The organism is Micrococcus sp. UYEF5, from assembly GCF_040546065.1.
In the GTDB taxonomy this organism is placed as follows: Bacteria; Actinomycetota; Actinomycetes; order Actinomycetales; family Micrococcaceae; genus Micrococcus; species Micrococcus luteus.
In genome coordinates, this window is the sequence record NZ_JBEPNB010000002.1 from 171,715 (window position 1) to 228,775 (window position 57,061).

Annotated in this window: 52 protein-coding genes (2 of these 52 running past the window's edge); 36 read left to right on the plus strand and 16 right to left on the minus strand. The window is 73.3% G+C overall.

Annotated features, from left to right (window positions below):
• The 7 genes from pyrF to ABIB16_RS02830 all read left to right on the plus strand — a co-directional run.
• Window positions 1-391 carry the 3' end of an orotidine-5'-phosphate decarboxylase gene (pyrF, locus tag ABIB16_RS02800; RefSeq protein WP_036313723.1) on the plus strand. 497 nt of this gene lie to the left of the window's left edge, so only the last 391 of its 888 coding nucleotides appear in the window; the start codon falls outside the window, past its left edge; the stop codon is at window positions 389-391.
• 137 nt (window positions 392-528) lie between these two features.
• Complete coding sequence (gene mihF / locus ABIB16_RS02805) at window positions 529-843, plus strand: integration host factor, actinobacterial type (RefSeq protein WP_036313727.1); 315 nt, start codon at window positions 529-531, stop codon at window positions 841-843.
• A gap of 71 nt (window positions 844-914) precedes the next feature.
• Complete coding sequence (gene gmk / locus ABIB16_RS02810) at window positions 915-1,565, plus strand: guanylate kinase (RefSeq protein WP_010078602.1); 651 nt, start codon at window positions 915-917, stop codon at window positions 1,563-1,565.
• Between the two features lie 66 nt (window positions 1,566-1,631).
• Window positions 1,632-2,072 (plus strand): DNA-directed RNA polymerase subunit omega, encoded by a 441-nt coding sequence (gene rpoZ, locus ABIB16_RS02815; protein ID WP_010078603.1) that lies wholly within the window; start codon window positions 1,632-1,634, stop codon window positions 2,070-2,072.
• A gap of 7 nt (window positions 2,073-2,079) precedes the next feature.
• Window positions 2,080-3,366 carry a bifunctional phosphopantothenoylcysteine decarboxylase/phosphopantothenate--cysteine ligase CoaBC gene (gene coaBC, locus ABIB16_RS02820; RefSeq protein ID WP_044659810.1) on the plus strand — a complete coding sequence of 429 codons (1,287 nt, stop codon included), beginning with the start codon at window positions 2,080-2,082 and terminating at the stop codon, window positions 3,364-3,366.
• A 15-nt stretch (window positions 3,367-3,381) separates the two neighbouring features.
• On the plus strand, window positions 3,382-4,644 hold the full coding sequence (metK, locus tag ABIB16_RS02825) for a methionine adenosyltransferase (RefSeq protein WP_010078605.1): 1,263 nt from the start codon (window positions 3,382-3,384) through the stop codon (window positions 4,642-4,644).
• A gap of 112 nt (window positions 4,645-4,756) precedes the next feature.
• The gene (locus ABIB16_RS02830) at window positions 4,757-6,820 is read left to right on the plus strand and encodes a primosomal protein N' family DNA-binding protein (protein ID WP_159401773.1); all 2,064 of its coding nucleotides are present in this window, start codon (window positions 4,757-4,759) and stop codon (window positions 6,818-6,820) included.
• A gap of 66 nt (window positions 6,821-6,886) precedes the next feature.
• Here ABIB16_RS02830 and ABIB16_RS02835 read toward each other — a convergent pair whose 3' ends face one another.
• Window positions 6,887-7,942: an alpha/beta fold hydrolase gene (locus ABIB16_RS02835; protein WP_044659808.1), complete on the minus strand. Its 1,056-nt coding sequence runs from the start codon at window positions 7,940-7,942 to the stop codon at window positions 6,887-6,889.
• A gap of 9 nt (window positions 7,943-7,951) precedes the next feature.
• Window positions 7,952-8,959, minus strand: coding sequence for an IS481 family transposase (locus tag ABIB16_RS02840; protein WP_354436039.1), 1,008 nt, complete (start codon window positions 8,957-8,959; stop codon window positions 7,952-7,954).
• Window positions 8,960-9,335: 376 nt separating this feature from the next.
• On the opposite strand from ABIB16_RS02840, the gene ABIB16_RS02845 reads away from it, so the two are divergent.
• The 6 genes from ABIB16_RS02845 to holA all read left to right on the plus strand — a co-directional run bounded on the left by ABIB16_RS02845 (window position 9,336) and on the right by holA (window position 18,961).
• On the plus strand, window positions 9,336-10,661 hold the full coding sequence (locus tag ABIB16_RS02845) for a YkvI family membrane protein (RefSeq protein WP_044659806.1): 1,326 nt from the start codon (window positions 9,336-9,338) through the stop codon (window positions 10,659-10,661).
• A 157-nt stretch (window positions 10,662-10,818) separates the two neighbouring features.
• A complete protein-coding gene (gene leuS / locus ABIB16_RS02850; RefSeq protein WP_134377194.1) occupies window positions 10,819-13,326 on the plus strand; it encodes a leucine--tRNA ligase in 2,508 nt (835 codons plus the stop codon).
• 46 nt (window positions 13,327-13,372) lie between these two features.
• Complete coding sequence (locus ABIB16_RS02855) at window positions 13,373-14,347, plus strand: DegV family protein (protein ID WP_134377193.1); 975 nt, start codon at window positions 13,373-13,375, stop codon at window positions 14,345-14,347.
• A 129-nt stretch (window positions 14,348-14,476) separates the two neighbouring features.
• Complete coding sequence (locus ABIB16_RS02860) at window positions 14,477-15,334, plus strand: ComEA family DNA-binding protein (protein ID WP_134377192.1); 858 nt, start codon at window positions 14,477-14,479, stop codon at window positions 15,332-15,334.
• A 29-nt stretch (window positions 15,335-15,363) separates the two neighbouring features.
• A complete protein-coding gene (locus ABIB16_RS02865) occupies window positions 15,364-17,931 on the plus strand; it encodes a ComEC/Rec2 family competence protein (protein ID WP_354436040.1) in 2,568 nt (855 codons plus the stop codon).
• A gap of 10 nt (window positions 17,932-17,941) precedes the next feature.
• Complete coding sequence (gene holA / locus ABIB16_RS02870; protein ID WP_049146780.1) at window positions 17,942-18,961, plus strand: DNA polymerase III subunit delta; 1,020 nt, start codon at window positions 17,942-17,944, stop codon at window positions 18,959-18,961.
• Between the two features lie 102 nt (window positions 18,962-19,063).
• Here holA and rpsT read toward each other — a convergent pair whose 3' ends face one another.
• Both rpsT and ABIB16_RS02880 read right to left on the minus strand, forming a co-directional pair.
• On the minus strand, window positions 19,064-19,330 hold the full coding sequence (gene rpsT / locus ABIB16_RS02875; RefSeq protein WP_002854699.1) for a 30S ribosomal protein S20: 267 nt from the start codon (window positions 19,328-19,330) through the stop codon (window positions 19,064-19,066).
• 195 nt (window positions 19,331-19,525) lie between these two features.
• A complete protein-coding gene (locus tag ABIB16_RS02880; protein ID WP_210078866.1) occupies window positions 19,526-20,188 on the minus strand; it encodes a type II toxin-antitoxin system PemK/MazF family toxin in 663 nt (220 codons plus the stop codon).
• 111 nt (window positions 20,189-20,299) lie between these two features.
• On the opposite strand from ABIB16_RS02880, the gene lepA reads away from it, so the two are divergent.
• The gene (gene lepA / locus ABIB16_RS02885) at window positions 20,300-22,159 is read left to right on the plus strand and encodes a translation elongation factor 4 (RefSeq protein ID WP_044659803.1); all 1,860 of its coding nucleotides are present in this window, start codon (window positions 20,300-20,302) and stop codon (window positions 22,157-22,159) included.
• The gene (gene hemW, locus ABIB16_RS02890) at window positions 22,160-23,440 is read left to right on the plus strand and encodes a radical SAM family heme chaperone HemW (RefSeq protein WP_049146776.1); all 1,281 of its coding nucleotides are present in this window, start codon (window positions 22,160-22,162) and stop codon (window positions 23,438-23,440) included.
• 15 nt (window positions 23,441-23,455) lie between these two features.
• Here hemW and ABIB16_RS02895 read toward each other — a convergent pair whose 3' ends face one another.
• Both ABIB16_RS02895 and ABIB16_RS02900 read right to left on the minus strand, forming a co-directional pair.
• Window positions 23,456-23,875, minus strand: a complete 420-nt coding sequence (locus tag ABIB16_RS02895) for a DUF4870 domain-containing protein (RefSeq protein WP_049146774.1) — start codon at window positions 23,873-23,875, stop codon at window positions 23,456-23,458.
• A gap of 94 nt (window positions 23,876-23,969) precedes the next feature.
• Window positions 23,970-24,830: a DUF3097 family protein gene (locus tag ABIB16_RS02900; protein WP_010078617.1), complete on the minus strand. Its 861-nt coding sequence runs from the start codon at window positions 24,828-24,830 to the stop codon at window positions 23,970-23,972.
• 170 nt (window positions 24,831-25,000) lie between these two features.
• Here ABIB16_RS02900 and hrcA point away from each other — a divergent pair, with 170 nt between their 5' ends.
• The 10 genes from hrcA (at window position 25,001) to ABIB16_RS02950 (ending at window position 35,653) form a co-directional block, all read left to right on the plus strand.
• Window positions 25,001-26,014: a heat-inducible transcriptional repressor HrcA gene (gene hrcA / locus ABIB16_RS02905; protein ID WP_134417004.1), complete on the plus strand. Its 1,014-nt coding sequence runs from the start codon at window positions 25,001-25,003 to the stop codon at window positions 26,012-26,014.
• Window positions 26,015-26,089: 75 nt separating this feature from the next.
• Entirely contained in the window at window positions 26,090-27,223 is a 1,134-nt protein-coding gene (dnaJ, locus tag ABIB16_RS02910) for a molecular chaperone DnaJ (protein WP_134417003.1), read from the plus strand.
• Entirely contained in the window at window positions 27,220-27,981 is a 762-nt protein-coding gene (locus tag ABIB16_RS02915) for a 16S rRNA (uracil(1498)-N(3))-methyltransferase (RefSeq protein WP_041103735.1), read from the plus strand. The genes dnaJ and ABIB16_RS02915 overlap by 4 nt, the downstream gene beginning before the upstream one ends.
• A gap of 40 nt (window positions 27,982-28,021) precedes the next feature.
• Complete coding sequence (locus ABIB16_RS02920; protein ID WP_036336560.1) at window positions 28,022-29,095, plus strand: PhoH family protein; 1,074 nt, start codon at window positions 28,022-28,024, stop codon at window positions 29,093-29,095.
• Complete coding sequence (gene ybeY, locus ABIB16_RS02925) at window positions 29,085-29,558, plus strand: rRNA maturation RNase YbeY (protein ID WP_041103738.1); 474 nt, start codon at window positions 29,085-29,087, stop codon at window positions 29,556-29,558. The genes ABIB16_RS02920 and ybeY overlap by 11 nt, the downstream gene beginning before the upstream one ends.
• 11 nt (window positions 29,559-29,569) lie before the next feature.
• Window positions 29,570-30,895, plus strand: a complete 1,326-nt coding sequence (locus tag ABIB16_RS02930; RefSeq protein ID WP_041103740.1) for a hemolysin family protein — start codon at window positions 29,570-29,572, stop codon at window positions 30,893-30,895.
• A 43-nt stretch (window positions 30,896-30,938) separates the two neighbouring features.
• A complete protein-coding gene (era, locus tag ABIB16_RS02935; protein WP_041103742.1) occupies window positions 30,939-31,904 on the plus strand; it encodes a GTPase Era in 966 nt (321 codons plus the stop codon).
• Between the two features lie 337 nt (window positions 31,905-32,241).
• On the plus strand, window positions 32,242-33,975 hold the full coding sequence (gene leuA, locus ABIB16_RS02940) for a 2-isopropylmalate synthase (RefSeq protein WP_041103744.1): 1,734 nt from the start codon (window positions 32,242-32,244) through the stop codon (window positions 33,973-33,975).
• Entirely contained in the window at window positions 33,972-34,793 is an 822-nt protein-coding gene (recO, locus tag ABIB16_RS02945; protein ID WP_041103746.1) for a DNA repair protein RecO, read from the plus strand. Before leuA ends, recO begins: the two co-directional genes overlap by 4 nt.
• Complete coding sequence (locus ABIB16_RS02950) at window positions 34,790-35,653, plus strand: isoprenyl transferase (protein WP_041103748.1); 864 nt, start codon at window positions 34,790-34,792, stop codon at window positions 35,651-35,653. Before recO ends, ABIB16_RS02950 begins: the two co-directional genes overlap by 4 nt.
• On the opposite strand, the gene ABIB16_RS02955 is transcribed toward ABIB16_RS02950, so the two are convergent.
• Complete coding sequence (locus ABIB16_RS02955) at window positions 35,593-36,702, minus strand: alpha/beta hydrolase (RefSeq protein ID WP_041103750.1); 1,110 nt, start codon at window positions 36,700-36,702, stop codon at window positions 35,593-35,595. The two genes, ABIB16_RS02950 and ABIB16_RS02955, sit on opposite strands and share 61 nt — an antisense overlap.
• 55 nt (window positions 36,703-36,757) lie before the next feature.
• Between ABIB16_RS02955 and ABIB16_RS02960 the strand changes: the two genes are divergently transcribed.
• Complete coding sequence (locus ABIB16_RS02960; RefSeq protein WP_052520058.1) at window positions 36,758-37,885, plus strand: quinone-dependent dihydroorotate dehydrogenase; 1,128 nt, start codon at window positions 36,758-36,760, stop codon at window positions 37,883-37,885.
• Window positions 37,886-37,951: 66 nt separating this feature from the next.
• Here ABIB16_RS02960 and ABIB16_RS02965 read toward each other — a convergent pair whose 3' ends face one another.
• The gene (locus tag ABIB16_RS02965; protein ID WP_134417002.1) at window positions 37,952-38,575 is read right to left on the minus strand and encodes a DUF3043 domain-containing protein; all 624 of its coding nucleotides are present in this window, start codon (window positions 38,573-38,575) and stop codon (window positions 37,952-37,954) included.
• 80 nt (window positions 38,576-38,655) lie between these two features.
• Here ABIB16_RS02965 and ABIB16_RS02970 point away from each other — a divergent pair, with 80 nt between their 5' ends.
• The 5 genes from ABIB16_RS02970 to ABIB16_RS02990 all read left to right on the plus strand — a co-directional run bounded on the left by ABIB16_RS02970 (window position 38,656) and on the right by ABIB16_RS02990 (window position 43,873).
• A complete protein-coding gene (locus ABIB16_RS02970; protein WP_134417001.1) occupies window positions 38,656-40,059 on the plus strand; it encodes a dipeptidase in 1,404 nt (467 codons plus the stop codon).
• Window positions 40,060-40,177: 118 nt separating this feature from the next.
• Complete coding sequence (gene erpA, locus ABIB16_RS02975) at window positions 40,178-40,570, plus strand: iron-sulfur cluster insertion protein ErpA (RefSeq protein WP_002854644.1); 393 nt, start codon at window positions 40,178-40,180, stop codon at window positions 40,568-40,570.
• A 278-nt stretch (window positions 40,571-40,848) separates the two neighbouring features.
• Complete coding sequence (gene ctaC / locus ABIB16_RS02980) at window positions 40,849-41,766, plus strand: aa3-type cytochrome oxidase subunit II (protein WP_041103759.1); 918 nt, start codon at window positions 40,849-40,851, stop codon at window positions 41,764-41,766.
• Window positions 41,766-43,475 (plus strand): aa3-type cytochrome oxidase subunit I, encoded by a 1,710-nt coding sequence (ctaD, locus tag ABIB16_RS02985; protein WP_101962534.1) that lies wholly within the window; start codon window positions 41,766-41,768, stop codon window positions 43,473-43,475. Before ctaC ends, ctaD begins: the two co-directional genes overlap by 1 nt.
• Entirely contained in the window at window positions 43,472-43,873 is a 402-nt protein-coding gene (locus tag ABIB16_RS02990) for a cytochrome c oxidase subunit 4 (protein ID WP_036315109.1), read from the plus strand. Before ctaD ends, ABIB16_RS02990 begins: the two co-directional genes overlap by 4 nt.
• Window positions 43,874-45,000: 1,127 nt before the next feature.
• On the opposite strand, the gene qcrB is transcribed toward ABIB16_RS02990, so the two are convergent.
• From qcrB to ctaE, 4 genes are all read right to left on the minus strand, one after another.
• Window positions 45,001-46,695: a cytochrome bc1 complex cytochrome b subunit gene (gene qcrB, locus ABIB16_RS02995; protein WP_069941591.1), complete on the minus strand. Its 1,695-nt coding sequence runs from the start codon at window positions 46,693-46,695 to the stop codon at window positions 45,001-45,003.
• 5 nt (window positions 46,696-46,700) lie between these two features.
• On the minus strand, window positions 46,701-47,777 hold the full coding sequence (qcrA, locus tag ABIB16_RS03000) for a cytochrome bc1 complex Rieske iron-sulfur subunit (RefSeq protein ID WP_069941590.1): 1,077 nt from the start codon (window positions 47,775-47,777) through the stop codon (window positions 46,701-46,703).
• 69 nt (window positions 47,778-47,846) lie between these two features.
• Window positions 47,847-48,653: a cytochrome bc1 complex diheme cytochrome c subunit gene (qcrC, locus tag ABIB16_RS03005; protein WP_095695739.1), complete on the minus strand. Its 807-nt coding sequence runs from the start codon at window positions 48,651-48,653 to the stop codon at window positions 47,847-47,849.
• Window positions 48,654-48,738: 85 nt separating this feature from the next.
• The gene (ctaE, locus tag ABIB16_RS03010) at window positions 48,739-49,377 is read right to left on the minus strand and encodes an aa3-type cytochrome oxidase subunit III (RefSeq protein WP_428842618.1); all 639 of its coding nucleotides are present in this window, start codon (window positions 49,375-49,377) and stop codon (window positions 48,739-48,741) included.
• 190 nt (window positions 49,378-49,567) lie between these two features.
• On the opposite strand from ctaE, the gene trpD reads away from it, so the two are divergent.
• The gene (gene trpD / locus ABIB16_RS03015; protein ID WP_101962912.1) at window positions 49,568-50,626 is read left to right on the plus strand and encodes an anthranilate phosphoribosyltransferase; all 1,059 of its coding nucleotides are present in this window, start codon (window positions 49,568-49,570) and stop codon (window positions 50,624-50,626) included.
• A 54-nt stretch (window positions 50,627-50,680) separates the two neighbouring features.
• On the opposite strand, the gene ABIB16_RS03020 is transcribed toward trpD, so the two are convergent.
• Complete coding sequence (locus tag ABIB16_RS03020; RefSeq protein WP_002854527.1) at window positions 50,681-50,962, minus strand: Lrp/AsnC family transcriptional regulator; 282 nt, start codon at window positions 50,960-50,962, stop codon at window positions 50,681-50,683.
• A 68-nt stretch (window positions 50,963-51,030) separates the two neighbouring features.
• Window positions 51,031-51,447, minus strand: coding sequence for a DUF3054 domain-containing protein (locus ABIB16_RS03025; protein WP_041103767.1), 417 nt, complete (start codon window positions 51,445-51,447; stop codon window positions 51,031-51,033).
• Between the two features lie 109 nt (window positions 51,448-51,556).
• Here ABIB16_RS03025 and ABIB16_RS03030 point away from each other — a divergent pair, with 109 nt between their 5' ends.
• Both ABIB16_RS03030 and ABIB16_RS03035 read left to right on the plus strand, forming a co-directional pair.
• Entirely contained in the window at window positions 51,557-52,207 is a 651-nt protein-coding gene (locus ABIB16_RS03030) for a hypothetical protein (protein WP_129044205.1), read from the plus strand.
• 193 nt (window positions 52,208-52,400) lie between these two features.
• Window positions 52,401-52,646 (plus strand): superinfection immunity protein, encoded by a 246-nt coding sequence (locus ABIB16_RS03035; protein WP_002854519.1) that lies wholly within the window; start codon window positions 52,401-52,403, stop codon window positions 52,644-52,646.
• A gap of 16 nt (window positions 52,647-52,662) precedes the next feature.
• Here ABIB16_RS03035 and ABIB16_RS03040 read toward each other — a convergent pair whose 3' ends face one another.
• Window positions 52,663-53,211 carry a maltokinase N-terminal cap-like domain-containing protein gene (locus ABIB16_RS03040; RefSeq protein ID WP_041103774.1) on the minus strand — a complete coding sequence of 183 codons (549 nt, stop codon included), beginning with the start codon at window positions 53,209-53,211 and terminating at the stop codon, window positions 52,663-52,665.
• Window positions 53,212-53,270: 59 nt separating this feature from the next.
• On the minus strand, window positions 53,271-55,376 hold the full coding sequence (locus ABIB16_RS03045) for an NADPH-dependent 2,4-dienoyl-CoA reductase (protein WP_041103776.1): 2,106 nt from the start codon (window positions 55,374-55,376) through the stop codon (window positions 53,271-53,273).
• A gap of 149 nt (window positions 55,377-55,525) precedes the next feature.
• Between ABIB16_RS03045 and ABIB16_RS03050 the strand changes: the two genes are divergently transcribed.
• Together ABIB16_RS03050 and ABIB16_RS03055 are read left to right on the plus strand one after the other, a co-directional pair.
• The gene (locus tag ABIB16_RS03050) at window positions 55,526-56,002 is read left to right on the plus strand and encodes an NfeD family protein (protein WP_020624804.1); all 477 of its coding nucleotides are present in this window, start codon (window positions 55,526-55,528) and stop codon (window positions 56,000-56,002) included.
• A 52-nt stretch (window positions 56,003-56,054) separates the two neighbouring features.
• A protein-coding gene (locus tag ABIB16_RS03055; RefSeq protein ID WP_036315078.1) for an SPFH domain-containing protein crosses the window boundary here: on the plus strand, window positions 56,055-57,061 show its 5' portion. It continues 184 nt past the right edge of the window; the window shows 1,007 of its 1,191 coding nt (coding positions 1-1,007); the start codon lies at window positions 56,055-56,057; its stop codon lies off the right edge, out of view.

Sequence of the window (57,061 nt, forward strand, 5' to 3'; positions counted from 1 at the left end):
CGCGCTGACCTCCAATCCGGAGGGCCGCGAGGTCCAGCACGTGGGCGAGGGGTCGGCCGAGGGATCGGTCGCCCGGCGCATCGCCGCGGCGGCGGCCGCCGAGAACGCGGCCCTGCGCGGCGACGACGCGTGGGGGCCGGTGGGACTCGTCTTGGGCGCCACGGTGGCCGCCGAGGCGGACCGCCTCGGCCTGGACCTGCCGGCCCTCGGCGGGCCCCTGCTGGCGCCCGGGTTCGGTGCCCAGGGCGCCACGGCCCGGGGCATGCGGGCCGACTTCGGGACGGCCTGGCCGCAGGTCTTGGCGACCTCGTCCCGCGGCATCCTGAGCGCGGGCCCGTCGGTGGCCTCGCTGGTGGACACGATCGAGGAGAATCGCGCCGCCCTGCGGTGACGCCCGCGTCCTCCCGGCGCGCCCGTGCCGTGTGGACGGGATGGTATCTTCCCTTTCGATCGGCTGTGCTCGTCGTCCTTGACGGTGGAAGGGTCTCGACGGGGCCGGTGAGGAATGAGAGGCATCGAGGTCAGACCATGGCGTTGCGGCAGCTCAGTGTGCAGGAGCGGGCGGAGGCCCGGAGGAAGGCCCTCCAGGCCCGCCAGGCGCGGGCGGAGCTCAAGGCGGCCTTCGCCGCCGGTGCGGTCGGCCTGGCCGACGTGTTCGCGCGCGCGGACACCGAGGACGCCGTCGCCCGCCTGCGGACCGTGGACCTGCTGCTGGCCCTGCCGGGCGTGGGCGAGGTCCGGGCCCGGGAGACGATGGCGGGGTGCGGCATCTCGCCGCGGCGTCGGCTGGGCGGCCTGGGCCGTCGTCAGCGCGAGGCGTTGATCGCCTATATTGGCCGGTGACCCCCACACCCCGGCGGGTCGGCGCCGGCCCGGGTGAAGGGCCTGCGAGGCCCGTCCCACCAGGAGGATGCGTGACCGACACGTTCGACCCCGGACCCGCCCCCGCCGTCCCGGTGGCCCGCACCGCCGTCCAGGAACGCCCCCCGGGCCCGGGCGTCACCGTCCTGGCCGGCCCCACCGCCGTCGGCAAGGGCACCGTGTCGGCCTACGTCCGCGAGCACTACCCCGAGGCCTGGCTGTCCGTCTCCGCCACCACCCGCCCGGCGCGCCCGGGCGAGGAGGACGGGGTGCACTACTACTTCACGACGCCGGAGGAGTTCGACTCCCTCGTCGAGGCGGACGAGATGCTGGAATGGGCCGTCGTGCACGGCGTCCACCGCTACGGCACGCGGCGCGACCGCGTGATGGAGGCCGTGGCGCAGGGCCGCCACGTCCTGCTGGAGATCGACCTGCAGGGAGCGCGCCAGGTCCGCCGTGCGCTGCCGGAGGCCACCTTCGTGTTCCTGGCGCCGCCGAGCTGGGAGGAACTCGTGTCCCGGCTGCTCGGCCGCGGCACCGAGAGCCCGGAGGAACAGCGCCGCCGGCTCGAAACGGCTAGACTGGAACTCGCCGCGGAACCCGAGTTCGACGCCGTCGTCGTGAACGACCGCGTGGAGCGGGCCGCCGAGGAACTGGTGAGACTCATGGGGCTGGACCCCGAGCGCCGTCCGACCGAGGCCTGAGGACCGGCCGCACCGACGCCGCACCCGGCGCCGACGTGACAGTGAGATGAAGACTTTGGAGACCCCGTGACCGAACAGTACGAAGGCATCGTCAACCCGCCCATCGACTCCCTGCTGGAGCGGGTCGACTCGAAGTACGCCCTGGTGCTCTTCGCCGCCAAGCGGGCCCGGCAGATCAACGCCTACTACTCGCAGCTGCACGAGGGGCTGTTCGAGTACGTCGGCCCGCTCGTGGACACCCAGCTGAACGAGAAGCCGCTGTCCATCGCCCTGCGCGAGATCGAGGCCGACCTGCTCGTGTCCCGCGAGGCCGTCGAGGCCACCCCGGAGGCCGACCTGGCCGCCGAGGACTTCGGCGACTTCTCCCTGCCGGGCGAGGACGACCCGTTCGCCACCCTCGAGTCGGCCGACGCCCACCAGCCGATGGGCGATCCCGCCGCCATCGAGGAGGCCGCCGAGACGGTGCGCGCCGAGGAGGGCACCTCCGAGGACGCCCCGGAGGCCTGAACCCGTCATGGAGATCGTCCTCGGGGTCGGCGGCGGCATCGCGGCCTACAAGGCGGCGCTGCTGCTGCGCCTGATGACCGAGGCCGGCCACGGCGTGACCGTGGTGCCCACCGCCAACGCCCTCGAGTTCGTGGGCGCGGCGACGTGGGAGGCCCTCTCCGGTCGCCCGGTCCGCACGGACACGTTCGAGGCGGTCGACGAGGTGAACCACGTCCGGCTCGGCCGGCGTGCGGACCTCGTGGTGGTCGCGCCGGCCACCGCCGATCTGCTCGCGCGCACCGCCGCGGGGATGGCGCCCGACCTGCTGGGCAACGTGCTGCTCACCGCCACGTGCCCCGTCGTCCTGGCCCCCGCCATGCACACCGAGATGTGGCACCACCCCGCCACGGTCGCCAACGTCGCCCTCCTGCGCGAGCGCGGCGTCACGGTCGTGGACCCCGCCGTGGGCCGGCTCACCGGGGCCGACTCCGGCGCCGGGCGGCTGCCCGAGCCCGCCGAGATCTGGGAGCGTGCGCAGGCCGCCGCGGCCGCGGGCGCCCCGCGCCGTCCCCGGGCCTCCGGGTCCGACGCCGAGCCGACACCCGGCCCGCTGGCCGGTCGCACCGTGGTGATCACGGCCGGGGGCACCCGCGAGGCGCTGGACCCGGTCCGCTACCTGGGGAACCGCTCCTCCGGCAAGCAGGGGGCCGCCCTGGCGCGCGCGGCCCTCGAGGCCGGCGCCACCGTGCGGTTCGTCGCCGGGTCCATGTCCGTCCCGACGCCCGAGGGCGTCGAGCGCGTCGTGCCCGTGGAGTCCACGCAGGACCTGCTCGAGGCCGTGCTGGCGGAGGCCGCCGACGCCGACGTCCTCGTGATGGCGGCGGCCGTCGCGGACTTCCGACCGGCCGAGGTCTCCGACGCCAAGATGAAGAAGGGCGACGACGGCGGCGCGCCCGTCATCGTGCTCGAGCGCACCCCGGACGTGCTCGCCACGGCCGTGCGGACCCGCTCCGAGGGCGGGCCCATGGCCCCGCTCATCGTCGGCTTCGCCGCGGAGACCGGCGACGCGACGTCCTCCGTGCTCGAGTACGGCCGGGCCAAACTGGCGCGCAAGGGCTGCGAGATGCTCGTGGTCAACGAGGTCGGCACGGACAAGGTGTTCGGCCGGGACGAGACCGCCGTGACCATCCTGTTCGCCGACGGCCGCCCCGCCGTGGAGACCGTGGGCTCCAAGGACCAGGCGGCGGCCGCCGTCGTGCAGGCGATCGTGGATGACCTCGCCGGTCGCGACCCCGCCGGCGCGTCGGGCCGCTGACCTAGACTGTGCGGCATGACCGATGCCGCCTCGCTGAGCCCCGCCCGCCACGCCGACCCGTATTCGGGGGTGGGCGGCGGAGAGCTCCGCCTCTTCACCTCCGAGTCCGTCACGGCGGGCCACCCCGACAAGATCTGCGACCAGATCTCCGACGCCATCCTGGACGCGATCCTCGCCGCCGACCCGTCGGCGAAGGTGGCCGTGGAGACCCTGACCACCACCGGCCTGGTGCAGGTGGCCGGCGAGGTGAACACCTCGGCGTACGTGGAGATCCCCAAGATCGTGCGCGAGACCATTCTGGACATCGGCTACGACTCCTCGGCCAACGGCTTCGACGGCGCCCAGTGCGGCGTGAACATCTCCATCGGCCAGCAGTCCTCGGACATCTTCGCCGGCGTCTCCCGGTCCCTCGAGGCCCGCGAGTACGGCTCGGCGGACGAGGTGGACGAGCAGGGCGCGGGGGACCAGGGCATCATGTTCGGCTACGCCACGGACGAGACCCCGGCGTACATGCCCATGCCCATCTACCTCGCGCACCGGCTCTCCGAGCGGCTCACCGCGGTGCGCCGGGCGGAGAACACGCCCATGCCGTACCTGCTGCCGGACGGCAAGACGCAGGTCACCATCGGCTACGCGCCCGGCCACGTGCCCACCACGGTCGAGGCCGTGGTGGTCTCCACGCAGCATCACGAGTGGGTCACGCAGGAGCAGCTGCGGGCGGACGTGGAGGAGCACGTGATCCGGCCCGTCATCGAGCGCTCCGGCCTCGACACCTCCGGCATGCGGATCATCATCAACCCGGGCGGCAAGTTCGTCATCGGCGGCCCCGTGGGCGACGCCGGCCTCACCGGTCGCAAGATCATCGTGGACACCTACGGTGGCATGGCCCGGCACGGCGGCGGCGCCTTCTCCGGCAAGGACCCGTCCAAGGTGGACCGCTCCGCCGCCTACATGCTCCGCTGGGTCGCGAAGAACGTGGTGGCCGCCGGCCTCGCCTCGCGCGCCGAGTTCCAGGTGGCCTACGCGATCGGCTCGGCCCGGCCCGTGGGCCTGTACGTGGACACCTTCGGGACGGCCACGGTGCCGGAGGAGAAGATCATCGAGGCCGTGAACGCGGTGTTCGACCTGCGTCCGGCCGCCATCGTGAAGGAGCTGAACCTCCTGCGGCCCATCTACCGACGGACCGCCGCGAACGGCCACTTCGGCCGGGACGACGCCGACTTCACGTGGGAGCGCACGGACCGCGTCGAGCAGCTGCGCGCTGCCGCCGGCCTCTGATCCGGAGGCGGGCATCACGGACACGCTGTTCGCCCTCCCGGAGCCGGAGGACGCGCCCCGACTGCCGGAGCGGGCCGAGGGGTGGCCGGAGCGGCCGATCGCCCGCGTCCTGCTGGACTCGCCCGTGCCGCACCTGGACCGCGAGTTCGACTATCTCGTGCCCGTGGCCCTGGACGACCGGGCGGTCCCCGGCTCCCGCGTGTCCGTCCGCTTCGGCGGACGGGCCATGACGGGCTGGCTCGTCTCGCGGGAGCAGGAGCCGGCCACCGGCGCCCAGCTCACCGAGCTCACCGGCGTGCTCACCGCCATCCCGCCGCTGACGGAGGAGGTCCTGGCGACGGCTCGCGCGGTGGCCCGCCGCCAGGCCGGCGTCGTCACGGACGTGCTGCGGGCCGCGGTGCCCCCGCGCGTTGCGCAGGTCGAGAAGGCCGCCCTGGCGGAGGACGCGGAAACCGCCGCGGACCACCCTGTGACGCTGACCGGCACGGACGCCGAGCGCCCGGAGCCTCCCGCGGCGGAGGAGGGCCTCGTGCCCACGGTGTGGGAGTCCCTCGAGGGGGGCACCGCGTTCGTGTCCGCCGTGCTGGCCGGGGACGCCGCGCGGGCGGCCGCCGTCGTGCCCTCGCGCCTGTTCGAATGGGACGAGGCGGGCGCGCTGGCCGCTCTGGCGCGCACGGTGGCCGCCTCGGACGGCGGCGTCCTGCTGCTGGTGCCCGACCACCGCGACCTCGACCGGCTCTGCGCCGCCCTCGACGAGCACGTGGGGGAGGACGCCTACGCGCGGATCGGCTCCGAGGACGGCAACACGCCCCGGTACCGCGCCCACCTGGCCGCGCTGCGCGGCACCCGGCGCATCGTGGCCGGCACCCGGGCCGCCGTGTGGTCGCCCGTGCGCGACCTGAGGCTGGTGGTGCTCTGGGACGACGGCGACGACGCGTGGGCAGAACCCCGCGCGCCCTACTTCCACGCCCGAGAGGTCGTGTTGGAGCGGGCCCGCGCGACCGGCGCGGCGCTGCTCTTCGCCGGGCCCTCCCGGTCCGTCCCGGTGCAACGGCTCGTCGAGTCGGGCTGGCTGCTGCACCTGGGCCCCTCCCGCGCGACCCAGCGCGAGCTCGGGCCACGGGTCGTCTCCACCGCCGACGCCTGGGAGACGGCGCGCGACCCGTTCGCGCAGCGGGCGCGGCTGCCGCAGGCCGCCTGGGCCGCCGCCCGCGCCGCGCTGCTCGGGCCACGGCCGGGCCCGGTGCTCGTGCAGGTGGCCCGGGCCGGCTTCATCCCCGCCCTCGTGTGCGAACGGTGCCGCACGCCCGCCCGCTGCCGCGTCTGCGCGGGGCCGCTGGGCTTCCGCGACGCGCGGGCCGCCCGGCACGGGGAGGTGGCCTGCCGGTGGTGCGGCACCCGGGAGCGCGGCTTCCGGTGCACCGAGTGCGGCGGCACGACGCTGCGGGCCGGCGCCCGCGGCGTGGACCGCACGGCCGAGGAGCTGGGCCGGGCGTTCCCGCGCGTGCCCGTGCACGCCTCCTCGGCGCAGCACATGCTCGGCTCGGTGCCGCCCGGGCCCTCCCTGGTGGTGGCGACCGTGGGGGCCGAGCCGGCGACGCCCGACGGCTACGCGGCCGCCCTGCTGCTCGACGGGGACAGCCAGCTCCAGCGCGAGGGCCTCGACGTGCCGGGCCGCGTGCTCGCCCGCTGGCTCGCGGCCGCCTGCCTGGTCCGCCCCGCCTCCGACGGGGGCGTCGTGGTGGTCACCGCGGACGCGGGGGAGGCGGTGAACGCGCTCGTCCGACGGGACCCCGACGGCTTCGCCGCGCGCCAGGTCGCCGAGCGGCGCGAGCTGCACCTGCCTCCCGCCGGCCGCCTCGCAGAGGTCACGGGGGAGGCCGCCGCCGTCGCGGAGTACCTCGAGCTCGTGGAGGCCGCCCGCCGGGAACGGCCGGACGAGGACGTCCACGAGGATCCGCACTCGGCCCCGCTCGATGGCGGCCCGGCGCGGCTGCCCTGGATTGGGCCGGTGCCGGACCCCGCCGACGAGACCCGCTCCCGCGCCCTGCTGATCTTCCCCTACGCGGCGGCCGAGGCCACCGTCGGCGCCCTGCGCGCCGCCCGGTCCGCAGCGAGCGCTCGGCGGGAGACCGCCCCGGTGCGGGTGCGGCTCGACCCGGCCGGGGTGCTCTGAGGGGGCGGCCGGACCGACCCGCAGCCCGAGGGGCCGGAGCGCGGCGACGCCGGGGCGATGACGGTGTCAGCGGCCGGCGCGGCGGAGCCAGTCGCGGATCAACGCCGCACAGGCGGCCGGCCGCTCGTAGTGCAGCAGATGCCCGACGCCGTCGAGGACGTGCAGCTCCGCCGTGCCGCCCGCGTCGTCGATCGCCGCGGCGAGCGCCTCCTGTGCCGGCACCGAGCCCAGCGGATCCTCCCGCCCCGCGACCAGCAGCACCGGCAGGCTGAGGCGGGCGGCGACGTCGGCCACGGAGCCCGTGCTCGAGGCGCGGTACGCCTCGGAGAGCATGCGTGCGGAGGCGAAGTCCGAGAAGTGGCGCCGGTGCTGGTCATGGGTGTACGCGAGGACATCCCTGTCCCTGGTGTGGGTCATGGCGAGCGTGGTCACCCACACGACCGGCGGCGCGCCCAGCAGCAGCCGCGCCGGGCGCTCGGGCAGGCGGGCGGCGACCTCGTAGTACCCCTCGGCGACGGCCGCCAGCACCCGACTCGACACGGACGCCGACGCCTCCAGCGCGGGTTCGGCGATGGGGTTGAGCAGGACCAGCCGTCCCCACCGGGACGGGTCCCGCGCGACCAGCTCGGCCGCCACCGTCGTCCCGTAGGAGTGCGCGACCAGCACGGGGGTCGCCCGCAGACCCAGGGCGGCGACGACGGTGGCCACCGCGTCCGCGTGATGGGCCACGGTGTGCTCGGCGTGGGGGAAGGGCTCCGAAGCCCCGAAGCCGGGCAGCTCGATCGAGTGGATCGGATGCTCCGGGAGCGCGTCGGCCAGCAGGGCGAGGCCGTGGTGGTCCCCGCGGAAGCCGTGCACGAACACGAGCGGGGCAGCGGCCGCGTCCCCCTCGGGTGCGCCGGGCGATCCCGGCGCGGCCACCGGAACGGGGGTGTACTCCCACACGGCCACGGACGACCGGATCCCGCTGACGGGGTCCGGGACGGCCAGGGTGTGCCGGCGGGGCGTCCGGGCCGGGTGGCCCGTGAGCACGCGGGGATCGGCGGGCGCCGCGGGCGGGCGCAGCAGATCGCGCAGGCGGACGGGCGGGCCCGGGGCGGCGGACGGCGTCGGGACAGGCACGTCCCCACCCTAGCTGTAGGAGGGCATGACGTTGTTGACTCGGGCCGGTGCCAACGAGGCCGGAGGAGCGTCTCCGCAGGAGGTATGAGGCCGATGGTAGTTGTAGTGGTTCACCCACACCGCCAGGGCCTCACGCCGAGCTTGCTCTGAGGAGTACGGGCGGGCGTAGAGGACCTCATCGACCATCAGCCGGTTGTACCGTTCGACCTTCCCGTTATGGCGCGGGGTGTAGGGGCGGATCCGGTGGTGCCGGCCCCCGAGCGAGACCACCTTGGCGGTGAAGTCCACGGCCCGGTAGTTGTTCCCGTTGTCCGTGACCACCCGGTCCACGGTGATGCCGTGGGCGGCGAAGAACGCGCGGGCCCGGCAGAAGAACCCGATCGTGGTCACCGCCTTCTCGTCCTCCAACGCCTCGGTGTACGCCAGGCGGGTGTACCCGTCGATCGCCGAGTGCAGGTAGGTGTAGCCGACCCGCCGGCCTGCACCACGCTTGGAAGCACGGCCTGCTTCACTTTCACGTCCGTGAGCACGCCAGCCGCCCCCGTCTGGGATCTTCCCGATCTTCTTCACATCCAGGTGCACCATGTGCCCCGGGCCGCGGGCGGTGATCTTCTGGGGTCGTTGGCGCAGGTCTTCTCCGGCCGGGGTCAGGTCCCGTAGGCGGGAGATCCCGAGTCGGTGCAGCCACCGTCCCACGGTACGAAGACACACCCGGTGGCCCTCGGAGACGAGGTGGTGATGGATGCGCCGTGCGGACCACTTGCGCTCCCGCCGCAGGGCGTGGATCTGGGCGACCAAGACCGGATCGAGCTGGGCAGGTGAACGGTGCGGCCGGCTGGGCAGGTCCTGAAGGCCGGCTTCTCCCTGGGCGCGGTAGCGGGCGACCCAAGTGGCCACCGTGGGCCGGCTCACCCGGAACTCGGCGGCCACGTGCGCCTGCGGGATCCCGTCGTGCAGGTGGCGGTGGACCATCCTGAGTCGGCCGGTGGGGGTCAGGGGTGCGTTAGCGTGAGTCATGAGTGGGTCTCTTCTGGCAGGTGGGTTGTTGAGGAACTTCCATCCTGCGGGAGAGGCCCACTCGTCTCATCTCAGCCGGCGCCTCGTGGCAAGAACCTCATGACCCACAACACCTAGCCAGGCCTTCGACCGCCGACGCCGTGGCGCCTCGTCTCCGCTGGACGCGGGGACGGGGTCCGCCGAGATGCTCGGCCTGATCGCGACCGCGGCGTACCAACGGGAGGGCGGCCCTGGGGCGGGCCTGAGGCCACGCTGCCCGGAACCCGGCGACGCCTGGTCCTGGCCACGATGGCGCGCGCGTGCCTACCGTACTCCGGCCCGTCCTCGGTCCCGGGGCCCGGACGGGCGCACCCCGTCCCCCACGAAAGGTCCATGCGTGCAGCACCCCGTCGCCCTCAGATCCCTGAAGATCGCCCTCGCCTTCGTCGGTCTGCTCGTCGGCGCCGGCTTCGCCACCGGCGCCGAAGTCATCCAGTACTTCGTCGGCTTCGGCTGGATCGGCATCGTGGGCGCGGGACTGGCCGGCCTGCTCGTCACCGCCGGCGGCGCCGTCATCCTCCAGCTGGGCAGCGTGTTCCTCGCGGCCGACCACAAGGTCGTCTTCCGCAGCGTCTCGCACCCCGTGATGGCCCGGATCCTGGACGTCGTGGTGACGGTGACGCTCTTCGCGATCGGCGTCGTCATGCTCGCCGGGGCAGGCTCGACGCTCGCCCAGCAGTTCGGCTGGCCGACGTGGGCGGGCTCCACCCTGATGACCCTGCTCGTGCTCGTGACGGGCATGCTGGACGTGGAGAAGGTCTCCGCGATCATCTCCCTGATCACGCCCCTGGTGGTCGTCGCGGTCGTGGCCGGGTTCGTCCACGTCCTGGTCACCCGCGACGGCGGCTTCACCGCCCACGAGTCCCTCGCCGTCCAGGCCACCACGCCGGTGGACCCGTGGTGGCTGTCCTCGGTCAACTACTTCGGCCTCGTCGTCGTGATGGCCGTGTCCATGTGCCTCGTGATCGGCGGGTCCATCACCCACCCCCGGGAGGCGTTCCTCGGCGGCCTCACCGGTGGCCTGATGTACACCGCCCTGCTCCTGATGGCCTCCACGCTGCTCTACCTCGGCTACGCCGAGATCGGCCGCGCCGACGTCCCCATGCTGCGGCTGTTCGCCTCGATCGCGCCCTGGCTGGGCTGGGCGATGGTCGTGGTGATCTACCTGATGATCTTCAACACCGCGATCGGCATGTTCTACGCGCTGGGACGCCGCCTCACGGCCGACCGCCCGGGCCGCTACCGGCCCGTGTTCGCCGGCGTCACGCTGCTGGCCTTCGCGGTGAGCTTCGTCGGCTTCGGCGACCTGATGAACGTCGTCTACCCGGCGCTGGGCCACCTGGGGATCGTGCTCGCGCTCGTGCTCCTCGTCTGGTGGCTCACCCACCGCCGGCAGATCTCCGCCGAGTCGGGGCTGCGTCTGCGCCTGCTCGCGCTGCTCCGCCTGCGTGAGCATCCGGAGAAGACCTTCACGGCCCAGCACGCCGTGCAGCTGCAGGAGGCGGTCGGGGACTCCGTGGCGGCCCCAGGCGCGGTGACGGAGGCCCTCGAGGACGAGGTCGCCCAGGTGCTGGAGGAGGACGACGCGGTCACCCCCGACGAGGTGCATCCCGGTCCCGACGCCGGGCCCGAGCGTCCGGCAGGCGGCAGCCACTCCGCCTGAACGCGCCTGCCCGGCCGGGCACGGCGTCTCGGAGCGGCCCTGCGGCCGGGCCGGGGCGCCGTCGCCGTAGGATGGGGTGGCCGGCCGTGCCGCCGGCCCCGTCCGCGCCGCCCGAGGGCCGGCGCTCCATCCCGACTGCGTGAGGACTCGAACCGCCGTGAGCCAGACCCCCGACAGCGCCGTGCCGGCCACCCCCAGCATCCCCGCCGACGCGGAGTACTCGTTCCGTGACGTGGAGGCCCGCTGGGCCGGGTACTGGGAGCAGGCCGGGACGTTCGCCCCGCGCGAGGACGGCTCCGAGACCCGCACCGTGGTCGACATGTTCCCGTACCCGTCGGGCGACCTGCACATGGGGCACGCCGAGGCGTTCGCGATGGGCGACGTCGTCGCGCGCCACTGGATGCAGCGCGGCTTCGACGTGCTGCATCCCATCGGCTGGGACTCCTTCGGCCTGCCGGCCGAGAACGCCGCCATCAAGCGCGACGCCCACCCGGCCGAGTGGACCTACGCGAACATCGAGACGCAGAAGCGCTCCTTCCAGCGGTACGGCATCGCCGTGGACTGGTCCCGTGAGCTGCACACCTCGGACCCCGAGTACTACCGGTGGACCCAGTGGCTGTTCCAGCAGCTGTACCGCAGGGGCCTGGCGTACCGGAAGGACTCCCCGGTCAACTGGTGCCCCCAGGACCAGACGGTGCTCGCCAACGAGCAGGTCGTGGACGGCCGCTGCGAGCGCTGCGGCACCGAGGTCACCAAGCGGACCCTGAACCAGTGGTACTTCCGCATCACCGAGTACGCGGACGCGCTGCTGGACGACATGGACCAGCTCACCGGCCACTGGCCCGAGCGCGTGCTCGCCATGCAGCGCAACTGGATCGGCCGCTCCGAGGGCGCCCACGTCGACTTCCAGGTCGAGGACGGCCCCGTCGTCACGGTCTTCACCACCCGGCCGGACACGCTGCACGGCGCGACCTTCATGGTGGTCGCCGCCGACGCCCCGCTGGCCGCCGAGCTCGCCGGCGATGACGTGCGGGCCGAACTCGAGGCGTACCGGGAGGACCTGAAGAAGGTCTCGGACATCGACCGCCAGGCCACGGACCGCCCGAAGAGCGGCGTGTTCCTGGGCCGCCACGCCGTGAACCCGCTGACCGGTGAGCGTCTGCCGATCTGGGCCTCGGACTACGTGCTGGCCGACTACGGCACGGGCGCCATCATGGCCGTGCCGGCCCACGACCAGCGCGACCTCGACTTCGCCCGCGCCATGGGCCTGCCCGTGCGCACCGTGCTGGACACCGGCGAGGAGGACCCGGCGGTCTCCGGCGTCGCGACGACCGGCGAGGGCATCCTGGTGAACTCCGGGGAGCTCGACGGCCTGGACAAGACCGCGGCCATCGCGCGGGCCATCGAGATCGTGCAGGAGCGCGGCACCGGCCGGGGCACCACCACGTACCGGCTGCGCGACTGGCTGCTCTCCCGTCAGCGCTTCTGGGGCACCCCGATCCCCGTGGTCCACTGCCCGGACTGCGGCGAGGTGCTCGTGCCGGAGGACCAGCTGCCGGTCACCCTGCCGACCGACCTCAAGGGCGAGCAGCTCGCCCCCAAGGGCCAGTCGCCCCTGGCCGCGGCGACGTCGTGGGTCGAGGTGGACTGCCCGCAGTGCGGCGGCCCCGCGCGACGGGACACCGACACCATGGACACGTTCGTGGACTCGTCCTGGTACATGCTCCGCTACGCGTCCCCGAACGACGACGCCCGCGTCTTCGACCCCGAGGCCCTGCGCCGCTGGCTGCCCGTGGACCAGTACGTGGGCGGCGTGGAGCACGCGATCCTGCACCTGCTGTATGCCCGCTTCTTCACCAAGGCCCTGCACGACCTCGGCCTGGTGCCCTTCACCGAGCCGTTCCGCGCCCTGCTCAACCAGGGCCAGGTGCTCAACGGCGGCAAGGCCATGTCCAAGTCGCTGGGCAACGGCGTGGACCTGGGCGACCAGCTGGACGAGTTCGGCGTCGACGCCGTGCGCCTGACCATGGTGTTCGCCTCGCCGCCCGAGGACGACGTGGACTGGGCCGACGTCGCCCCGGGGGCCGCCGGCAAGTTCCTGGCCCGCGCGTGGCGCCTGGCCCGCGACGTCCGCGCGACGGGCGCCCCGGCCGGCACGGACCCGGCGGACGGGGCCGTGACCCTGCGCCGGGTGACGCACCGGACCGTGCACGAGGCCCAGCAGCTGCTGGACGACGGCAAGTTCAACGTGGTCGTCGCCAAGACGATGGAGCTGGTCAACGCGGCCCGCAAGGAGATCGACGCGGGCGCCGGCGCGGCCGACCCCGCCGTCCGCGAGGCCGCCGAGGCCGTGGCCGTGCTGATCTCCCTCGTGGCGCCGTACACGGCCGAGGACATGTGGGTCCTCCTGGGCCACGAGCCCTCCGTGGTCCGCGCCGGCTGGCCCGCGGTGGACGAGGCGCTGCTGGTCGAGGACACCGTCACGGCCGTCGTCCAGGTCAAGGGCAAGGTCCGCGACACCCTCGAGGTGCCCGCGGACATCACCGCCGAGGACCTCGAGGCGCGCGCCCGCGCGTCGCAGAAGGTGCGGAACTTCATCGGGGACGCCGAGATCGTCAAGGTGATCGTGCGCGAGCCCAAGCTCGTGAACCTGGTGATCCGCTGACCGCGTGAGACCGGCCCCGACCGGGCCGGGGGAGAGGAGGCAGGCCGTGGCGAGCATCGAGCAGTGGCGCGACGACGCGCTCGCCCGCCTGCGCTCCCGCCGCTCCCAGCTGGCCGGGCGGGCACGCTACGGGCTGCGCCCGCCCCGCCGGGACCGCACGGCCGTCGTCACGGACTCGGCCGCGGCCCTGCCCGGCGCCGTCCTCGGACACGGTCTGGCCGCCGGGATCCGCCAGGTGGCGCTGCCCGTCATGGTGGGCGAGCAGATCCACACGGAGGGCACGGACGAGCTCGCGCTGGAGCTGCCGCTGGCCCTGGCCGCCGGCACCCCGGTGCGCACCTCACGGCCCTCGCCGGGCGCGTTCCGGACGGCCTACGCCGAGCTGGCCCGCGCCGGCTACGCACGCATCCTCTCCGTCCACCTGTCCGGCGAGCTCTCCGGCACCGTGGAGGCCGCACGCCTGGCCGCCGCGGACGCCGAGCGCCCGGTGACCGTGGTGGACTCGCGCACCGTGGGCTTCGCGCTGGGCATGGCCGTGGTGGACGCCGCCGTGGACGCGGGGGTGGGCATGCCCGTGGCCCGCATCCGCGAGCGGCTCGAGGCCACCGTGGACTCCAGCCACGTGCTGTTCACGGTGCCCAGCCTCGAGCAGCTGCGCCGGGGCGGGCGGATCAGCGGGCTGGCCTCGCTGCTGGGCACGCTGCTGCAGGTGCGCCCCGTCATGGCCGTCGACGACGGCGCGATCGGCCTGGTCGACCGCCCGCGCTCCGCGGCCCGGGCCGTCGACCGGCTCGTGGAGCTCGCGACCGAGCGGGCCGGCGGGGACCCGGTGCGGATCGCCGTGCACGCGTACGGCGACCCCGAGACGGCCGTGCAGCTCGCGGAGCGGCTCCAGCCGATCTCCACCACCCCCGTGCCCGTCGTCGAGCTGCCCGCCGTGCTCGCCGCGCACCTGGGCCTGGGCGCCCTGGGTGTGGTGATCTGCCCGCTGGAATCGCCCACGGGGGGCTCGGGGGACTGAGGCCGCCCGTGCGGGAGCGCTGAGGAGACGGGCGCGTCCGTTCCTGCACACCGCCCTGGAGCGCGATGGTGATCCCCAAGCCGGGTGCGGGACGCGCCCGGCTCAGACGCGGGGACGCAGACTGCCCGCATGAGCCCCAGCCACCGCCTCTGCGACGATCCGCCCGCCTTCGCCCCGGACCCCGCGCCCTCGGCCGTCCCCGACGTCGACACGGCCAGCCCGCACGCCGCGTCCCGGTGGGAGCGCACCCCGCCCCGGGGCCCGGTGCTGCGGTGGCGGCCGGCCCTGCTGGCGGTCACGGTGCTGCTCGTCGCCGCCGCGGCCTGGTGGGCGGTGGCCTGGTTGACCACCCCGGCGCCGCCTTCGGCGATCCCGGCGGCCGCGGCCGGTGCGGGCATCCCGCAGACCGACGCTCCCTCCACCGCCCCGTCGGCGGCGGGCACCGACGCGCGGACGCCGGAGGCGGGGCCGTCGGGGGAGGCGTCCGGCCCCGCCGGGTCCACCCCGCTGCGGGTGCACGTGGTGGGCGAGGTCGCCCGGCCGGGTGTGGTCAGCCTCGCGCCGGGCTCCCGGGTGGCCGACGCCGTGCGCGCCGCCGGCGGCACGACCCGGCACGCCCGGGCGGAGCGCATCAACCTCGCGGCCCCGCTGGACGACGGCCAACAGGTCCTCGTCCCCTCCGCCCACACGCCGCAGGACGCCCTGGACCGGGTGGCCGGGGCCGCGCAGGCGCAGCCCACGCCGACCACGGGCAGGGCCGGTGCCGGAGGCGAGCCGGGCGGCGCCGAGTCCGGCGACACCGTGGACCTGAACACCGCCGACGCCACGGAGCTGCAGACCCTGCCCGGCGTCGGCCCCGCCACGGCGGAGAAGATCATCGCCCACCGCGAGACGGTCGGCCCGTTCACCGGCCTGCCGGACCTGGACGCGGTGCCCGGCATCGGCCCGGCCACGCTCGACCGGCTGCGTGACCACGTCTCGTGGTGAGCCCGGCCCCGGGTCCGTCCAGCGATCCCATGGACCGCCGCGCCCGCCACCGCGAGGTGCCCGGCCCGCTCGAGGCCCGGTGGGTGCCCGCCCTGCTCGCCTGCCTGACCCTCGGGATCCTCGGCGTCGCCTGGGACGCCCCGGCCCGCTCGGCGGCGGCCCTCACCGGGTTGGCCGTCGCCGCGGCCGCCGTCCTGGGGGCCGCCCGCTCGACCGGTCGGATACGGGGCGTGGCCACCGCGACGGCGCTGGCCGGCGTAGCCGCGGCCCTGATGCTGCAGCACTCGGCCGGGCCCGCCGCCGCGGCCAGCGCCAGCGGTTGGACCGGCGCGGTGCACGCCGGCTCACCGCTGCGGCTCGAGCTGACCCTGGACGGGCCCGCCACCCGGAGCGAGGCGACCTTCGGCCCGCGCTGGAGCGTTCCCGTGCGGGTCGAGACGTTCGGTCACCCGCCACGGGCCCCCGAGGCCGCCGTGACGGCCCGACTCACGGGCGGGGGCCCACCGCCCGCGACGATCGCCGCGCCGTCGGACGGGACGGCGGCCCCCGGCGGCGGGCCGGGATCGCGGGTGTGCGTGGTGGCCCGGCCGTCGAGGTCCGGTTCCACCGTGTTCCTGGCCGCCGCGGCCGTCCCGCAGCCGGGTCCCTGCCCCGGCGGGGCGGAGACGGCAGGCGGGGCCACCGGCGGCGACCCGGGCCCGCCGCGGCGGGAGGCGCTGCGCGCCGCATTCCGTCAGTCCGCGGAGGGCACGGTCGGCGCGGCGCCGGAGCTCATCCCGGGGCTGGTGCTGGGCGACCGCTCCGCCCAGGGGCCCGCCCTCGACGACGCCATGAAGGCCTCGGGCCTGTCGCACCTGTCTGCCGTGTCCGGGGCCAACGTGGCCATGATCCTCGGCGCGGTCGCGATCACCCTGCGCTGCGCGCGGGTGCACCGGGCGGTGGTCCTCAGCGCCGGGCTGGCGGTCCTCGGGGTGTTCGTGGTCGTCGTGGGACCGGAGCCGTCCGTGCTCCGGGCAGCCGTGATGGGCGCTCTCGGAGCCCTCGCGGTGTTCTTCGGCCGCGCGCGGCAGGCGTTCGGACTCCTGGCGGTGGGCGGCACGGCCCTGCTCGTCGCGGTGCCGGCCCTCGCCGTGGAACCGGCCTTCCACCTCTCCCTGGCGGCGACCGCGGGCATCGTCCTGGGCGGCGCGCCCCTCGACCGTGCGCTGCACGCCGGGCTCGGCCGGGTGCTGCCCGACGTCGTGGCGCGGTGGCTCTCGGCGTCGCTCGCGGTGACCGTGGCCGCCCACCTGGCCTGTCAGCCGATCATCCTGTCCATGACGGGCGAGGTGTCGGCCTACGCGGTGCCGGCCAATCTGCTGGCCGCCCCGGCCGTGCCGCCCGTGACCGTCCTGGGCACCCTCGCCGCGGCCCTCGCCCTGCCCGCGCCGGGGATCGCCGCCGCCCTCGTGGCCGTGATCCAGTGGCCCGCGGCCTGGATCGGGTGGGTCGCCCACACCAGCGCCTCGCTGCCCGGGGCGCTGCGTCCGTGGCCGGCCGGGGCCCTCGGTGCCGGGCTGGGCGTCCTGCTGGTGGCCGCGACGCTCCTCGGATTCGCCGCCGTGCTCCTGCTCGAACGACGCCGGGCCGCCCCGGTGCGGCGTGTCGGCCGCAGCGCGCCGCGGACCCGCGAGCGCCTCCCCGCCCTGGTCGTGCTCGCCGCCGCGCTGGCCGCGGCCACCACGGGTGCGGTCGGGGCGGTCCTCGTGCCGCGGGCCTCGGGCGCGGCCCCGCCGGACTGGGCGGTGGCGTTCTGCGACGTCGGCCAGGGGGACATGGCCGTGTTCCGGTCCGGCCCGCACGCGGGGGTCGTCGTCGACGTCGGGCCCGAGCCGGGGCTCGCTCGTCGCTGCCTCGACGACCTCGACGTCGACCGGGTGGACGCCGTGCTGCTCACCCACCTGCACGCCGACCACGCCGGGGGACTGGCCGGCGTTGTCGACCGCGCCTCCCCCGGGGCGGTGCACTACGCGACCCGGGACGCACCGGGGCAGGGCAGGGGAGGGCGCGGCGGGGAGGCGGAGGGCGTCGACCCGCCCGCCGACGCGGCACGGCTCCGCACCGGCGCGACGGGCACGGCCGGGCCGGTGCGGTGGCACGTGCTGCTCGCCGACGCGCGGGCCCCCGAGGAGAACGACGCCTCCGCCCAGGTGCTGGTCACCGTCGAGAGCGGGGCCGGTCCGGTCACGACGCTGGTCACCGGCGACATGGAGGAGGACGCCTCCGCGGCGTGGGTCGCGGGGCGCCGGTCCGATGCCGCCGCACCGCCGCACGTGGACGTGCTCAAGGTCGCCCACCACGGCGCGCGCAACGGTGGGACGGCCGTGCCGCGCGCCGTCGGCGCCCGCCTGCACGTGGTCTCCGTGGGCGCCGACAACCCGTACGGACACCCCCACCGGGCCACGGTGGACGCGCTCGGCCGCCTCGGGCCGGTGGCCCGCACGGACCTGCACGGCACGCTGGCCCTCACGGCTGCGGACGGCCCCGACCCCGACGGCGCGCCCGAGATCGCGGCTCACACCGTCCGCCCGCCCTCGAGCGTCCGCACCGGACCCTAGGATGGGACGCATGTCCGCCGCCCGCAGCCCCCGTTCCGGCCGAGCCGGCCGCACCGACCCGCTGGCCTGGCGGCGAGCCGAGCCCGCCCCGCTCATGCTCCTCAAGGGGCCCGAGGACCATGCCGCCCGCTGGGTGACGGACCGCGTGACCCAGGCTCTGCGCGAGCGCCACGGCCAGCTGGAGATCCACCGGCTCCGCGCGGGGGAGTACCAGCCCGGCCAGCTGGCCACCGCGGCCAGCCCGTCCCTCTTCGCCGAGCCCACCCTCATCACGGTCGAGGGCCTCGAGGCCATGAACGACGCGTTCCTCGAGGACGCCCTGCGCCTCGTCCAGCAGGGCCCGGGCGCGGAGGACGTCACGCTCGTGCTGCGCCACACCGGCGGCAACCGCGGCAAGAAGCTGCTGGACGCCGTCGCCCAGGCCGGCACGGTGGTCGAATGCGTGCCGCTGAAGAAGGACGAGGAGCGGCTGGCCTTCGTGCAGGCCGAGTTCCGCGACCGGCGTCGACGCATCGACGAGGAGGCGGCCCGCGCGCTCATCCGCGCCACCGGCGCCTCGCTCACGGAGCTCGCGGCCGCGTGCGCCCAGCTCGTCGACGACACCGAGGGCGTCGTCACCGTCGAGACCGTGGACACCTACTACAGCGGCCGCGTGGAGGCCACGAGCTTCGCGGTGGCCGACGCGGCGCTCGAGGGGCAGGCGGCGAGGGCCGTGTCCCTCGTGCGGCACGCGATGGCCACCGGCGTGCACCCGGTGATGATCACCGCGGCGCTCGCGCTCAAGGCGCGGCAGGTGGCACGGATGATCGACGCCCGCCGGCCCGCCGCCGAGCTGCCGTCCCTGCTCGGGGTGGCCCCGTTCCAGGTGCGCTACATCCAGCAGGCGGCGCGGCACTGGACGGCGGCCGGCATCGCGCAGGCCGTGGAGTGGATCGCCCAGGCCGACGCCGAGGCCAAGGGCGCCTCCCGCAACCCGGAGTTCGCCGTCGAGCGCGCGGTCATCCGCGTGGCCACCGCCGTCAGCCGCTGACGGCGCCGCCGGACGGCACGCGACGGGGGCAGCCCGGACACGACGCGGCCCCCGCACCGATCGCTCGGGGCGGGGGCCGCGGTCACAGCCGGGGGGCGTGGATCAGCCGAGGAGGGCCTTCACGCGGGCGGCGATGCCGGACTTGCGGTTCGCGGCCTGGTTCTTGTGGATGACGCCCTTCGAGGCGGCCTTGTCCAGCTTGCGGGAGGCGGTGCGCAGCGCGGCGGCGGCGGCCTCGGCCTCGCCGGCGGCGACGGCCTTGTCCACGGCGCGGATGGCGGTCTTCAGCTCGGACTTCACCGCGACGTTGCGCTGGCGCGCCTTCTCGTTGGTGAGGATGCGCTTCTTCTGGGACTTGATGTTAGCCAAATCGGGTCCTTCGTCGTCGGCGGCGCGGACGAGGGTCCGGGCGCCGCATGAACAGGGGGTCGTGGAGGGTGCCCGGATCCGTGGACTGAGCGGCGTGGGGAACACCGATGATGACCCGTTCCGGGGGTGCCCGTCGACCGGCGGACACAATGCGGACGATCCTACCACCCAGACCCTGCGATCCGCGCGGCGGACTCAGCGCCCCCGCCGCCGGGCGCGGGCCAGCGCGGCCGTGACCCGGTCGAAGGCCGCCCGGTCCAGGACGCCGCCCTCCCGGCGCACCGCGGCCGGATCCACGCGGACCACCCGGTCCAGCTTCGCCTCCGAGGCGCGGCCGGACCGGTCCCAGGCGCCCGCGCCCACGTTCACGTAGTCCTCGTCCCGGGCCAGGGCGTTGTTCCGGTCCCGGCTGGTCAGCATGAGCCCGAGCAGGTGCGCCCCGTCCCGGCCGATCAGGAGCACGGGGCGGTCCTTGCCCCGGCCGTCCATCTCCTCGTACGGCACCCAGGTCCACACGACCTCGCCCGGCCCGGCCGTCGGCCCGGGCACGGGCGCGTACTCGACGCGGACGGTCCCGGTGAAGTCCGGCAGGGACGCGTGGCGGCCGGTGTCCTGTCGCCGGGGCCGGCGCTCCTGCCCGGGCCCGGGCATCGGCCACGAGTCGGTGGGCTCCGTGGGGTCCCACGCGGGCCCGGGAGGCCCGGGCGGGCCCGGGAAGGGTGACGGGCCGCTCCGGTCGCCGGCCCGTCGACCGGCCTCGGAGGCGGCTCGACGCGGCCGGGCGTCGTCGCGGAGGGCGCCGATCAGGCGTGCCGTCCGGCGGCCGAGGGACAGGGCGCGATGCAGGTCGAAGGCCATGGGCGTGAATCTAGTGGACGCGCGGGCCCGGCGTCCGGGTCGGGTCGGCGGCGGGACATGAGAGACTAGGCGGTCAGAGTCCCGTCCCCGTCACCCGTAGAGGAAGTGCCCGTGTCGCCCCTGGCGTCGAACCCCCCGGTGCCCGCTGCCACCGACCCCTCGGTGATCCGCAACTTCTGCATCATCGCCCACATCGACCACGGCAAGTCCACGCTGGCGGACCGCATGCTGCAGGCCACCGGCGTCGTGCAGCCCCGCGACATGAAGGCCCAGTATCTGGACCGCATGGACATCGAGCGTGAGCGCGGCATCACCATCAAGTCCCAGGCCGTGCGCATGCCCTGGTCCGTGGACGGGGTGGACTACGCCTTGAACATGATCGACACCCCCGGGCACGTGGACTTCACCTATGAGGTCTCCCGCTCGCTGGCCGCGTGCGAGGGCGCGATCCTGCTGGTGGACGCCGCCCAGGGCATCGAGGCCCAGACCCTGGCGAACCTCTACCTCGCCATGGAGCACGAGCTGGAGATCATCCCCGTGCTCAACAAGATCGACCTGCCCGCCGCGGATCCGGACCGCTACGCGGCCGAGCTGGCCTCCCTGATCGGCTGCGAGCCCGAGGACGTGCTGCGCGTCTCCGGCAAGACGGGCGTCGGCGTCGAGGAGCTGCTGGACCGCGTGGTCCGCGCCGTCCCCGGCCCGGAGGGGGACGCGGACGCCCCGGCCCGCGCGATGATCTTCGACTCCGTGTACGACACCTACCGGGGCGTCGTCACGTACGTGCGCGTCGTGGACGGCCGGCTCTCCCCGCGGGAGAAGGTCCGCATGATGTCCACGGGCACCACCTACGAGCTCCTCGAGATCGGCGTCTCCTCCCCGGAGCCCGTGCCCACCAAGGGCCTGGCCGCGGGCGAGGTGGGCTACCTCATCACCGGCGTGAAGGACGTGCGTCAGTCCAAGGTGGGCGACACGGTCACCAACCACGCCCACCCGGCGGAGCAGTCCCTGGGTGGCTACGAGGACCCCAAGCCCATGGTGTTCTCGGGTCTGTACCCCATCGACGGCTCGGACTATCCCGTGCTGCGTGACGCCCTGGACAAGCTCAAGCTCAACGACGCCGCGCTCGTCTACGAGCCGGAGACCTCGGTCGCGCTGGGCTTCGGCTTCCGCGTCGGCTTCCTCGGTCTGCTGCATCTGGAGATCGTGCGCGAGCGCCTCGAGCGCGAGTTCGACCTCGACCTCATCTCCACCGCGCCCAACGTGGTCTACGAGGTCACCCGGGAGGACCGTGAGGTCGTCACCGTGACCAACCCCTCCGAGTTCCCCGAGGGCAAGATCCTCGAGGTGCGCGAGCCCATGGCCTCGGCCACGATCATCGTGCCGGCCGAGTTCATCGGCGCCGTCATGGAGCTGTGCCAGGCCAAGCGCGGCAATCTCAAGGGCATGGACTACCTCTCCGAGGAACGCGTGGAGATCCGCTACTGGATCCCGCTGGCCGAGATCGTGTTCGACTTCTTCGACCAGCTCAAGTCCCGCACCAAGGGGTACGCCTCGCTGGACTGGAAGGCCGACGGCGACCAGGTCGCCGACCTCGTCAAGGTGGACATCCTGCTCCAGGGCGAACAGGTGGACGCGTTCTCCTCGATCACCCACAGGGACAACGCCTACGCGTACGGCGTGATGATGACGGGCAAGCTCAAGGAGCTGATCCCGCGCCAGCAGTACGAGGTGCCGATCCAGGCCGCCATCGGCTCGCGCATCATCGCCCGCGAGAACATCCGCGCGATCCGCAAGGACGTGCTCTCCAAGTGCTACGGCGGCGACATCTCCCGCAAGCGCAAGCTGCTCGAGAAGCAGAAGGAGGGCAAGAAGCGCATGAAGATGGTCGGCCGGGTGGAGGTCCCGCAGGAGGCCTTCATCGCCGCCCTGTCCTCGGACGGCGCCGGCGCCGACCAGGCGGCGAAGAAGTAAGTGCCCGCCCTGCCCCTCGGCGAGCCCGTCCCCGACGACGGCCGGCTGCCGGCCGACGTCGGGCAGCGGGTGCGCGCGGCCGCCCGCGACGGCGCGGCGCGCACCTTCAGCCTGTACGTCCACGTGCCGTTCTGCACGGTGCGCTGCGGCTACTGCGACTTCAACACGTACACGGCCGTCGACCTCGGCCCCGGCGCGGGTCGCGGCGACTACTGGGAGTCGGCGGTCGCGGAGCTGGACTTCGCCGCGGACGTGCTCGCGTCCTCGGACGTGCCCGCCCGCCCGCTGCACACGGTGTTCTTCGGCGGCGGCACGCCCACGCTCCTGCCGGCCGCGGACCTCGTGCGCATCCTCCAGGCGGCGGTGGACCGGTTCGGGATCGCGCCCGGCGCGGAGGTGACCACCGAGGCCAACCCGGACACGATCACCCCGGAGTACGCCCGCCAGCTCGCGGCCGGCGGCTTCACCCGTCTCTCCCTGGGCATGCAGTCCGCGATGCCGCACGTGCTCGCCACGCTCGAGCGCACCCATCGGCCCGAGTCCGTCCCCGCCGCCGTCGCCGCGGCCCGCGAGGCCGGCCTGGAGGTGTCCCTGGACCTGATCTACGGGACCGCGGGGGAGTCCCTCGCCGACTGGCGGGCCACGCTCGAGGCCGCCGTCGCCCTGGCCCCGGACCACGTGAGCGCGTACTCGCTGATCGTGGAGGAGGGCACCAAGCTCGGGGCCCAGGTGGCCCGCGGCGAGGTGGCGGACGTGGACCCCGACGACCAGGCGGACAAGTACCTGCTCGCCGAGGAGCTGCTCGGCGCCGCCGGCTACCGCTGGTACGAGGTGTCCAACTGGGCGCGCGACCCGCAGGGCTCCGGCGTCCACCGTGCGCGGCACAACGTGGCGTACTGGGAGGACCAGGACTGGTGGGGGATCGGCCCGGGTGCGCACTCGCACCTCGCCGGGGTCCGGTTCTGGAACGCCAAACACCCCGCCGCCTACGCGCAGCGGCTGGCCACGGGGGTCACCCCCGCCGTCGGCCGCGAGCGGCCCGACGCCGACGCGCGGCGCCTCGAGCGCATCATGCTCGCGGTGCGCACGGTGGGCGGGCTCCCGACCGCGGAGCTCGTCTCGGAGACGCCGGGGGAGGCCGCGCGGATCCGTGGGGCGATCGCCGAACTCATCGCCGCGGGCCTGCTGGACGGGCGCGCCGCCGTCGACGGCCGCATCGTCCCCACGCTCGAGGGGCGGCTGCTCAACGACGCGATCGTCCGGGCGCTGGCCGGCTTCTGACCGGCCGGCCCCGGGTCAGCGCAGGATGCGCAGGTTGAACGGGTACCGGAACGGACGGCCCTTGGACACGTGCGAGGCGCCCATCACGCCGTAGGCCGCCATGGCGGCCCACGTGAGCGCGCCGAGGATCGCGAAGATCGGGCCGACCACCGGCAGCAGGGACAGGAAGAAGAACAGGAGCGTGATGAGCGTGGGCGGCCCGGAGAAGTTCAGGGCCTCGCGCGACTCCTGCGAGGTGAACGGGCCGCGGTCGCGGTAGAGCAGCCACACGACCAGCGGGCCGAGCACGCCGAACGCCAGACTGAGGTGGGCCAGCGCCGCGCGGTCACGGTCCTGCTTCGCCGTGAGCGGGGCGCCGCGGCCGCCGGCCGAGACGAGCCAGGCGGGCGGGCCGTGGCCGGTGCGGCCGGCGTCGGGCTGCGCGCGGGTGTTCACGAGGGGCTCCTCCTGGATCGCGGGACCCGCGCGCCGGGGACCGGGCGCAGGGCATGGGCCAGCATAGCGCGGGCGGGCGGGGGCCGCGCCGAGATCAGTGCTCGGGTGCGGCGGTGAGGAAGTCGATGAGCTCCTCCACGCGGCCAAGCAGGGACGGCTCGAGGTCCGCGTACGTGGTGACGTGGGAGAGCAGCCGCTTCCACCCCAGCCCCGTGGCCTCCTTGCTCCCGTGCGGCCAGCCCAGTCCCCGCAGGATCCCCGTCTTCCAGTCCTGCCCCTTCGGCACGACGGGCCACGCGGGGATGCCGAGGACGGAGGGCTTGATGACCTGCCAGACGTCCACGTAGGGGTGACCGAGGATGAGCACGTTGCCCGCGGCCCCCGGCACGCGCATGGCCTCGGCCGCGAGGCGCTCCTCCTTGGACCCGGTGACGAGATGGTCCACGAGGATCCCGAGCCGGCGCCGCGGACCGGGGGCGAACGCACGGATCGCCCCGGCGAGGTCGTCCACGCCGTGCAGGGGCTCCACGACGATGCCCTCGAGGCGCAGGTCCTCGCCCCACACCTTCTCCACCAGCTCGGCGTCGTGCACGCCCTCCACCCAGATGCGAGAGGCGCGGGCGGTGCGGGCCCGCGCCCCCTCGACCCGTCGCGAGCCGGAGGCGGTGCGGGCCGGCGCCGCCGGGGCCGCGGCGGTCGGGGGGACCAGGGTCACGGGCTCGCCGTCGATCCAGAAGCCGCCGCCGAGGGGGAAGCCGCGGCGCACGCCGCGGCGGTCCTCCAGGACCACCACGTGCACGCCGCCGGAGCGCTCGATGCCGATCACGGCCCCGGTGAACCCGGAGGCCACGTCCTCGACCACCGTGCCGGGGGTGGCGGGCACATCGGGGACGGTCCGGGCGGGGCGGCGCGTCAGGTCGTCGTGGCCCGCGGGGCCCCAGCTGCTCCAGTCCATGGGAGAGCACGGTAGCAACGGGGGCGGGCGATCACCGTGAGCGAAGCCGTGCGGGCCGGTCGGGTCGTCCCCCGGGTCGGACGGTAGCATTGGCACTTGACCCGCCGGAGTGCCAGCCAGGGGCACCTCCGGGGTCGCCCCGGATCCCGACGGACCAGAGGAGGACCGAGATGTCGGAGCAGCCCCGCCGCCTGCAGGTGCTCCAGGCGATCGTGGAGGACTACGTGGCGCTGCGCGAGCCCGTGGGCTCCAAGGCGCTCGTGGAACGGCACGCCCTGGGCGTGTCCTCCGCGACCGTGCGCAACGACATGGCTGCGCTCGAGGAGGAGGGCCTCATCGTGGCCCCGCACACCTCCGCCGGGCGCGTCCCCACGGACAAGGGCTACCGCGTGTTCGTCGACCGCCTCTCCGAGGTGAAGCCGCTGTCCCCGGCCGAGCGCCGGGCCGTGCGGACCCTGCTGGACCCGGAGACGGACACCGAGCACATGATGGAGTCCACGGTGCGCCTCCTGGCCCAGCTGACCCAGCAGGTCGCCGTCGCGCAGTTCCCCCACGAGGACGGCTCCACGATCCGCCACCTCGAACTGGTCTCCCTCGCGCCCACGCGCGTGCTCGTGGTCCTCATCCTGTCCACGGGGCGGGTGGACCAGCGGCACGCCGTGCTGGACCGTCCGGTCGACGAGGCGGAGCTGTCCGTGCTCCGCGGCCTCCTGCTGGACGCCCTGCTGGGGCTCGGTCCGGTGCAGGCGGCCACCGTGGTGGACGACGTCGTCACCCGGGTCCGCCCGGAGCACCGGCAGTCCGCCGCCCTCGTGGCCGCGGCCGTCCAGGACCTCCTCGAGGCCGGCCGGGAGGACCGCATTGTGCTGGCCGGCACCGCCAACCTGGCCCGCTCCCCGGGGGACTTCGGCGCGTCCATCGGGCCGATCCTGGAGGCGCTCGAGGAGCAGGTGGTGCTGCTGCGCCTGCTCACGGAGATGGAGCAGGACGCCCACGGGGTGTCCGTGCGGATCGGCTCCGAGAACGCCGGATCGCTCGCGGACACCTCGGTGGTCGCAGCCGCCTACGGCCCCGGCGCCGTGGCGAAGGTCGGCGTCATCGGTCCGACCCGGATGGACTACCCGGGCACCATGGCCGCCGTCCGGGCGATCGCCCGCTATCTCTCCCGCATCCTGACCACCTGACGCGCCTCCGCGCGTCCTGGCGGGCCCCGTCCCGCATCGCCCCACGTCCCGCTCTCCCCGAGAGGAATCCCCACCGTGACCGACCACTACGAGACGCTCGGCGTCAGCCGTGACGCCAGCACCGAGGAGATCCGCCGCGCCTACCGCAAGCTCGCGCGCACCCACCACCCGGACGTCAACCCCGACCCGGAGGCGGCCGAGCAGTTCAAGCGCATCTCCCACGCCTACGAGGTGCTCTCGGACGAGGGCCGGCGTCGGGCCTACGACACGACGGGCAACGAGAACGGCCAGGCCGGCTTCCCGGGCGGCTTCGGCGGGGCGGGCGGCTTCGGGGGCTTCGCCGACATCTTCGAGACCTTCATGAACGCCGCCGGCCAGGGCGGCCGCGGCGGCCCCGCCAGCCGCGCCCGCCGCGGCCAGGACGCCCTGGTGACCGCGCGGATCGACCTGCGCGACGCCGTCTTCGGCGGCGAGCAGACGATCGAGCTGGACACGGCCGTGCGCTGCGAGCGGTGCGAGGGCTCGTGCTGCGAGCCCGGCACCCAGCCGGAGACCTGCCAGACCTGCCACGGCCACGGCATGATCCAGCGCCCCGTGCGGTCGCTGCTGGGCACCGTCATGGCCACCGAGGCCTGCCCCGCCTGCCAGGGGTTCGGCACCGTCATCCCGACGCCCTGCCACGAGTGCGACGGGCAGGGCCGCGTCCGCACCCGGACGCCGCTGACCCTGCGCATCCCCGCGGGCGTGGACGACGGCACCCGCATCCACCTCGCCGGCCGCGGCGAGGCCGGCCCGGGCGGCGGCCCGAACGGCGACCTCTACGTGGAGATCGCGGTCCGCCCGGACGAGACCTTCCGCCGCGAGGGCGACCACCTGGCCACCACCGTGACCGTCCCCATGGCCGCCGCGGCCCTGGGCACCACCGTCACGCTGGACACCCTGGACGGCAAGCAGTCCCTCAGCCTGGACCCGGGCGTGCAGTCCGGCCACGTCGAGGTCCTCCACGGCCTGGGCGTCGGTCGCCTGCGCGGGCAGGGCCGTGGCGACCTCAAGGTGGACGTGGTGGTCACCACGCCCACCGACCTGGACGACGAGCAGCGCCAGCTCCTGGAGCGCCTGGCCGAGGTGCGCGGCGAGGAGGTCGTGCACGGCGCACCCCAGGCCAAGGGCATGTTCGCCCGGCTGCGGGAGAACCTGAGGAACCTGTGACCGCCCCCCTGTTCCACCTCGAGCCGGGCGCCCTGGCCGGCGCGAGCGCGGGCGCGGAGGTCGTCTTCGACGGCGCCGAGGCCCGGCACGCCGCCGCGGCCATGCGCCTGGCCCCCGGGGAGGCCGTGCTCCTGGCCGACGGGTCGGGCACGCTCGGCCACGGCACCGTGCTCGCGGCCGCCCCGGACGCGGTGTCCGTGCGGCTGGACGCGGTGGCGGAGGAGCCGGCGCCCACCCCGGCGCTCGTGCTCGTCCAGGCCCTCGCCAAGGGCGACCGGGACCTCATGGCGGTCCAGGCCGCCGTCGAGCTCGGCGTGGACGCCGTGGTGCCCTGGGAGGCGGAGCGCTCGATCGTCCGCTGGAAGGGCCCCAAGGCCGCCAAGGCCCGCCAGAAGTGGGCGGACACGGCCCGCGCGGCCGCCAAGCAGGCGCGTCGCGCCCGGGTGCCCGCGGTCCGGGACCACGTCTCCGGGACGGCGGTCGCCGGGCTGGCCTGGGACGACGACGGCGGCCGGCTCGTCCTCGTACTGCACGAGGACGCGGAGCACGGGGTGTCCGCGGTGCCGGCGGAGCGACTCTCCGCGGCCGTCGAGATCGCCGTCGTCGTGGGCCCCGAGGGCGGGATCGGCCCGGCCGAGCTCGAGGCCTGCGTGGCCGCGGGGGCCGTGCCGGTGCGGCTCGGCCCGCACGTGCTGCGCGCCTCCACGGCCGGCCCCGCCGCCCTCGCCGTGCTCCAGCACCGGCTCGGCCGCTGGTGAGCCCCGGCAGGACGGCGCGCCGACGCCTAGACTGGTCGGGATGTCCCGCCCCCGCGACCCCGAGGTGATCCGCCCCATCGTGACCGTGCCCCCCACGACCCCGACCCCGCCCGCCACCGCGCACGAGGGGGTCGCGTTCGAGTCCGCCGACCTCATGGTCCGCACGCTCGGACCGCAGGACGCCCTGCTGCGGATCCTCGGCGGCGTGTTCCCCACCGTGGACGTCACGGTCCGCGACCAGCGGCTGGACCTGGCCGGGCCGGTGGCCGAGGTGGCCACGGTGCGGCGCGTCGTCGAGGACCTGCGCTCGATCGCCCGCCGCGACCAGGCCGTCACCCCCGAGGTGATGGGCCAGGTCGTCCACCACGTCCGCGACGCCGCCACCGGGCGCGGCGCGGGTCAGCTGCACCTGGACTCGATCCTCTCGGGCCGGGGCCGCCGCATCCGCGCGAAGACCCTGCACCAGCAGGACTACGTGGAGGCGATCGACCGCTCCACCGTCGTCTTCGGCATCGGCCCGGCCGGCACCGGCAAGACCTACCTGGCGATGGCCAAGGCGGTGCAGGCGCTGCAGGCCAAGGAGGTCAACCGGATCATCCTCACCCGCCCGGCCGTCGAGGCCGGCGAACGGCTCGGCTTCCTGCCCGGCGGGCTCTCCGAGAAGATCGACCCGTACCTGCGCCCCCTGTACGACGCGCTGCACGACATGATCGAGCCCGAGTCGATCCCGCGGCTGATGGAGGCCGGGACCATCGAGGTCGCCCCGCTGGCGTACATGCGCGGCCGCACCCTGAACGACGCGTTCGTGATCCTCGACGAGGCCCAGAACACCACCGGCGAGCAGATGAAGATGTTCCTGACCCGCCTCGGCTTCGGTGCGCGCATGGTCGTCACGGGCGACACCTCGCAGGTGGACCTGCCGCGCGGCACCCAGTCCGGCCTGGCCCAGGCCGTCGAGGTGCTCGAGGGGATCGAGGGACTGGAGATGGTCCGCTTCGACTCCTCGGACGTGGTCCGGCACTCGCTGGTGAGCGCCATCGTGGACGCCTACGACGCCGCCCGCGGCCCCGCGGAGCGGTCCCAGAAGCGAGGAGGGGCCCGCCGTGGCCGTTGAGATCCTGAACGAGTCGGGGATCGAGGTCCCCGAGGACGCGCTGCTGCGCATGGCCCGGCACGTGTACGCGCGCCTGCACGTCCACGAGCGCGCCGAGACGGCCGTGACCGTCGTGGACGCCGCACGCATGGCCGAGCTGCACGAGGAGTGGATGGACCTGCCCGGGCCCACCGACGTGATGAGCCTGCCCATGGACGAGCTGACCCCCGGCTCGCCCGAGGCGCCGGCCGAGGGCGTGCTCGGCGACGTCGTGCTCTGCCCCGAGGTCGCCGCCGAGCAGGCGGCGCGCGGCGGGCACTCCCGTGACGACGAGCTGCTCCTGCTGCTCACCCACGGCATGCTCCACCTGCTCGGGTACGACCATCTCGAGGACGCCGAGCGCGAGGAGATGTTCACGCTCCAGGATCGGCTCGTCTCCGAGGTCCTGGGGCGGCCCGCCCCGGCCCCCACCGTCGAGGATTGACGGCACCGCCCATGCTGACGCCCGCCGTCCTCTTCGCCCTGTTCCTGGTCTTCCTCGGCCTGACCTGGACGCTGTCCCTGGCCGAGTCCGCGTTCTCCTACCTCTCCCGGCGGGACGCGGAGGACATCGTCCGCGAGCAGCCCGGCTCCAAGGTCCTGGAGATCGCCCGCGAGCGGGAGAGCCACCTCGGGGCCCTGCGGGTCTGGCGCTTCGTCGCCGAGGCCCTGTCGGCCGTCTGCCTGACCGCGGCCGCCGACGCGGTGGTGGACGACACGTGGCTCACCGTGGCGATCGCCGCGGTCGTGCTCGTGGGCGTGGCCGCCCTGCTGGGCGTCTGGAGCCCGCGGCCGATCGGCTCCCGCAACGAGGCCGCCGTCGCCCGCCGCCTCGGCGGGCTCGTGTGGGTGCTCCGCCGGGCCCTGGGCCCGCTCGCCGCCCGCCTGGACCGGGACCGGCGCCGTCGCGAGGTCGAGCCGGAGGACGAGGACGACTTCCAGGAGCGCCACCTGCGCGAGTTCGTCGCCCGCGCCCACGACGCGGACGTGCTCGCCGACTCCGAGGCGGAGCTGATCCAGTCGGTGTTCTCCATGAACGACACCATCGTCCGCTCCGTCATGGTGCCGCGCACCGACGTCGTCACGATCGACGCCGACCACACGCTCGGCCAGGCCATGGCCCTGTTCCTGCGCTCCGGCAACTCCCGCATCCCGGTGATCGGCGAGGACGCCGACGACATCCGGGGCATGCTGCACCTCAAGGACGTCACCCGCGCCCTGCACCACGACGGCGCTGCGACCGACACCCCCGTCACCGAGGTCATGCGCGACGTCCGCTTCGTCCCCGAGTCGAAGTCCGTGGCCACCCTCCTGCAGGAGCTGCAGCGCGAGTCCACCCACGTGGCCGTGGTGGTGGACGAGTACGGCGGCACGGCGGGGCTCGTGACGCTCGAGGACCTCATCGAGGAGATCGTCGGCGAGATCTACGACGAGGACGACCACCCGGACCGCCCCGAGGTGGAGTTCGTCGCGCCCGGCGTCTACTCCGTCGACGCGCGCATGGGCATCCACGACTTCCGGGAGGAGTTCGAGCTGCCGGAGGAGGACGAGGACGACGACGTCGACACGGTCGGCGGCCTCCTGGCCAAGGAGCTCGGCCGCGTCCCGATCCAGGGCTCGCGCGTCGTGGTCCAGGGGATCGAGCTCGTCGCGGACACCCTCGAGCCCCGCCGCAACCGGGTCGCGCGCCTGCGCGTCTCCGAGACCCCCGACCGCCCGGTGCGGCTGCGCCGGCGCGAGGAGCAGGCCCACGGCGCCACGCCCGCCGACCCCGTGGCCTGAGCCGGCCGCCCCACCCCACGCCCCGCCTGACAAGGATGACCCCATGACCGATCTCGTCGATCCGGCCCGCGCCGCGGACGGCTTCCGTTCCGGCTTCGTCTCGCTCGTGGGCCGGCCGAACGCCGGCAAGTCCACGCTCACCAACGCGCTGGTGGGGGAGAAGGTGGCGATCACCTCCTCCAAGCCGCAGACCACGCGCCACACCATCCGCGGGATCGTCCACCGCGAGGACTTCCAGCTCGTGCTCGTGGACACCCCGGGCCTGCACCGGCCCCGCACCCTGCTCGGCGAGCGCCTCAACGACCTCGTGGCGGAGACGCTCAACGAGGTCGACGCCGTGGGCATGTGCCTGCCGGCCGACGAGGCGATCGGTCCCGGCGACCGGTTCATCGCCCAGCAGCTCTCCTACCTGCACCGCACCCCGGTGGTCGCCGTGGTGACGAAGACGGACAAGGTGGGCCCGGAGCAGCTCATGGCGCAGCTCGTGGCCGTGACCGCGCTGGGCGACGAGGTCCTCGGGCCGGAGAACGGCGGGGAGGGCTTCGCGGCCGTCGTGCCGGTCTCGGCGGTGGCCGGCCGCCAGGTCGACGACGTCCTGGGCGTCTTCGCGGGCCTGCTGCCGGCCGGGCCGCCCCTGTACCCCGACGGCGAGCTCACGGACGAGCCGGAGGCGGTCATGGTCGCCGAGCTCATCCGGGAGGCGGCCCTGGAGGGCGTGCGCGACGAGCTGCCGCACTCGGTGGCCGTGATGGTCGAGGAGATGTCCCTGCGCGAGGACCGCCCCGCGGATCGGCCCCTCATGGACGTGTGGGCGAACGTCTTCGTCGAACGGGACAGCCAGAAGGGCATCATCATCGGCAAGGGCGGCTCCCGGCTGCGTGAGATCGGCGCGCAGGCGCGGGCGGGCATCGAGCGCATGCTCGGCACCAAGGTGCACCTGGACCTGCGGGTCAAGGTCGCCAAGGAGTGGCAGCGCGACCCCAAACAGCTCGGCCGACTCGGCTTCTGAGCCCGAGGCCCCGGCCCGGGCGCGCACGCGCCGGAGCGGGCCGCCGTCGTCGTGCGTCACACGGGGACGGCCTCCTGTGGCCCGGCCCACCTCGGTGCTAGGGTCGGGGGCATGTCCCTCCGCCTCGCGACGACAGCGCCGGCCACGGCCCGCCTGCTACTTCCCGGCCGCACGGGGTCCCCGTGCCAGGCCGTGATCCACGCCGCCTGAGCGCATGCGGAGGCAGGACGCCTCCCACCGGACCGGACACCCCGTGCGGAGCCCCTGACCTCCCGGTCCGGCCACCGACCACCCACCTTTCGCGCGCCCGCCGCGCGCACGTCGAGGGAGAACACGCATGAGCGCCCACCTGCAGAAGTCGTCGGGGATGAAGTTCCACAAGTACGTCCCGTTCCAGGACCAGATCGAGGTCGCCCTGCCGGACCGCACCTGGCCGGACAAGGTCATCGAGAAGGCGCCGCTGTGGTGCGCCGTGGACCTGCGCGACGGCAACCAGGCCCTGATCGACCCCATGGGCCCCGAGCGCAAGCTGCGCATGTTCCAGCTGCTCGTCGGCATGGGCTTCAAGGAGATCGAGGTCGGCTTCCCCTCCGCCTCGCAGACCGACTACGACTTCGTCCGCCAGCTCATCGAGGGCGACCACATCCCGGACGACGTCACCATCCAGGTCCTCACCCAGTCCCGTGAGCACCTGATCGAGCGCACCTTCGAGGCGCTCGAGGGCGCCGACCGGGCCATCGTGCACCTGTACAACTCGACGTCGGTGCTGCAGCGCCGCGTGGTGTTCCGGCAGGACGAGGACGGGATCGTGGACATCGCGACCTCCGGCGCGCGCCTGGTGAAGAAGTTCGAGGAGCAGCTCAAGGGCACGCAGATCACCTACGAGTACTCGCCCGAGTCCTACACGGGCACCGAGCTCGAGTTCGCCCGGCGCATCTCGGACGAGGTGGCCACGGTCCTGGAGGCCTCCACCGACCGCAAGATGATCCTGAACCTGCCGGCGACGGTGGAGATGTCCACCCCGAACGTGTACGCCGACTCGATCGAGTGGATGCACCGCAACCTGGAGCACCGCGACTCGCTCATCCTCTCCCTGCACCCGCACAACGACCGCGGCACGGGCGTGGCCGCCGCCGAGCTGGGCTACCTGGCCGGGGCGGACCGCATCGAGGGATGCCTGTTCGGCAACGGCGAGCGCACCGGCAACGTCGACCTGGTGACGCTGGGCATGAACCTGTACTCGCAGGGCGTCGACCCCATGATCGACTTCTCCGACATGGACCACGTCAAGCGCACGGTCGAGTACTGCAACCAGCTGGCCGTGCCCGAGCGCTCGCCCTGGGGCGGCGACCTCGTCTTCACGGCCTTCTCCGGCTCCCACCAGGACGCCATCAAGAAGGGCTTCGAGGCCATGGAGGTCGACGCCAAGGCGGCCGGCACCGACGTGGACGGCATCCCGTGGGCCGTGCCGTACCTGCCCATCGACCCGAAGGACATCGGCCGCTCCTACGAGGCCGTCATCCGCGTGAACTCGCAGTCCGGCAAGGGCGGCGTCGCCTACCTGCTCAAGTCCGAGCACAACCTGGACCTGCCGCGCCGCGCGCAGATCGAGTTCTCCCACGTCATCCAGGATCTGGCCGACGCCCAGGGCGGCGAGGTCTCCGGCGCCGACCTGTGGCGCGTGTTCCAGGACGAGTACCTGCCCGCCGACGCGGCGGAGGCGCAGTGGGGCCACTACCGGCTCCGCTCGGTCTCCTCGGCCTCCGGCGAGGACGGCGCGTTCCGGATGGAGGCCGAGCTCGAGGTCGACGGCGTCACGCAGACCCGCGCGGCGCAGGGCAACGGCCCGATCGACGCGTTCCTGCGCATCCTCGGCGAGGAGGGCGTGGACGTCCGCGTGCTCGACTACTCCGAGCACGCACTGTCCGAGGGCGGCGCGGCCATGGCCGCCGCCTACGTGGAGGCGGCCGTGGGCGACCGTGTCCTCTGGGGCGTTGGCCTGGACCACAACACCACCACCGCCTCGCTGAAGGCCGTGGTGTCCGCGGTGAACCGCGCCCTGCGCGCGTGAGCGGCTCCGGCTCCTCTTGGCGGGGTGCGCGGCACGGCGGCTACGCGGCGAACTCGTTCCGCACCGAGGCCATCGTGCTGCGCACCCACCGTCTGGGGGAGGCCGATCGCATCGTCGAGGCGCTCACCCCCGAGCACGGCTTGGTCCGGGCCGTGGCCAAGGGGGTGCGCAAGACGTCCTCCCGGCTGGGCTCGGTGGTGGAGCCGTTCATGCACTCCACGCTCCAGCTCGCGCGCGGCCGGGGCGAGCTGCACACCGTGAGCCAGGCGCAGCTGCTGCACCCGTACGCGACGATGCTGGCCGCCGACTACGACGCCTACACCGTCGCCGGCGCCCTCGCCGAGGCCGTCGAGCGGGTCCCCGCGGTGGACGACGACGGTCGGCGCGCCCAGTACCGCCTCTTCCACGGCGCGCTGGCCGCGCTGGCCCGCGGTGCGCACGACCCACGCCTGATCCTGCACTCGTTCCTGCTGCGCGCGCTCGCCCAGGCCGGCTGGGCCCCCACCTTCGACCGGTGCGCCCGCTGCGGCGCCCCCGGCCCGCACACGGCGCTGCACGTGGGCCTCGGCGGGGCCGTCTGTCTCGAATGCAGGCCACCCGGTGCCGCGCACCCAGCCCCGGAGACCTTCGACCTGCTCTCGGCCCTCGCGGCGGGGGACTGGGCCACCGCGGACGCCTCCGGGGCCCCCGCCCGCCGCGAGGCGGCCGGTATCGTGGCCGCGTACCTGCAGTTCCACGCCGAGCGGCGCCTGGTGTCCCTGTCCGTCCTGGACCAGGACCTCGGCCTCCCCGCCCCGCGCGTCGAGAGGAGACCATGAGCGCCGACCGAGCCCCGCAGTCCCCGCCGCCGCACCCCTCGGGTGCGGTCGCCCCGCGGATCGACCCGCGTTTCGTGCCCCGGCATGTGGCGATCGTGATGGACGGCAACGGACGGTGGGCCAACCAGCGCGGCCTGCCCCGCACCGAGGGCCATCGGGCCGGCGAGGCGGCGCTGCTGGACGTCGTCGCCGGGGCGGTGGAGCTGGGGATCGGCCACGTGTCCGCGTATGCGTTCTCCACGGAGAACTGGCGGCGCTCGGCGGAGGAGGTGCGCTTCCTCATGGGCTTCTCCCGGGACGTGCTGCGCCGGCAGCGGGACACCCTGCACTCGTGGAACGTGCGGATCCGGTGGAACGGGCGGGCCCCGCGACTCTGGACCCCCGTGATCCGGGAGCTGCAGGAGGCCGAGGAGCTCACGCGCCACAACACCGGGACCACCCTGCACATGTGCGTGAACTACGGCAGCCGCGCCGAGATCCTGGACGGCGTCCAGGCCATCGCCGAGGAGGTCCGGGCCGGCCGGATGCGGCCGGGGGAGATCACCGAGGACGTCATCACCCGCTACCTCGACCGCGGTTTCCGCACGGGTCAGGACGTCGACGTCGTCCCGGACGTGGACCTGTTCCTGCGGACCTCGGGGGAGCAGCGCCTGTCCAACTATCTGCTGTGGCAGTCCGCCTACGCGGAGCTGCTGTTCCTGGACGTGCTGTGGCCGGACGTCGACCGGCGGACCCTGTGGGCCGCCGTCGAGACCTACGCCCGACGGGACCGCCGCTACGGCGGCGCCGTGGACACCCCTCAGCCGGCACCGTCGTCCGGCGCGCCGGACTCGGCCTCGGACGCCGACGGCGGCGCGTAGGCGCCCAGCCACGTGAGCGTCGCGGCACCGGCCGCCTCGCGCACCGACGCGGGGGAGGCGAACACGTCGTGCAGCGCGTCGGGGAGCCGGTGGACGGTCACCCGGTTGCCGAGCCGCAGGGAGCGTCGGGCCATGGCGTCGGGGTCCAGGACGATGTCCGAGGTCAGCATCGCCTCGGCGTAGGACGTGCCCCGATGCCCGCGCGCGGAGACGAGCACGAGGATCGGCACGGAGACGTCGAGCCGCCCGGCCACGGCCCGGTGCCCCGAGAGGACCGCGCTCAGCCAGGCGGCCGGCACCTCGAACGCGTGCGGAGGACGCCAGAGCGGGTGCAGGTCCCATTCGCCCTCGGCCTGGTCCGAGAGGGTGCGCCAGTAGTGGTCGATGCGCGGCAGCGTGAGCACGGCGTAGGGCTTCATGGCGGAGACGGGCCCCACGATGGACTTCGCCAGCAGGCGCACCCCCGCGCTGCCCTGCATCTCCAGCCACGGGCTGTTGAGCACGAGCGCGGCGAGGCGGCCGGGATTCCGGTCCGCCCACAGCGCGGCGATCAGCCCGCCGGTGGAGTGCCCCATGAGGATGGGCGGCAGCGGGTGATCCTGGGCGATGGTCTCGAACGCGGCCTCGAGGTCCGCGTCGTAGCGGGTCAGGTCGTCCGTCCAGCCGGGCGTCTGTCCCGCGCGCAGCGAGCGGCCGTAGTGGCGGAGGTCGACGGCGTGGAAGGCGTAGCCGGCGGCCTCGAACGCGTGGGCGAGCGGGGCGTTGTAGAAGTAGTCGCTCCAGCCGTGCACCGAGAGGATGGGCCGGCGGGCCGGGTCACGGGGGGCGTCGGTGCGCGGACGCACCACTGTGACAAGGTTCTGTCCTTGTTCATCGGTGTCGAGGCCGAGGGTGCATCGTTCGAAGCCCGGCAGTCCGTCCGGGACCCAGCCCAGGCCCGGCGGGTCGTCGAGGAACGGGCGGGTGTCCTCCTCCGTCGGTCCGCCGGCGGGGGCGCCGTGCGGGGCGGAGGGGTCCGGGGGCGGCGGCTGGATCGGGTCACGGGCCATCCGACCACTCTAGGAGGACCCTGGGCGGGCGGGAGGCCCGTGCGAGGATGGGGGCATGCAGCTGCCTGATCCCAAGTCCGCCGTCGACGGCCTCCTGACCTCCCGCGCGCCTCGCCTGTACCCGCCCTTCTTCCGTGCCGTGTTCGGCGGCATGGACGCGGAGCAGGCGCACCATCGGGGCTTCGACGCGATCCGGCTGGTCGAGCGCACCGGGGCGTCCGCCGCCCTGCGCGCCGCCTTCCGCCCGGACCCGCTGCTCGCGCGCACGGTCATGGGCCTGCGGTTCCCGACGCCCTTCGGCCTGGCCGCGGGGTTCGACAAGGACGGCCGGGGGACCGCCGCCCTGGCCGACCTCGGGTTCGGCCACATCGAGGTCGGCACGATCACGGCGCAGCCGCAGCCCGGCAACCCGCAGCCCCGACTGTTCCGTCTCGTGGACGACCGGGCGCTGGTCAACCGCATGGGCTTCAACAACGACGGCGCGGCGGCCGTCGCCCCCCGCCTGGCGCGGACCCGGCAGACCCTGGAGCGCCGCTTCGGTCCGACCCGGCCGGTCCTGGGCGTGAACATCGGCAAGACCAAGGTGGTCCCGCTCGAGGACGCGGCGGACGACTACCGGGCCTCGACCCGCCTGCTCGCGCCCCACGCCGACTACCTGACGGTCAACGTGTCCTCCCCGAACACGCCGGGGCTGCGCCAGCTGCAGGAGATCGACGCGCTGGAGCCGATCCTCACGGCGGTGCGCGAGGAGGCCGACCGTGCGGTCCCGGGCCGGCGGGTGCCACTGACCGTGAAGATCGCCCCGGACCTGGCGGACGACGACGTGCGCGCCGTCGGGGCGCTCGCCGAGCGCCTCGGGCTCGACGGCGTCATCGCGACCAACACGACCGTCTCCCGCGAGGGTCTGCGCACCCCGCGTGCCGACGTGGACGCCCTGGGCGCGGGCGGCCTGTCCGGGGCCCCGCTCCAGGAGCGGTCGATGCGGGTGCTGGAGGTCCTGCGGACGGCGCTGCCGACGGGCACCGCCGTCGTCAGCGTGGGCGGGGTGACGGACGCCGACGACGTCCAGGCCCGGCTCGACGCGGGCGCGGACCTCGTCCAGGGCTACACCGCGTTCCTCTACGAGGGGCCGTTCTGGGCCGGCCGGATCACCGCCGGGCTGGCCCGGTCCCTGCGGGGCTGACGGTCTGCTCGCCGGGGCCGCGACGGCCCGGACCCACCGGGGTCCGGGCCGTGGCGCGGTGTCGTGTCAGGCGGGGTACTCGCCCCGCTTGACCTGGGGCTTGGGCAGACGCAGGCGGCGGAACTGCAGGGCCCGCATGATGCCGTAGAAGCCGGTCCCGGGCTCCGGCGTGCCGAAGCGCTCCGTCAGGCCCTTCTTGATGTGCCGGCTGACCAGGAAGCTCTCGATGAGCACGAGGGCCACGAGGACGTACAGGCTGATCATCAGGATCAGCTGCGCCTCGCGGCCGGGGATGAACATGAGCAGGACGTAGGCGAAGACGACGGGCATGAGCCACTCGCCGATGCCGGAGCGCGCGTCCACGTAGTCACGGACCCAGCGCTTCTGCGGTCCCTTGTCGCGCGCCGGGAGGCCGCGCTCGTCCCCGGTCTCCAGCGCGGCGCGCTGGCGCATCCGCTCCTGGGCCATCGCCTGACGCTCGGCCTTGCGGGCCGCCTTGCGATCCTCGGGGACCAGGGTGCGACGGCGCGCGGCCTCCTGGTCGCGGCGCCGCGGAGTCGGGCCCTTCTTGCCCTGCGAGCGGTCGCGCGGCCCGGCCTCGGCCACGGCGGCGCCCTCGGCGGGAGCGGCCGAGGAGCCGTGAGTCGAGGGGGCGGGCGCGGTCTCGGGGGTCTTGTCTCGCTTGAACACCCCTCCAGTCTAGTGGTGGGGCGCGTCCGGCCCGCCCGGAGGCGCGGCCCTCGGCTCGGTCGCCGTCTACGCTGGCCGTCATGACTGACATCACCTCCCGTGCGCCGCAGGACGCGGCCCTCGTCTCCGCCGTCCGTGAGGCCGTCGAGGCCCGTTTCCCGACGACCCTCCAGACCCTCACCGACCTCGTGGCGATCCCGGGCATCGCCTGGGACTCCGCGGACCGCGCCCAGCTCGAGCGGTCCGCGGAGGCCGTCGCGGGCCTGCTGCGCGAGGCGGGCCTGCAGGATGTGGAGATCGTGACCGAGACCCGCGACGACGACCGGCCTGGCGGGCCGGCGGTGATCGGCGAGAAGCCCGGCGCCTCCGACAAGCCCACCGTCTTGTTGTATGCCCACCATGATGTGCAGCCGATCGGGGACGAGGACCTCTGGGACACCCCGCCGCTCGTGGCCACCGAGCGCGGCGGGCGGCTGTACGGCCGCGGCGCCGCCGACGACAAGGCCGGCATCATGGTCCACCTCGCCGCCCTCGCCGCTCTGCGGGACGTCCTGCCCGACGCCGGCGTCGGCGTCCGCGTCTTCATCGAGGGCGAAGAGGAGGCCGGCTCGCCCACCTTCCGCACCTTCCTGGAGAAGCACCGGGCGCGCCTCGACGCCGACGCGATCGTGGTCGCGGACTCGTCCAACTGGGCCGTGGGGGAGCCCGCGCTGACCACCTCCCTGCGCGGGCTGGTGGACGGCACGGTGACCGTCCGGGTGCTCGACCACGCCGTGCACTCCGGCATGTTCGGCGGGCCGGTCCTGGACGCCGTCGTCCTGCTCTCGCGGCTGATCGCCACGCTCCACGACGCGGACGGCGCGGTCGCCGTGCCCGGCCTCGAGCCGCGGCAGACCGCGGGCCTGGACTACCCCGAGGACGTCTTCCGTGCGGACGCGGGCGTGCTGGACGGGGTGACCCTGGCCGGCCGCGGCCCGGTCGCGGACCGGCTGTGGAACGCTCCCGCGCTGAGCATCATCGGGATCGACGCGCCCTCGGTCGCGGAGTCCTCGAACACGATCCAGCCCGCGGCGCGCGCGAAGTTCTCGCTGCGCCTGGGCCCCGGCATGGAGCCCGCGGAGGCCTTCGAGGCGCTGCGCACCCACCTGGAGGCGCAGTCCGCGGCGGTGCTCGGCGCGGAGATCACGGTCACCGCGGGGGAGTTCGGTCAGCCGTTCACGACGGACACCTCGGCCCCCGCCGCGGCCGCGATGATGGCCGCCCTGGAGGACGCCTGGGGCGTCGAGCCCCGGGCGATCGGCATGGGCGGCTCCATCCCGTTCACCGCGGACCTCGCCGAGGTCTTCCCGGAGGCCACCCTCCTCATCACGGGCGTGGAGGACCCGGACACGCGGGCGCACTCGGCCAACGAGTCGCTGCACATCGACGACTTCCAGCGGGCCGTCGTGGCCGAGGCGCTCTGGCTCGCGCGGCTGTCCGCGTGAGTGCCGCCCGGCCCGTCGGTGCGGCGGGCCGGGAATACTCCGTGGGCGGCTAGTGTTGTCCGGGAGACCACACGCGCGTGACGGCCCCGTCCGCGCCCCATGATCTGAGGAGGTCACGATGGCTCTGTCCGCAGAGGAGACCGGCGTCGAGATCGGCGCGACCCAGGACGCCGAGGGCCTGCCCCCGCACGAGGTCGAGCTGACCGACGTGGCGGCCGGCAAGGTGCGCTCGCTGCTCGAGCAGGAGGGCCGCACGGACCTGCGGCTGCGCGTCGCCGTGCAGCCGGGCGGCTGCTCGGGCCTGATCTACCAGCTCTACTTCGACGAGCGCGTCCTCGACGGCGACACCGTCCGTGACTACGACGGGGTCGAGGTGATCGTCGACAAGATGAGCGTGCCCTATCTCATGGGCGCGACCATCGACTTCGAGGACACCATCTCGAAGCAGGGCTTCACGATCGACAACCCCAACGCGGGCGGCTCGTGCGCCTGCGGCGACTCCTTCCACTGATCTGCGGGCGCCCGGAGCGCCTCGGACCGCGAACCGGCGGGTCGGCCTCGGCCGGCCCGCCGTCGTCGTGCCCGGGCGTCGCACCCAGGAGGCTCGGACCCGACTCCCAGACACGATCGGCACGTGTCACGGTGCGGAGAATCCGCGCGTTTCGGCTTAGACTGGCTCTGAATCATCAGGGCATACCCGTGCTCCCTGCGAGGACGCTGCGAGAAGTCGCCGAATCGCCGGGGGAGCGGGGACGCCCCTCGCACACGAGATGAAGAGGAAGGCCGTCTGTGAGAGCACAGAATGACGCCGGACGTCGGACTCGCCGCCGCTGGACCGCCGGTGCCGTGGGCACCACGGCGCTCCTGGTGCTGACCGGCTGTTCGGCAGAGGTCCAGCGCGGCTGGTACCCCGGCACCCGGGACACCACCAACCACAACGCCCAGCTCACCGACCTGTGGGTGAACTCCTGGATCGCGGCCCTGGTCGTGGGCCTGCTCGCCTGGGGCGCCATGATCTGGTGCATGGTGGCCTACCGCCGCCGCAAGAACGACCAGGGCTTCCCGAAGCAGACGGCCTACAACGTGCCGCTCGAGACCATGTTCACGGCCATCCCGATTCTGATGGTCTTCACCCTCTGGGGCTTCACCGACCGCGTCCAGACCGAGGTCGACCGCCCCGTGGACGACTCGCCGCTGACCGTCACCGTGTACGGCAAGCAGTGGTCCTGGGACTTCAACTACTCCTACGAGCAGGAGAACGGCGAGGTCATCGAGGCCCACTACTCCGGCATCCAGGCCCAGCTGGACGGCACCGAGGGCGTGCGTGACACCCTTCCGGTCCTGTACCTGCCGAACGACGTGCCGGTGCACTTCGAGCTGAAGTCCCGCGACGTGGCGCACTCCTTCTGGATCCCGCAGTTCCTCCAGAAGCGCGACATGATCCCCGGCAAGACCAACCACCTCTACCTGACCCCCCAGGAGCTGGGCAGCTACGACGGCAAGTGCGCCGAGCTGTGCGGCGAGTACCACTCCGAGATGCTCTTCAACGTCGAGGTCGTGGACGAGGCCGAGTTCGTGGACCGCCTCGAGGAGATGGAGCCGGGTCAGGTGGGCGAAGAGTACAGCCGCAACCCCAACAACAACCCTGACGGCGCCGGGACGATGGAGCGCGATCTCCAGACCCCCCGCGGTGGAGGTAGCCACTGATGACCACTTACGAGTACGCAACGGATGAGGTGCGCTCACAGGCGCAGCCTCGTGTGGTGCCCCGTTCGCTGGGCAAGATCGTCGTCAGCTGGCTGACGACGACCGACCACAAGGTGCTCGGGTACATGTACCTGATCACGTCCTTCATCTTCTTCTGCATCGGCGGCGTCATGGCCCTCATGATCCGCGCGGAGCTCTTCGAGCCCGGCATGCAGATCCTGCAGACGAAGGAGCAGTACAACCAGCTGTTCACCATGCACGGCACGCTCATGCTGCTCATGTTCGCGACCCCGCTCTTCGTGGGCTTCGCCAACGTGCTGGTGCCGCTGCAGATCGGCGCTCCGGACGTGTCCTTCCCGCGTCTGAACGCCCTGGCGTTCTGGTTCTTCCTGTTCGGCTCGCTCATCGCGACCGCCGGCTTCCTCACCCCGCAGGGTGCGGCCTCGTTCGGCTGGTTCGCCTACGCCCCGCTCTCCAACACCACGTACTCGCCGGGCGTCGGCGGTGACCTCTGGGTGTTCGGTCTGGTCCTCCAGGGCTTCGGCACGATCATGGGCGGCGTCAACTTCATCACCACGATCCTGACGATGCGTGCTCCTGGCATGACGATGTGGCGCATGCCGATCTTCACCTGGAACACGCTCATCACCGGCATCCTGATCATGGTGGCGTTCCCGCCGTTTGCCTCCGCGCTCTTCGCGCTGGGCCTGGACCGTCGCTTCGGCGGCCACATCTTCAACCCGGAGAACGGCGGCGCCATCCTGTGGCAGCACCTCTTCTGGTTCTTCGGCCACCCCGAGGTGTACATCATCGCCCTGCCGTTCTTCGGCGTCGTGTCGGAGATCATCCCGGTGTTCTCCCGCAAGCCGATCTTCGGCTACAAGTCCATCGTGTTCGCGACGACGGCGATCGCCGCGCTCTCCGTGACGGTGTGGGCGCACCACATGTACGTGACCGGCGCCGTGCTCCTGCCGTTCTTCTCCGTGATGACCATGCTCATCGCGGTCCCGACCGGCGTGAAGTTCGTGAACTGGATCGGCACCATGTGGCGCGGTTCGATCACCTTCGAGACCCCGATGCTGTGGACGCTCGGCTTCATGGTCACCTTCCTGTTCGGTGGCCTGACCGGCGTCATCCTGGCGTCGCCGCCCCTGGACTTCCAGGTGTCCGACACGTACTTCGTCGTGGCGCACTTCCACTACGTCGTCTTCGGCACCGTGGTGTTCGCGATGTTCGCCGGCTTCTTCTTCTGGTGGCCGAAGTTCACCGGCAAGATGCTGAACGAGCGTCTCGGCAAGATCCAGTTCTGGATGCTGTTCGTGGGCTTCCACGGCACGTTCCTGATCCAGCACTGGCTCGGTGTCATCGGCATGCCCCGTCGCTACGCGGACTACATGGTGGAGGACAGCTTCCAGGCGATGAACGCGTTCTCCTCGGTGTTCTCCTTCGTTCTCGGCGCGTCGCTGATCCCGTTCTTCTGGAACGTCTACATCACCTCGCGCTATGGCAAGAAGGTCACCGTGGACGACCCGTGGGGCTTCGGCGCCTCGCTCGAGTGGACCACTTCGTGCCCGCCGCCGCGGCACAACTTCCACTCCCTGCCGCGCATCCGCTCCGAGCGTCCGGCGCTGGATCTGCACCACCCGGAGCTCTTCCCGCACTCGCCTCAGAACACGTCTGAGGCCTTCGGAGAGAAGGTCGCCCAGTGAAGGTCGCAGCCAACATCTTCTGGATCATCGGCCTGTTCTTCATCGCAGCCGCCACCCTCTACGGGTTCTGGGTCGAGTGGACCGAGTGGGCAGGCATCCCGGCCATCTACGCCGTGGGCGGGATGTCCTGGATGATCGCGTGGTACCTGAACGTCACCGAGCGGAAGTACGGCGTCGGGCCCGCCGATGATGCGGACGGCCAGATCGCCGACTACGCCGGCACCTACGGCACCTTCGCTCCCTGGAGCTGGTGGCCGCTGGGCCTCGGCCTGGCCTGCGCGATCATCGTGACCGGTCTGGCCGTCGGCTGGTGGATCTTCATCATCGGCGTCATCGCGGGCGCCTACTTCACCTTCGGGTGGGTCTACGAGTTCTCTCGGGGCAAGTACGCCCACTGACCCGACCGTCGTCGAACGCCGCAGGCCGGACCCCTTGGGGTCCGGCCTGCGGCGTTTTCATGCCGCGTGTGCTGCGGAGCGACACGGCGCCGTCGCGGGCAGCCAGCTCCTGCGCCGCGGGGCCGGTCACGGCGACCGGCCTACTCGCCGCTCGGGGGCCAGGCGTGGTGCCCGGGTGAAGGGTTCGCCTGGTGGCCCGTCCCGCTGTCTCGTGGTCTGCGTAGGCCCGGGCATCGACCGCCGCGCAGAGTCAGCGGCGCGCCAGGAGCGCCTCACCGCGCTGCCCATGACGACGTCTGCGTGCCGCGGCGGCACTTGAATGGGCCGTCCCGTCGCGCGTCCCGTTGATGCCCGTGCCCGCGACTCCTACGCCGCTCTCAGCGGCCGGAACGAGCCTCGTCACGTAGAGACCGGGCAGGGGAGTCGCACGGGGTGCAGGCCAGCAGGGCCGTCGCTTGTGACGGTCCACGTGGCGAGGTGAGGGTGACACTTTCGGTGGGCGCCGGACGAGGCCCCCTCCGCCCCCTCTGCACCGTCCGAGGGGGCGGGGCCGGCCCGGCCTCCGGAGAGCCCGTGGCCGCGTCCGCACGGGCACCTGCCACGCACTGTCGACAGCTCCTCGGTCAGGAAGAAAGGGCTGGCCGGTGGTTGCGGCGATGGGCCTCATCATCACCATCGGTGCATCGGTGCATCGGTGCATCGGTGCAGCGGAGTACGGCTTGGCTCTGCACCGGTGCCCACCATGTTGACCGTGACGCCGTGGCCTGCATCCGGGCCGTCGTCCATCTCGGGGCCCAGGGGTGGCGGATGGCCACCCTGCCGGGACAGCCCCCGCCGCCAGGACACACCGTCGGGCACGGGCCCGCGGCACCTGGGAGTCCGGAACCGGGCACGTGGCCGTCAGCAGGGGCCGGGCACGTCCCAGGCTGGCGGGAAACGCTGGGCAGGCCCACGGGGGTGGCCCGGGACCGGCGGGCCTGAACCCTTCGCCGTCCATGCGGGCCGATGCGCGCCGCGGCGTCGGGGCTGCTCAGGGCAGCGCGTCCTCGAGGTCACCCTGGGAACGTCGAAGGGCCCCACGCACCATGGTGCGTGGGGCCCTTCGTCAGGGAATCAGCCGCTCGGGATCAGCGATCCAGGTGAGGGGCGTGCGAGCCGTGCTCGAGCTCGACGGGGTGCTCCTCGTGGCCGTGCTGGCCGTGGGTGCGGGCCTCCACCAGCTCCTCGCGGGAGACCGGGGCGACGCGATCCTGGTAGAACATGCGGTTCAGGCCGGCACGGGCCTTCTCCAGCATGCCCACCTTGCCGTTGCGGCCGGGGATGGCCGGCACCGGGCGACGATCCTCGAAGGACACCAGGCGGTACAGCTCGTAGTCGGTGAGCTGACGGTGCCGCTCGTGGAAGCCGCCCTCGGGGGACATCTCGATGACACCGGCCTCGTGGCCGTGGAGCACGAGCTCACGGTCCTTGCGCTGCAGGGAGAGGCAGATGCGGCGGGTGACGATGAAGGCGATCACCGGGCCGAGGAAGAACAGCGCGCGCAGCACGTACAGCACGTCGTTCAGGGAGAGGCGGAAGTGGGTGGCGATGAGGTCCGAGGACGCGGCCGCCCACATGACGCAGTACCAGACGACGGCGGCCACGCCGATGCCCGTGCGGGCCGGGGCGTTGCGCGGACGGTCGAGCAGGTGGTGCTCAGTGTTGTCCTTGGTGATCCACCGCTCGATCCAGGGCCAGGTGCACATGCCGACGAGCAGGACGCCGACCGGGATCAGCGGCACGAGCACGCCCATGGGCAGGGACACCGAGGAGCCCCACGGCATCGGGATGTTCCAGAGGAAGGAGTAGTCGCCGATCATGCCCGGCATGAGGCGCAGGGCGCCGTCGAACACGCCGATGTACCAGTCGGGCTGGGTGCCGGCCTGCACCGGGGACGGATCGTACGGGCCGTAGTTCCAGTTGGCGTTGATCGTCACCGTGGAGGCGATGAGCGCGAGCACACCGAACACGATGAAGAAGAAGCCGCCGGCCTTGGCCGCGTACACGGGGCCCACCGGGTAGCCGACCACGTTGTCCTCGGTGCGGCCCGGGCCCGGGTACTGGGTGTGCTTGTGCACGACGACCATGAACAGGTGGATGCCGATCAGCAGCAGGATGGCGGCCGGCACGATCATGATGTGCAGGGCGTACAGGCGGCCGATGACCGAGTGGCCGGGGAACTCGCCGCCGAAGAAGAAGGCGGAGAGGTACGTGCCCACCAGCGGCAGCGACTTCAGGATGCCGTCGATGATGCGCAGGCCGTTGCCGGAGAGCACCTCGTCGGGCAGGGAGTAGCCGGTGAAGCCGGCGGCCCAGCCGGCCATCAGCAGGAAGCAGCCGACCAGCCAGTTCAGCTCACGCGGGCGACGGAACGCGCCGGTGAAGAACACGCGCAGCATGTGGACGGACATGGCCGCCACGAACATCAGCGCCGCCCAGTGGTGCAGCTGGCGCATGAACAGGCCGCCGCGCACGTCGAACGAGATGTCCAGGGTCGAGGCGTAGGCCGCGGACATCTCGATGCCGCGCAGCGGGGCGTAGGCCCCGTCGTAGACGACCTCCGACATGGAGGGGTCGAAGAAGAGGGTGAGGAACGCGCCGGACAGCAGCAGGATGACGAAGCTGTACAGGGCGACCTCGCCGAACATGAACGTCCAGTGGTCCGGGAAGATCTTGCGGCCGAAGAACTTCACGATCGGCGACATGCCCATGCGGGTGTCGACGAAGTTGGCGATGCGGCCGGTCGTGGTCGCCGGCTGGAACTCATTCACGGTGGTGCTCATAGGTGTCAGCCACGCTCCCAGTAGACAGGCCCGACGGGCTCATGGAAATCGCTCTGGGCCACGAGGTAGCCCTCGTCGTCCACGGTGATCGGCAGCTGCGGCAGCGCGTGGCTGGCCGGGCCGAAGATGACCTTGCACTCCTGCGTCAGGTCGAAGGTCGACTGGTGGCAGGGGCAGAGCAGGTGGTGGGTGTGCTGCTCGTACAGGGCGATCGGGCAGCCCACGTGCGTGCAGACCTTGGAGTAGGCGAAGATCCCGTCCACGTTCCAGTCCTCGCGACCCGGGGTGATCTTCACCTTGGCCGGGTCGAGGCGCATGAGCAGGACGACGGCCTTGGCCTTCTGGTTGAGCTTGTCAGGGCCCAGGTCGTTCAGGCCGTCGGGGATGACGTGCACGGCGGAGCCGAGCGTGACGTCCGAGGCCTTGATGGGGGAGCCGGTGGGGTCGCGCACGAGGCGCACGCCCTCGGCCCACATGGTGTGGCGCAGACGCTCAGGGCCGAAGTTGTGAGCCTCCTGGTCCGAGAAATTGTCCGAGTCGTCCAGATCGCGGAACACGGCGATGAACGGCAGGGGGGCCAGCAGGGCGGCGCCGATCAGGGTGTTGCGCAGCAGGGGGCGGCGCTTGATCTGCGACTCGTCCAGGATCTCGGAGATCATCCCGGTGGCGGCCACGCGGTCGTCCTCCGAGCGGATCTCGTGACGGTCCTCCACGGTCTCGTGGTCCGGCATCAGGGTCTTGGCCCAGTGCACCACGCCGATGCCGATGCCGAACATGGCGAGGGCGGTGCCCAGGCCGAGCAGCAGGTTCTGCAGGTAGATCTTGCTGAACGCCTCACCGTTGCCGATCTGCCCCACACCGAAGTAGCCGATGAAGAAGAGCACCGTGCCCACGATGGAGATGAGGAACATGACCGAGACCTGACGCTCGGCGCGCTTCGCGGCCTTCGGATCCTCATCGGCCAGGCGCGGACGGTGCGGAGGCAGGCCCGGGTTGTCGATCGCGTACCGGGGCGCGTCCTCGCCGGCGTGCTCGAGGGAACCCGAGCGGTGCTCGGTCCCTTCAAAGCCTTTCTCGCCCATATGTCCTGTTTCCTTTACTCGAGTGATGAATGTCGATGACGGGTGGTCGGCGCGCCTGCGCCGATGGGATCAGGAGGATCGGCTGGTGAGCCAGACCATGAAGCCGATGATCAGCGCCAGGCCCGCGGTCCAGATGAACAGGCCCTCGGAGACGGGGCCGAGCGAGCCGAGGGTGAGGCCGCCGGGGGAGCCCTGGTTCTCGATGGTCTTGAGGTAGGCGATGATGTCGCGCTTGTCCTCGGGCTTGATGTTCGAGTCGGAGAACACCGGCATGTTCTGCGGGCCGGTCTCCATGGCCTCGTAGATGTGCTTCTCGTCCACGCCCTGCAGAGACGGGGCGTACTTGCCGCGGGTGAGCGCACCGCCGGCCGCAGCCGCGTTGTGGCACATGGCGCAGTTGATGCGGAACAGGTCGCCGCCACGGGTGATGTCCACGTCCTCGTGGTTCACATCCAGGTACTCGTCCTCTGGGATGGCCGGGCCGGCGCCGAGGGAGGCGACGTAGGCGGCGAGCTGCGCCGTCTGCTCGTCGTTGAACTGGTTCGGCTTGACCTGGGCCTGCGGGCCGTTCATCTGCATCGGCATGCGGCCGGTGCCCACCTGGAAGTCGACGGAGGCGGCGCCGACACCGATCAGGGACGGACCGGAGGGACCCCCCGCGGCACCCGTGCCGTGGCACGAGGCGCAGTTCGCGTTGAAGAGCTTCTCGCCCTCGGAGATGTCATCAGCCGAGGCGGCCGCGGTGACCTGCGTGGCCGCCTGCGCCTGGTTCACGGTGCTCGCGACGGAGTACAGTCCGCCGGTCACCAGGAGTCCCAGCAGGAGGAGCGCCAGCCCCATCAGGGGATGGCGTCGGTTCTGCGAAAGTGCCTTCACGGGGGTTTCCTATCGTTCTCTTCCCGGGCGGGCCGCTCATGCTGCCGGCCCGGGCCTGAAGTCGGTGCGGGGAGTGGGGGTCGTCTTACTTCAGGAAGTAGACGATGAAGAACAGGGCGATCCAGACGACGTCCACGAAGTGCCAGTAGTAGGACACGACGATCGCCGACGTCGCCTCGTGGTGGCCGAAGCGGCGGGCCATGTAGGCGCGGCCGATGATGAAGAGGAACGCGATCAGGCCGCCGGTCACGTGGATGGCGTGGAAGCCGGTGGTGATGTAGAACGCCGAGCCGTACGCGTTCGCCGCGACGGTCACACCCTCGGAGACGAGAACCGCGTACTCGTAGGACTGCACCGCCACGAAGATCGAGCCCATGATGAAGGTCAGGATGAACCACTCGACCATGCCCCACTTCCCGAACTGCAGGAAGCCGCCGGTGCGGCGGGGCTGAAGGCGCTCGGCGGCGAGGACGCCGAACTGGGCGGTGACGGAGGAGAGCACCAGGATCGTCGTGTTCACCGCGGCGAGCGGGACGTTGAGGATCGCGGTGTGCTCGGCCCAGAGCTCCGGAGACGTGGAGCGCAGGGTGAAGTACATGGCGAAGAGCCCACCGAAGAACATGAGCTCGCTGGCAAGCCACACCATGGTCCCGACCTGCACCATGTTCGGCCGGCTCGGGAGCCCCGTGGTGGGCTGATGGAGAGTGGGGTTAGCTGTGGTCACCCAGCCATTATGGCCCCAAACACCGCCCGGGCGGTAAATCGAACCTACCGTGTCGCAGGACAGGTCGTCAGCACCGTCGGGGGGTTTCAGTGACAGTCGGGGGCTGGCGTCCAGGGGATGTTCAGGTTCGCGGTGCGCGGCGCATGACACGACGCGGTGCCGGGTGCGGCCGGGCCGCTAGGCTCAGTGCGTGAGCACCCCCGAGAACACCGCAGCAGTCCTTGGGACCTCCTGGCCGGAGGTCTTCCGCGCCCTCACCGTCGGTGAGGACCTCAGCGACGACGTCGCCGCGTGGGCCATGGGGGAGATGATGGCCGGCGACGCCACCGAGGGGCAGGTGGGCGGATTCCTCCTCGCCCTGGCCGCCAAGGGGGTGACGGTGCCGGAGCTGCGCGGCCTGACCGAGGCGATGGTCCAGGCGGCGAACCCGGTGCACGTGCCGGGGGAGACCCTCGACGTCGTGGGCACGGGCGGCGACCGCCTGGGGACCGTGAACCTCTCCACGATGTCCTCGCTCGTGGCCGCAGGTGCGGGCGCGCGGATCGTCAAGCACGGGAACCGCGGCGCCTCGTCCACCGCCGGCGCGGCCGACGTGATCGAGGCCCTCGGCGTGGACCTGTCCATGCCGGCCCGGAAGGCCGAGGAGTGCGCCGAGGCCGTGGGCATCACGTTCCTCTTCGCCCAGAACTACCACCCGTCCATGAAGTATGTGGCCCCGGTGCGCAAGCAGCTCGGCGTGCCCACCGTGTTCAACTTCCTCGGCCCCCTGAGCAATCCGGCCCAGGTCACCGCCCAGGCCCTGGGCTGCTCGAGTGAGGCCATGGTCCCGCTGCTCGCCCAGGTGCTCGCGGACCGAGGGGTGCGCGGCTTCGTCTTCCGCGGGGCGGACGGCCGGGACAAGATCACGACGTCGGGGCCGTCGACCGTCATGGAGGTCCGGGACGGTGTGAGCACCCACGAGCTCGACCCCCGCGAGCTGGGCATCGACCTGGCCCCCGTTCAGGCCCTGGCCGGGCGGGACGGCGCCTACAACGCGACCCTCGTCCGCGCTCTGCTGGCGGGGGAGAAGGGTCCGATCCGCGACGCCGTCCTCCTCAACGCGGCCGCGGGCCTGACGGCCTGGGACCGCGACGCGGACGCGCCGCTGATGGAGCGACTGGCGGCCAACATGACGCGGGCCGCCGAGTCGATCGACTCCGGCGCCGCGCGTGACGTCCTGGACCGCTGGGTCGCCTTCTCCCGGTCCTGATGGTGCGACGACGAACCCTCACCGGCGAGGTGGGGCCCGTCGTCGAGAAGACGCTCAGGAGTCGAAGCCGAGCGCCCATCCCTCGCCGAGGTCCTCGGACGAGTAGGTCCGGAAGGCCAGCATGGTCTCGGTGTCCTGGATCCCGTCGACCTTGGAGAGGTGGTCGGCGATCACGTCGGCGAGGTCCTCGTAGCGGCGCACCTTGACCATCGCCACCAGGTCCCACGCGCCGGTCACGGAGTAGACCGACCCGACCCCCTCGAGGGCGGCGAGGGTCTCGGCGGTCTCCGGGATGCTGGATTTGTCGGTCTTGATCAAGACGATGGCGGTGACCACGGGCGGTCCTCATTTCCTCGATGCTGTGGGTCCGGTGTCCCCGACGATCCTAGCTGCGCGCCGGGCCCTCACCTCCGGGTGCGGCGCACCAGCCAGGCGGTCACGGCCCGGCGGCCCAGGAGCAGGACGCCCAGCACCCCGAGCGCCACGAGCACGAAGGACACGGGTGCGCCACCGAGGCCGAAGGCCACGCGTAGGACCATCCCGACGGCGACGGTCCCCAGCCACACGATCACGCCGTGGGGCCACACGCGGGCCCAGGTCCGGTGTCCGGCGGTCAGCCCGGTCATGACCAGGAGACCCGCGAGGAACGGCGCCGCCGTGACCAGCAGCCCCAGCGGCCCGCGCTCTGTCGCGTGCTGCCCCTGGCCCAGAGCCACGAAGAGGAGGGTGAGGAGGAGGTCGACGGCAAGTGCCGGCTGGGCGCCGCGCGGGTCACGGTGCTCGGCGGGCACGGCACGACGGGCGGTGGGGGAGGACGTCATGCATCCAGTCTGGCCCACCGCAAGGTCGAGGCGGCGCGTCCAGCCACAGGTGACTCGGTGGACGGGGCCTATGACAAGATGCCAATGTTGTCAGAGGTAGGCTCTCTGTATGGTGTTCGTGCATCTGGTGCCCATCCGACCGACCGCTGCCACGGCCGACGACGCCCGACGTCTGGCAGCGGTGCTGCTCGATGATCCTCACCCGGACGCGGCTGTGATCGCGGCGGCGTGGCTTCTCGACGAATTCGGCCCGGTCGCCGATGCGGCGTCGCACGACGGCGAGCTGGCCGTCGTCGTCGAAAGCATGGCGGCTGCGGTGGGCCTGGCGTTGTGGGCTGTGCGGACCGGGTCCTGGGCGGTGCTGTTGGATCCCGAGGATGCCCTCGACAAGGACTCATTATTGTCGTACCTGACAACAGCCGAGCGGCGGCGGGCCCGGCGGGCACCGGGCCGACTCGTGCTGCCGGGCGGAGGTCGCGCGGACCGCGCCTCGGATGCCGGCCGAGAGGCCGATCTGCGCTGTGCGGAGGCCACCCTGCAGCTGGTCGCCACGGTGGAACGGCGCCGGTCCGCTGATCAGCACGCGGCGGGACGGCTGGTCGAAGCCGGCGCCAGTCAGCGAGAGGCGGCGGCCGAGCTCGGGATCAGTCAGCAGGCCGTCCATTCCCGGTTGCGACACGGGCTCTGGCACGAGAGCCGGACGGCGGTGGCGGCCGTCCTGCCGTTGCTGGACCGGCTGTCCACAGACCCGGGGGAATGAATCGCCGGTACGCGGTGTCGGTGCCGCCCGGCGCGACCTCCTGGGCCAGGTCCCGATGTGGCGCGTGCCGTGCAGGCGACCGTCCGAAGGGGAGGCGAAGAACGGGCTAGTTGACATAATGTACATTATCGGCGCACTGCGGAACGGTGGACAGGGCGCCCTCCGCGGCGGGTCTCGCGCGTAGCCTGGACCCATGACGATCATGACCGACCAGCGCGACCGCCCCCTGCACGCGACGATCGCCGTCGTCCTGGCCATCGCCACGGCGGGCTACCTGGCTCCATGGGCCGTCGCCGCCGTCCGTGGCCGTTCCAACGTGTGGGCGGTATTCTGGGTGAACCTGCTCACCGGGTGGACCGTCCTCGGCTGGTGCATCGCGCTGTACATGTCGCTCACCAGCCATCGCCGGCTGCGGTCCTGGGGTCCGCGCGGCCTCTGACCGCGCGGACCGCCCCTCAGGTAAGACGCGCGACGACGGCCCGCACACCGTCTCCCTCGGCGATGAGGCATCGCGGGCCGTCGACGTCCGCCTCATCCGTCTCCGACAGCTCGACCGGCACCTCGAGCTCCCCCGTCGCATCGGCGCCGATCACGCGGAGGGTGAGGTCCGGGGCGCGCGTCTCGAGGTAGGTCCCGGACTCGTCGTGCATCTCGAGTCGGGCCTGCGGGATCTCGCCGCGCACGCCCGCCGCGAGGATGCGGCGCGCGTCCGGGTCGGTGGCGGCGTCCACGACCCAGCGGTGTCCCAGGACGGAGTGCTCCGCCTCGGCCACGACGTCCCCCTCGAGGGGTGCGTCGCCTCGGTAGGCGAACGCGGTCTGATACAGCTGGTCCCCCACGCGCACGAGCATCGACTCGACGCCGATCTCGCCGGCGGGATCGTCGAACCGGTACGAGCCGACCTTCTCGGCGGTCACGTCCGCGGGCAGTCCGTGCGCCACGAGGCGGCGGCGGATCCATTCGGGCTTGTCCGGGTCCAGGCGTGCGGTGTAGATGAGAGCCATGCCCCGACCGTAGCCCTGACGTCGTCCGCCCGGGAGGGCCCGCCGGCCGGCGGCGCGGCTCAGCCCTGCACGGCCCGCACGGCGTGGTCCATGGCCCGGTAGGCGTCGAGCTCGCGGGCTTCGGCCGCGCCACCGATCAGGCGCACCGCCTCCGGCGCGTAGCCCGCAGCCACCAGGTCCTCGACGAGATCCGTCTCGGACTCCTGCCCGGCGCACACGACGACGTCCGTCACATCCAGGGTCAGCGGCACGCGTGTCTCGGGGTCCTCCGGGGACGGCGCGGTCACGCGCAGGCCGTCGGGGCCGAGGCCCTCGTAGGTCACACCGGAGTGCAGGTGGACCCCGTGCCGCCGCAGCTCGGCGCGGTGCACCCAGCCGGTGGTGGGGCGCAGTCGGACGCCGATCGGTCCGGGGCTGCGCTGGAGCAGGTGGACCTCGCGTCCGGGGTGGGCCGCGGCCGGCTTCGCCAGCTGGCCCGGCGTCTGAGAGGTCAGTGCCACGCCCCAGCGGGCCCGCCAGTGCTCCTGCGTCTCGGGTGTCCCGTCCGGCCGTTCCGTGCCGGCCGCCAGGGCCTCGGCGACATCCACGCCCACGCCGCCGGCGCCGATCACCGCGACGCGCGGACCGACGTCGACGTGGCCCAGGACCACGTCGTCGTACGCGTGGACGGCGGGCGCGCCCGGCTCCCCCGCCCCGGGCAGAGCGACGGGCCGCGGCCGCACGCCGGTGGTGAGGAGCACCTCGTCGTAGCCCGGCCGCCCATCGTCCGTGAGGAGTGTCTGTGCGGACACCTCCTCCCCGGTCACGAGCGTCACCCCGGATGCCGCCGCGCGGGCCGCCAGGTGCTCCAGCGCGGGACCGAACTCCTCCTTGCCGGGGATGCGCCGGGCGAGCCGGAACTGCCCGCCGGGCTCGGCGTGCCGGTCGAACAGGGTGACCTCGTGCCCGAACCGGGCCGCACGCTCCGCGGCCGTGAGGCCCGCCGGCCCGGCACCGACCACGGCGATCCGGCGCCGGCGGCCCAGGGCCACCGGGACGGGCGCGGCGTACTCCGGCTCCGTCTCCCGCCCGGCGCGGGGGTTCATCAGGCACGAGACCTTGGCCCCGGTGAACACGTGGTCGAGGCAGGCCTGGTTGCAGGCGATGCACGGGGTCAGGGTCCGAGCGCGCGGGTCGCTGATCGCGGCCATCCACTCGGGGTCCGCCAGCAGGGGCCGGGCCAGCCCGACGAGCGCGGCGGCCCCGGACGTCAGCGCCTCCTCCGCCTCGGCGGGGGTGGTGAGCCGGTTGGAGGCGATCACGGGGATGTCGACGGCGGCGGTCAGGTCAGCCGAGGCGGCGAGGAACGCGGCGCGCGGCACGGAGGTCACGATGGTCGGCACGCGGGACTCGTGCCACCCGATGCCGGTCATCAGGACGTCCGCTCCGGCGGCCTCGAAGGCCCGGGCGGTGTCCGCGATCTCCGCGCGCGTCTGCCCGTCGGGGACCAGGTCCGCCGCCGAGGTGCGCACCGAGAGCACGCCGCGCTCCCCCAGCGCCTCGCGCACGGCCGCGACCACCGCCGCCGGGAACCGGCGTCGGCGCTCGGCGTCGCCCCCGTACTCGTCCGCGCGTCGGTTCGTCGCCGGGGCGAGGAACTGGTTGAGGAGGTAGCCCTCCGAGGCCATGATCTCCACGCCGTCGTATCCGGCCTCCAGGGCCAACGTGGCCGCGCGTGCGAACGCGTTCACGGTCCGCTCGATGTCCGCGGCCGTCATCTCCCGGGGCGTGTGCCGCGAGATCGGCGCTCGCACCGCGGAGGCCGAGACCAGGTCGGGGCTGGGGGCGTAGCGTCCCGCGTGCAGCAGCTGGGCGAGGATCCTGCCCCCGGCGGCGTGGACGGCGTCCGTGACGACGCGATGGGCGCGCGCGTCCTCCTCGCTGGCGAGCATCCCCCCGCCCAGCGTCACCGTGCCCTCGGGGACGACGCCCAGGCCGCCGGTGACGATGAGTCCGACGCCGCCGCGTGCCCGCTCCGCGTAGAACGCCGCCAGCTGCGGCAGGTCGTCGTGCCGATCCTCCAGTCCCATGTGCATCGAGGCCATGACCACCCGGTTGGGCAGCGTGAGGGGGCCCAGGGTGATCGGCTGGAGCAGGGGCGAGACCGCGACGGGTGAAGATGTCATGCAGCTCACATTACCGGGCGGTAGCTCCCGACTTCCAGGACCGCCTGGGGACACGCTGTGTCCAAAGCCACTGCGTAGGGCAGGATGGGGATCACACGTCGACGCGCGGCAGACCCGTCCGCGCACCCGACACGGAGGGGAGCGCACGCATGGAGTGGATCGAGGCGAACGCGGGCTGGCTGTGGCTGGTGCTGGCCGCCGGCCTGGCCGGCGTCGAGCTGCTGACCCTCGACCTCGTCTTCCTGATGATCGCCGCCGGGGCCGGCGCGGCGGGGGTGGTCGCGCTCGTGGGCGGCCCGCTGGCGCTCCAGCTCGCGGCGTTCGCCGCCGTCGCCCTGCTGATGCTCGCCGCCGTGCGCCCCGTCGCCCTGCGCCACCTGCGCAAGGACACCGGCGCCGGCGCCTCCTACCTGGACACGCTCCCGGGGCGTCGCGTCGCGGCCCAGGGCGCGATCACCGGCGACGCCGGCACGCTCGCCGTCGACGGCGACACCTGGTCCGCCCGCGTCGAGCCCGGGGCGCCCGAGGTCGCCCCCGGCGACGAGGTGACCGTCCTGCGCATCGACGGGGCCACCCTGGTGGTCCGCCCGCTCCCCCGCATCGACTGGGAGGCGGACGGCGCCTGAGCCGCCCCACGTCCTCGTTCCGACCGCACCGACCCCAGAAGAAGGGACCCCGATGGAAACCCTCATCGTCCTCGTCGTCCTCGCCGTCCTCGCGGCGGTGATCGTGGCCTCCTCGGTCAAGATCATCCCGCAGGCGCGGACGGCCAACATCGAACGCCTCGGCAAGTACAACCGCACGGCCGGCGCCGGGCTGACCCTGATCATCCCGTTCGTGGACCGCATGCTCCCGATGGTGGACATGCGCGAGCAGGTCGTCTCCTTCCCGCCCCAGCCGGTGATCACCGAGGACAACCTCGTCGTCTCCATCGACACGGTCGTCTACTTCCAGGTCACGGACGCCAAGGCCGCGACCTATGAGATCGCCAACTACATCCACGCGGTGGAGCAGCTCACCACCACCACCCTGCGCAACGTCGTGGGCGGCATGAACCTCGAGGAGGCGCTGACCTCTCGCGACTCCATCAACTCCCAGCTGCGCGGCGTGCTGGACGACGCCACCACGCGCTGGGGCCTGCGGGTCTCGCGGGTGGAGCTCAAGGCCATCGACCCGCCCATGTCCATCCAGGACTCGATGGAGAAGCAGATGCGCGCCGAGCGCGACCGCCGCGCCGCCATCCTCACCGCCGAGGGCACGAAGCAGGCCGCCATCCTCACGGCCGAGGGCGAGCGCCAGTCCCAGATCCTCTCCGCCGAGGGCGAGGCTCAGGCACGCGTGCTGCGCGCCAACGCCGAGGCCGAGGCGATCGAGGTGGTCTTCGACGCCATCCACTCCGGCGGCGCCGACTCCGAGGTCCTGGCCTACCAGTACCTGCAGTCCCTGCCCAAGATCGCCGATGGCCAGGCCACCACCATGTTCGTGGTCCCCGCCGAGCTCACCCGCGCCCTGCAGGGCCTCGGTGAGGCGTTCGCCCCCGGCGACGGCGACCGCCCCACCCCGGAGCGCGCACCCCGGCGTCGGGACTCCGGGGACCGCGCGGGCGAGCCGGGCGCCGAGCACGTCGGCGTCACCCCGGAGCGCGCGCGTCGGCCGCGTGGGTCCCGCCCCACCACCGCGGACGC

What these genes read in the sequence shown, in the direction of transcription:
- ABIB16_RS02840 (WP_354436039.1), bottom strand. Translation starts at nt 8,959, where the DNA reads ATGACTCACGCTAACGCACCCCTGACCCCCACCGGCCGACTCAGGATG.
- mihF (WP_036313727.1), top strand. Translation starts at nt 529, where the DNA reads ATGGCGTTGCGGCAGCTCAGTGTGCAGGAGCGGGCGGAGGCCCGGAGG.
- ABIB16_RS03040 (WP_041103774.1), bottom strand. Translation starts at nt 53,211, where the DNA reads ATGGCTCTCATCTACACCGCACGCCTGGACCCGGACAAGCCCGAATGG.
- era (WP_041103742.1), top strand. Translation starts at nt 30,939, where the DNA reads ATGACCGATCTCGTCGATCCGGCCCGCGCCGCGGACGGCTTCCGTTCC.
- holA (WP_049146780.1), top strand. Translation starts at nt 17,942, where the DNA reads ATGTCCGCCGCCCGCAGCCCCCGTTCCGGCCGAGCCGGCCGCACCGAC.
- qcrB (WP_069941591.1), bottom strand. Translation starts at nt 46,695, where the DNA reads ATGAGCACCACCGTGAATGAGTTCCAGCCGGCGACCACGACCGGCCGC.
- coaBC (WP_044659810.1), top strand. Translation starts at nt 2,080, where the DNA reads ATGGAGATCGTCCTCGGGGTCGGCGGCGGCATCGCGGCCTACAAGGCG.
- ABIB16_RS02960 (WP_052520058.1), top strand. Translation starts at nt 36,758, where the DNA reads ATGCAGCTGCCTGATCCCAAGTCCGCCGTCGACGGCCTCCTGACCTCC.
- ABIB16_RS02880 (WP_210078866.1), bottom strand. Translation starts at nt 20,188, where the DNA reads ATGGCCTTCGACCTGCATCGCGCCCTGTCCCTCGGCCGCCGGACGGCA.
- ABIB16_RS02860 (WP_134377192.1), top strand. Translation starts at nt 14,477, where the DNA reads ATGAGCCCCAGCCACCGCCTCTGCGACGATCCGCCCGCCTTCGCCCCG.
- ctaD (WP_101962534.1), top strand. Translation starts at nt 41,766, where the DNA reads ATGACCACTTACGAGTACGCAACGGATGAGGTGCGCTCACAGGCGCAG.
- erpA (WP_002854644.1), top strand. Translation starts at nt 40,178, where the DNA reads ATGGCTCTGTCCGCAGAGGAGACCGGCGTCGAGATCGGCGCGACCCAG.
- metK (WP_010078605.1), top strand. Translation starts at nt 3,382, where the DNA reads ATGACCGATGCCGCCTCGCTGAGCCCCGCCCGCCACGCCGACCCGTAT.
- ABIB16_RS03045 (WP_041103776.1), bottom strand. Translation starts at nt 55,376, where the DNA reads ATGACATCTTCACCCGTCGCGGTCTCGCCCCTGCTCCAGCCGATCACC.
- ABIB16_RS02920 (WP_036336560.1), top strand. Translation starts at nt 28,022, where the DNA reads ATGTCCCGCCCCCGCGACCCCGAGGTGATCCGCCCCATCGTGACCGTG.
- ABIB16_RS03025 (WP_041103767.1), bottom strand. Translation starts at nt 51,447, where the DNA reads ATGACGTCCTCCCCCACCGCCCGTCGTGCCGTGCCCGCCGAGCACCGT.
- ABIB16_RS02970 (WP_134417001.1), top strand. Translation starts at nt 38,656, where the DNA reads ATGACTGACATCACCTCCCGTGCGCCGCAGGACGCGGCCCTCGTCTCC.
- hrcA (WP_134417004.1), top strand. Translation starts at nt 25,001, where the DNA reads ATGTCGGAGCAGCCCCGCCGCCTGCAGGTGCTCCAGGCGATCGTGGAG.
- qcrA (WP_069941590.1), bottom strand. Translation starts at nt 47,777, where the DNA reads ATGGGCGAGAAAGGCTTTGAAGGGACCGAGCACCGCTCGGGTTCCCTC.
- ABIB16_RS03050 (WP_020624804.1), top strand. Translation starts at nt 55,526, where the DNA reads ATGGAGTGGATCGAGGCGAACGCGGGCTGGCTGTGGCTGGTGCTGGCC.
- ABIB16_RS02955 (WP_041103750.1), bottom strand. Translation starts at nt 36,702, where the DNA reads ATGGCCCGTGACCCGATCCAGCCGCCGCCCCCGGACCCCTCCGCCCCG.
- ABIB16_RS02930 (WP_041103740.1), top strand. Translation starts at nt 29,570, where the DNA reads ATGCTGACGCCCGCCGTCCTCTTCGCCCTGTTCCTGGTCTTCCTCGGC.
- ABIB16_RS03035 (WP_002854519.1), top strand. Translation starts at nt 52,401, where the DNA reads ATGACGATCATGACCGACCAGCGCGACCGCCCCCTGCACGCGACGATC.
- ABIB16_RS02950 (WP_041103748.1), top strand. Translation starts at nt 34,790, where the DNA reads ATGAGCGCCGACCGAGCCCCGCAGTCCCCGCCGCCGCACCCCTCGGGT.
- ABIB16_RS03030 (WP_129044205.1), top strand. Translation starts at nt 51,557, where the DNA reads ATGGTGTTCGTGCATCTGGTGCCCATCCGACCGACCGCTGCCACGGCC.
- leuA (WP_041103744.1), top strand. Translation starts at nt 32,242, where the DNA reads ATGAGCGCCCACCTGCAGAAGTCGTCGGGGATGAAGTTCCACAAGTAC.
- ABIB16_RS02900 (WP_010078617.1), bottom strand. Translation starts at nt 24,830, where the DNA reads ATGGACTGGAGCAGCTGGGGCCCCGCGGGCCACGACGACCTGACGCGC.
- ABIB16_RS02865 (WP_354436040.1), top strand. Translation starts at nt 15,364, where the DNA reads ATGGACCGCCGCGCCCGCCACCGCGAGGTGCCCGGCCCGCTCGAGGCC.